At 66.8% G+C, this 56,389-nt stretch carries 50 protein-coding genes and 1 tRNA gene (1 of these 51 cut by a window edge); 16 read left to right on the top strand and 35 right to left on the bottom strand.

Annotated features, from left to right (window positions below; genetic code table 11):
* Both rplU and IPF36_RS25655 read right to left on the bottom strand, forming a co-directional pair.
* Window positions 1-73: the start of a 50S ribosomal protein L21 gene (gene rplU, locus IPF36_RS25660; protein ID WP_006576525.1), read on the bottom strand. It extends 239 nt beyond the left edge of the window; only the first 73 of its 312 coding nucleotides appear in the window; it begins with the start codon at window positions 71-73; the stop codon falls past the left edge of the window.
* Between the two features lie 195 nt (window positions 74-268).
* Window positions 269-562, bottom strand: coding sequence for a hypothetical protein (locus tag IPF36_RS25655; RefSeq protein ID WP_135705969.1), 294 nt, complete (start codon window positions 560-562; stop codon window positions 269-271).
* Between IPF36_RS25655 and ispB the strand changes: the two genes are divergently transcribed.
* The 8 genes from ispB (at window position 561) to IPF36_RS25615 (ending at window position 7,814) form a co-directional block, all read left to right on the top strand.
* Window positions 561-1,490 carry an octaprenyl diphosphate synthase gene (gene ispB / locus IPF36_RS25650; RefSeq protein ID WP_195431171.1) on the top strand — a complete coding sequence of 310 codons (930 nt, stop codon included), beginning with the start codon at window positions 561-563 and terminating at the stop codon, window positions 1,488-1,490. The genes IPF36_RS25655 and ispB overlap by 2 nt on opposite strands.
* Window positions 1,491-1,582: 92 nt before the next feature.
* Window positions 1,583-1,659 (top strand) — tRNA-Pro (locus IPF36_RS25645).
* 243 nt (window positions 1,660-1,902) lie between these two features.
* The gene (locus IPF36_RS25640) at window positions 1,903-3,672 is read left to right on the top strand and encodes an ATPase, T2SS/T4P/T4SS family (RefSeq protein WP_133098009.1); all 1,770 of its coding nucleotides are present in this window, start codon (window positions 1,903-1,905) and stop codon (window positions 3,670-3,672) included.
* A gap of 69 nt (window positions 3,673-3,741) precedes the next feature.
* Window positions 3,742-5,013, top strand: a complete 1,272-nt coding sequence (locus IPF36_RS25635) for a type II secretion system F family protein (protein ID WP_133098008.1) — start codon at window positions 3,742-3,744, stop codon at window positions 5,011-5,013.
* A gap of 3 nt (window positions 5,014-5,016) precedes the next feature.
* Window positions 5,017-5,919, top strand: coding sequence for an A24 family peptidase (locus IPF36_RS25630; RefSeq protein ID WP_195431168.1), 903 nt, complete (start codon window positions 5,017-5,019; stop codon window positions 5,917-5,919).
* Window positions 5,920-5,970: 51 nt separating this feature from the next.
* Window positions 5,971-6,609: a dephospho-CoA kinase gene (gene coaE, locus IPF36_RS25625; protein WP_133098006.1), complete on the top strand. Its 639-nt coding sequence runs from the start codon at window positions 5,971-5,973 to the stop codon at window positions 6,607-6,609.
* Window positions 6,610-6,846: 237 nt separating this feature from the next.
* Window positions 6,847-7,605 (top strand): cell division protein ZapD, encoded by a 759-nt coding sequence (gene zapD, locus IPF36_RS25620; protein WP_133098005.1) that lies wholly within the window; start codon window positions 6,847-6,849, stop codon window positions 7,603-7,605.
* A 17-nt stretch (window positions 7,606-7,622) separates the two neighbouring features.
* The gene (locus IPF36_RS25615) at window positions 7,623-7,814 is read left to right on the top strand and encodes a DNA gyrase inhibitor YacG (RefSeq protein ID WP_135705971.1); all 192 of its coding nucleotides are present in this window, start codon (window positions 7,623-7,625) and stop codon (window positions 7,812-7,814) included.
* 174 nt (window positions 7,815-7,988) lie between these two features.
* On the opposite strand, the gene IPF36_RS25610 is transcribed toward IPF36_RS25615, so the two are convergent.
* From IPF36_RS25610 to secA, 4 genes are all read right to left on the bottom strand, one after another.
* Window positions 7,989-8,426, bottom strand: a complete 438-nt coding sequence (locus tag IPF36_RS25610) for an NUDIX domain-containing protein (RefSeq protein WP_133098004.1) — start codon at window positions 8,424-8,426, stop codon at window positions 7,989-7,991.
* Entirely contained in the window at window positions 8,423-9,328 is a 906-nt protein-coding gene (locus IPF36_RS25605; protein ID WP_133098003.1) for an ATP-binding protein, read from the bottom strand. The genes IPF36_RS25610 and IPF36_RS25605 overlap by 4 nt, the downstream gene beginning before the upstream one ends.
* Window positions 9,329-9,388: 60 nt before the next feature.
* Entirely contained in the window at window positions 9,389-10,627 is a 1,239-nt protein-coding gene (gene argJ / locus IPF36_RS25600; protein WP_135705972.1) for a bifunctional glutamate N-acetyltransferase/amino-acid acetyltransferase ArgJ, read from the bottom strand.
* Window positions 10,628-10,769: 142 nt separating this feature from the next.
* On the bottom strand, window positions 10,770-13,547 hold the full coding sequence (gene secA, locus IPF36_RS25595) for a preprotein translocase subunit SecA (RefSeq protein ID WP_135705973.1): 2,778 nt from the start codon (window positions 13,545-13,547) through the stop codon (window positions 10,770-10,772).
* A 281-nt stretch (window positions 13,548-13,828) separates the two neighbouring features.
* On the opposite strand from secA, the gene IPF36_RS25590 reads away from it, so the two are divergent.
* On the top strand, window positions 13,829-14,332 hold the full coding sequence (locus IPF36_RS25590; protein WP_133098000.1) for a DciA family protein: 504 nt from the start codon (window positions 13,829-13,831) through the stop codon (window positions 14,330-14,332).
* An 83-nt stretch (window positions 14,333-14,415) separates the two neighbouring features.
* On the opposite strand, the gene lpxC is transcribed toward IPF36_RS25590, so the two are convergent.
* The 18 genes from lpxC to coq7 form a co-directional block, all read right to left on the bottom strand.
* On the bottom strand, window positions 14,416-15,333 hold the full coding sequence (gene lpxC / locus IPF36_RS25585) for a UDP-3-O-acyl-N-acetylglucosamine deacetylase (RefSeq protein WP_029048080.1): 918 nt from the start codon (window positions 15,331-15,333) through the stop codon (window positions 14,416-14,418).
* 154 nt (window positions 15,334-15,487) lie between these two features.
* Complete coding sequence (locus tag IPF36_RS25580) at window positions 15,488-15,994, bottom strand: peroxiredoxin (protein WP_133097999.1); 507 nt, start codon at window positions 15,992-15,994, stop codon at window positions 15,488-15,490.
* A gap of 509 nt (window positions 15,995-16,503) precedes the next feature.
* Window positions 16,504-17,697 (bottom strand): cell division protein FtsZ, encoded by a 1,194-nt coding sequence (gene ftsZ, locus IPF36_RS25575; protein ID WP_063241547.1) that lies wholly within the window; start codon window positions 17,695-17,697, stop codon window positions 16,504-16,506.
* 184 nt (window positions 17,698-17,881) lie between these two features.
* Complete coding sequence (gene ftsA / locus IPF36_RS25570) at window positions 17,882-19,114, bottom strand: cell division protein FtsA (protein ID WP_012353950.1); 1,233 nt, start codon at window positions 19,112-19,114, stop codon at window positions 17,882-17,884.
* The gene (locus IPF36_RS25565; protein ID WP_133097998.1) at window positions 19,111-20,025 is read right to left on the bottom strand and encodes a cell division protein FtsQ/DivIB; all 915 of its coding nucleotides are present in this window, start codon (window positions 20,023-20,025) and stop codon (window positions 19,111-19,113) included. The genes ftsA and IPF36_RS25565 overlap by 4 nt, the downstream gene beginning before the upstream one ends.
* Before the next feature lie 19 nt (window positions 20,026-20,044).
* Window positions 20,045-21,028 (bottom strand): D-alanine--D-alanine ligase, encoded by a 984-nt coding sequence (locus tag IPF36_RS25560; RefSeq protein ID WP_133097997.1) that lies wholly within the window; start codon window positions 21,026-21,028, stop codon window positions 20,045-20,047.
* Window positions 21,025-22,452 carry a UDP-N-acetylmuramate--L-alanine ligase gene (gene murC, locus IPF36_RS25555; RefSeq protein WP_133097996.1) on the bottom strand — a complete coding sequence of 476 codons (1,428 nt, stop codon included), beginning with the start codon at window positions 22,450-22,452 and terminating at the stop codon, window positions 21,025-21,027. The genes IPF36_RS25560 and murC overlap by 4 nt, the downstream gene beginning before the upstream one ends.
* A 21-nt stretch (window positions 22,453-22,473) precedes the next feature.
* On the bottom strand, window positions 22,474-23,544 hold the full coding sequence (gene murG, locus IPF36_RS25550; protein WP_195431165.1) for an undecaprenyldiphospho-muramoylpentapeptide beta-N-acetylglucosaminyltransferase: 1,071 nt from the start codon (window positions 23,542-23,544) through the stop codon (window positions 22,474-22,476).
* Window positions 23,541-24,782, bottom strand: a complete 1,242-nt coding sequence (gene ftsW, locus IPF36_RS25545) for a putative lipid II flippase FtsW (RefSeq protein ID WP_133097994.1) — start codon at window positions 24,780-24,782, stop codon at window positions 23,541-23,543. The genes murG and ftsW overlap by 4 nt, the downstream gene beginning before the upstream one ends.
* On the bottom strand, window positions 24,779-26,290 hold the full coding sequence (gene murD / locus IPF36_RS25540) for a UDP-N-acetylmuramoyl-L-alanine--D-glutamate ligase (protein ID WP_135705977.1): 1,512 nt from the start codon (window positions 26,288-26,290) through the stop codon (window positions 24,779-24,781). The genes ftsW and murD overlap by 4 nt, the downstream gene beginning before the upstream one ends.
* Window positions 26,291-26,369: 79 nt before the next feature.
* A complete protein-coding gene (mraY, locus tag IPF36_RS25535; RefSeq protein ID WP_133097992.1) occupies window positions 26,370-27,539 on the bottom strand; it encodes a phospho-N-acetylmuramoyl-pentapeptide-transferase in 1,170 nt (389 codons plus the stop codon).
* 13 nt (window positions 27,540-27,552) lie between these two features.
* A complete protein-coding gene (gene murF, locus IPF36_RS25530; protein ID WP_195431162.1) occupies window positions 27,553-28,965 on the bottom strand; it encodes a UDP-N-acetylmuramoyl-tripeptide--D-alanyl-D-alanine ligase in 1,413 nt (470 codons plus the stop codon).
* Window positions 28,962-30,530, bottom strand: coding sequence for a UDP-N-acetylmuramoyl-L-alanyl-D-glutamate--2,6-diaminopimelate ligase (locus IPF36_RS25525; RefSeq protein ID WP_135705979.1), 1,569 nt, complete (start codon window positions 30,528-30,530; stop codon window positions 28,962-28,964). The genes murF and IPF36_RS25525 overlap by 4 nt, the downstream gene beginning before the upstream one ends.
* Window positions 30,527-32,332, bottom strand: coding sequence for a penicillin-binding protein 2 (locus IPF36_RS25520; protein ID WP_133097989.1), 1,806 nt, complete (start codon window positions 32,330-32,332; stop codon window positions 30,527-30,529). The genes IPF36_RS25525 and IPF36_RS25520 overlap by 4 nt, the downstream gene beginning before the upstream one ends.
* Window positions 32,329-32,643: a cell division protein FtsL gene (gene ftsL, locus IPF36_RS25515; RefSeq protein ID WP_195431159.1), complete on the bottom strand. Its 315-nt coding sequence runs from the start codon at window positions 32,641-32,643 to the stop codon at window positions 32,329-32,331. The genes IPF36_RS25520 and ftsL overlap by 4 nt, the downstream gene beginning before the upstream one ends.
* Window positions 32,640-33,629 carry a 16S rRNA (cytosine(1402)-N(4))-methyltransferase RsmH gene (gene rsmH, locus IPF36_RS25510; protein ID WP_133097987.1) on the bottom strand — a complete coding sequence of 330 codons (990 nt, stop codon included), beginning with the start codon at window positions 33,627-33,629 and terminating at the stop codon, window positions 32,640-32,642. Before rsmH ends, ftsL begins: the two co-directional genes overlap by 4 nt.
* Before the next feature lie 7 nt (window positions 33,630-33,636).
* Complete coding sequence (mraZ, locus tag IPF36_RS25505; RefSeq protein WP_010814778.1) at window positions 33,637-34,065, bottom strand: division/cell wall cluster transcriptional repressor MraZ; 429 nt, start codon at window positions 34,063-34,065, stop codon at window positions 33,637-33,639.
* Between the two features lie 456 nt (window positions 34,066-34,521).
* Complete coding sequence (coq7, locus tag IPF36_RS25500) at window positions 34,522-35,145, bottom strand: 2-polyprenyl-3-methyl-6-methoxy-1,4-benzoquinone monooxygenase (protein ID WP_133097986.1); 624 nt, start codon at window positions 35,143-35,145, stop codon at window positions 34,522-34,524.
* 338 nt (window positions 35,146-35,483) lie between these two features.
* On the opposite strand from coq7, the gene IPF36_RS25495 reads away from it, so the two are divergent.
* The 4 genes from IPF36_RS25495 to IPF36_RS25480 all read left to right on the top strand — a co-directional run bounded on the left by IPF36_RS25495 (window position 35,484) and on the right by IPF36_RS25480 (window position 38,873).
* Window positions 35,484-36,617 (top strand): porin, encoded by a 1,134-nt coding sequence (locus IPF36_RS25495; RefSeq protein WP_133097985.1) that lies wholly within the window; start codon window positions 35,484-35,486, stop codon window positions 36,615-36,617.
* A 178-nt stretch (window positions 36,618-36,795) separates the two neighbouring features.
* A complete protein-coding gene (locus IPF36_RS25490; protein WP_133097984.1) occupies window positions 36,796-37,797 on the top strand; it encodes a tripartite tricarboxylate transporter substrate binding protein in 1,002 nt (333 codons plus the stop codon).
* Window positions 37,798-37,929: 132 nt separating this feature from the next.
* Window positions 37,930-38,433 carry a MarR family winged helix-turn-helix transcriptional regulator gene (locus IPF36_RS25485; protein WP_133097983.1) on the top strand — a complete coding sequence of 168 codons (504 nt, stop codon included), beginning with the start codon at window positions 37,930-37,932 and terminating at the stop codon, window positions 38,431-38,433.
* A complete protein-coding gene (locus IPF36_RS25480; protein ID WP_135705981.1) occupies window positions 38,430-38,873 on the top strand; it encodes a hypothetical protein in 444 nt (147 codons plus the stop codon). Before IPF36_RS25485 ends, IPF36_RS25480 begins: the two co-directional genes overlap by 4 nt.
* A 69-nt stretch (window positions 38,874-38,942) precedes the next feature.
* Here IPF36_RS25480 and IPF36_RS25475 read toward each other — a convergent pair whose 3' ends face one another.
* The 4 genes from IPF36_RS25475 to IPF36_RS25460 all read right to left on the bottom strand — a co-directional run bounded on the left by IPF36_RS25475 (window position 38,943) and on the right by IPF36_RS25460 (window position 44,779).
* On the bottom strand, window positions 38,943-40,625 hold the full coding sequence (locus IPF36_RS25475) for a long-chain fatty acid--CoA ligase (protein ID WP_133097981.1): 1,683 nt from the start codon (window positions 40,623-40,625) through the stop codon (window positions 38,943-38,945).
* A gap of 194 nt (window positions 40,626-40,819) precedes the next feature.
* The gene (locus IPF36_RS25470; RefSeq protein ID WP_195431156.1) at window positions 40,820-41,470 is read right to left on the bottom strand and encodes a TetR/AcrR family transcriptional regulator; all 651 of its coding nucleotides are present in this window, start codon (window positions 41,468-41,470) and stop codon (window positions 40,820-40,822) included.
* A 55-nt stretch (window positions 41,471-41,525) separates the two neighbouring features.
* Window positions 41,526-42,608: an aminopeptidase gene (locus IPF36_RS25465; protein WP_240745901.1), complete on the bottom strand. Its 1,083-nt coding sequence runs from the start codon at window positions 42,606-42,608 to the stop codon at window positions 41,526-41,528.
* A 62-nt stretch (window positions 42,609-42,670) separates the two neighbouring features.
* Window positions 42,671-44,779, bottom strand: coding sequence for a molybdopterin-dependent oxidoreductase (locus tag IPF36_RS25460; protein ID WP_195431153.1), 2,109 nt, complete (start codon window positions 44,777-44,779; stop codon window positions 42,671-42,673).
* Between the two features lie 277 nt (window positions 44,780-45,056).
* Between IPF36_RS25460 and IPF36_RS25455 the strand changes: the two genes are divergently transcribed.
* Complete coding sequence (locus IPF36_RS25455) at window positions 45,057-46,244, top strand: ABC transporter substrate-binding protein (RefSeq protein ID WP_195431149.1); 1,188 nt, start codon at window positions 45,057-45,059, stop codon at window positions 46,242-46,244.
* A gap of 80 nt (window positions 46,245-46,324) precedes the next feature.
* On the opposite strand, the gene IPF36_RS25450 is transcribed toward IPF36_RS25455, so the two are convergent.
* From IPF36_RS25450 to IPF36_RS25430, 5 genes are all read right to left on the bottom strand, one after another.
* Window positions 46,325-47,356, bottom strand: coding sequence for an ABC transporter ATP-binding protein (locus tag IPF36_RS25450; RefSeq protein WP_167884618.1), 1,032 nt, complete (start codon window positions 47,354-47,356; stop codon window positions 46,325-46,327).
* 32 nt (window positions 47,357-47,388) lie between these two features.
* Window positions 47,389-48,387, bottom strand: a complete 999-nt coding sequence (locus IPF36_RS25445; protein WP_029048054.1) for an ABC transporter ATP-binding protein — start codon at window positions 48,385-48,387, stop codon at window positions 47,389-47,391.
* Window positions 48,388-48,403: 16 nt separating this feature from the next.
* Window positions 48,404-49,330, bottom strand: a complete 927-nt coding sequence (locus tag IPF36_RS25440; RefSeq protein WP_133097975.1) for an ABC transporter permease — start codon at window positions 49,328-49,330, stop codon at window positions 48,404-48,406.
* Between the two features lie 3 nt (window positions 49,331-49,333).
* Window positions 49,334-50,311: an ABC transporter permease gene (locus IPF36_RS25435; RefSeq protein ID WP_133097974.1), complete on the bottom strand. Its 978-nt coding sequence runs from the start codon at window positions 50,309-50,311 to the stop codon at window positions 49,334-49,336.
* Between the two features lie 130 nt (window positions 50,312-50,441).
* Window positions 50,442-52,028 carry an ABC transporter substrate-binding protein gene (locus IPF36_RS25430; RefSeq protein WP_133097973.1) on the bottom strand — a complete coding sequence of 529 codons (1,587 nt, stop codon included), beginning with the start codon at window positions 52,026-52,028 and terminating at the stop codon, window positions 50,442-50,444.
* Window positions 52,029-52,373: 345 nt separating this feature from the next.
* Between IPF36_RS25430 and IPF36_RS25425 the strand changes: the two genes are divergently transcribed.
* Together IPF36_RS25425 and IPF36_RS25420 are read left to right on the top strand one after the other, a co-directional pair.
* Window positions 52,374-53,567, top strand: coding sequence for a M20 aminoacylase family protein (locus tag IPF36_RS25425; RefSeq protein ID WP_195431146.1), 1,194 nt, complete (start codon window positions 52,374-52,376; stop codon window positions 53,565-53,567).
* Window positions 53,568-53,642: 75 nt separating this feature from the next.
* Window positions 53,643-54,668, top strand: a complete 1,026-nt coding sequence (locus IPF36_RS25420; protein ID WP_135705986.1) for a DUF2891 domain-containing protein — start codon at window positions 53,643-53,645, stop codon at window positions 54,666-54,668.
* Between the two features lie 16 nt (window positions 54,669-54,684).
* On the opposite strand, the gene IPF36_RS25415 is transcribed toward IPF36_RS25420, so the two are convergent.
* Both IPF36_RS25415 and IPF36_RS34410 read right to left on the bottom strand, forming a co-directional pair.
* The gene (locus IPF36_RS25415) at window positions 54,685-55,662 is read right to left on the bottom strand and encodes a DUF3047 domain-containing protein (protein WP_195431144.1); all 978 of its coding nucleotides are present in this window, start codon (window positions 55,660-55,662) and stop codon (window positions 54,685-54,687) included.
* Between the two features lie 471 nt (window positions 55,663-56,133).
* Window positions 56,134-56,389, bottom strand: a 256-nt coding sequence (locus IPF36_RS34410) for a hypothetical protein (RefSeq protein ID WP_218959709.1), incomplete at its 5' end; no start/stop codon positions are given.

Genomic DNA, 56,389 nt, shown 5'->3' with positions numbered 1-56,389 from the left:
TCTGTTCTACTTTCAGTTTTTCGCCAGCAGCAACCTTGTATTGCTTGCCGCCGGTTTTTACGACCGCGTACATTGTCGAACCTCTCGGATGTGAATAAAACGCCGAAACCGCGCGATGCGGCCCGGTTATCTCCCACCGGCAAGGACCCGCAAGGCGAGCGACTACCGGAGGAAACCGGGAATTGTAAACGAGATCGGGGAAAACTGCAAAGAAAACAGGCACATAGCCTGTGAGCGGCGCGGTCGGCACAATCGGCGGCCGCCCAGCTCAGGTCAGATCGGCGAGAAGGAACCCCGCCAGTGCGGCAAACGCCACCCACCACGCGGTGCGGCGCAGCTGGCGACGGGATACGGGCTTGTCCATGTCCGCATTATAGTTGCGCCGGTCACCGACGCCGCTGCGCGCATACCCTGAGCCGCCTACCTGCCCACCCGCGGCAAGAATGCGGGGCATGCGTAGAACGCCGCGTGCTTCGCATATAATCGTCCGGTTTTGCGTAACGGTGATCATCTTGTCCCAGCCTTCCGCCACTGCCTTGCTTGCCCCGGTCGCTGCAGACATGCGCGCGGTTGATGCTGTCATCCGCCAGCGGCTGTCTTCCGAAGTCCCCCTGATCGAACAGATCGGTGAATACATCATCGGTGCCGGCGGCAAGCGCCTGCGCCCGGTGATCCTGCTGCTGACGGCGCGCGCGCTGGGTTATGACGGCAACCGGCACCACGAGCTGGCCGCCGTCGTCGAGTTCATCCACACCGCCACGCTGCTGCACGACGACGTCGTCGACGAATCCGAGCTGCGCCGCGGCCGCGACACCGCCAACGCGGTGTTCGGCAATGCCGCCAGCGTGCTGGTTGGCGACTTCCTCTACTCGCGCGCGTTCCAGATGATGGTCGATGCCGGCAGCATGCGCATCATGGAGATCCTGTCCAACGCGACCAACGTGATCGCCGAGGGCGAAGTGCTGCAGCTGCTGAACATGCACGATCCGGATGTCACCATCGAGCGCTACCTGCAGGTGATCCGCTACAAGACCGCCAAGCTGTTCGAGGCCGCCGCCCAGCTGGGCGCGGTGCTGGCCGGCGCCGATGCGCAGATGGAAGAAGCCGCCGCCGAATACGGCCGCCGCATCGGCACCGCCTTCCAGCTGATCGACGACATGCTGGACTACACCGCCAGCGCCGAGCAGATGGGCAAGAACGCCGGCGACGACCTGCGCGAAGGCAAGCCCACGCTGCCGCTGCTGCATCTGCTGGAGCACGGTACCGCGAAGCAGCGCCAGCTGGCGCGCGACGCCATCGTGCAGGGCGGCACCGAGCACTTCGACGCGGTCTTCGCGGCCATCCACGCCAGCGGCGCGCTCGAGGTCACCTTCGAGGCCGCGCGCCAGGAAGCGGAAGCCGCCGAGCGGGCCGCGCAGCAATTCCCGGATTCCGCGCTGAAGGAAACGCTGATCCAGCTCTGCGCGTTCTCGCTGCAGCGGCAGTCGTAAGGGATGCTTCACCCCTCTTCCATTTCAGGAAAAACGCTGTTATAGTTACCTTCTTTGCTGCTGACGCCCAGCGACGGCAAGCAAAAACAAATCGGGGTGTAGCTTAGCCTGGTAGAGCGCTACGTTCGGGACGTAGAGGCCGGAGGTTCGAATCCTCTCACCCCGACCAGATTTAAGAAAAAGCCGAATCAACGAAAGTTGATTCGGCTTTTTGTCTTTCTGCCCTCCCGATCCTCATGGCCACCCCTGCCCCCGCGCAAGTAGGGTTGCGCCCGTGTCGCGCAAACGCCAACACGTCCCGCCATCGCCTTTACAAAAAGTGACCCCAGCGGCAAACTGCCCCGATCCCAGGACGTGAACCGTATCGTCCGTCCGTGGCCGGCGGCCACTGTCCAACCACTGCGCACCTGTCATGACACTCGGACTTGCCCTGGCCCAGAGCCGGCGTATCGCGCCCGCCCTGCTTGCTCAGCTGGAGCAGGCCGCCCGTGAAAAGCAGTCGCAGCTGATCGACGAGATCGTCGGCAGCGGCACCATGAGCGCGCACGACCTGGCGGTGTTTGCCGCGGACAAGTACCAGCTGCCGCTGCTCGACCTGAACCAGTACAACCTGACCAAGGTGCCGCCGGGGCTGGCGGGCAACCGCGAATTCCATGCGCACCGCCTGCTGCCGCTGGGCCGCCGCGAAAACCGGCTGGTGCTCGGGCTGTCCGATCCGTCCAACCAGGCCGGCCTGGACGCGATCAAGGAAAAGTACAAGGTGCCGGTCGAAGCGGTGGTGGTCGAGCACGACAAGCTGATGAAGCACGTGCGCTCCGCCGGCGAGGCGCTGGGCACGCTGAAGAACATCTCGCCGGTGCAGGCCGAGCGCAAGATGATCGAGTACGACCCGGTGGCGGCCGCCGGCGCGCAGCGCAACCGCACTGCCGCCGATGCCATCGACGACGCGCCCGTGGTGCGCTTCCTGCAGAAGCTGCTGACCGAAGCCTTCCACCGCGGCGCGTCCGACCTGCATTTCGAGCCGTTCGAGACCTTCTACCGGATCCGCTTCCGCGTGGACGGCGTGCTGCAGGAGGTGGCAAGGCCACCGCTGGATATCCGCGACAAGATTGCCACCCGCATCAAGGTGCTGTCCCGGCTGGATATTTCTGAAAAGCGCGTGCCGCAGGACGGCCGCATGAAGCTGCTGATCGCGCTGCCCAAGGATCCGAAGGACAACAAGGACAGCAAGGACGCGAAGGATCCCAAGGACAAGGACGCCAGGGAAACGGTCGAGAAAGCCGTCGATTTCCGCGTCTCGACGCTGCCGACGCTGTTCGGCGAGAAGATCGTGATGCGGATCCTGGAATCGTCGACCGACAAGCTCGACATCGACCAGCTCGGCTACGAGGCGCAACAGAAGGCGCTGCTGCTGGACGTGATCAAGCGTCCGTACGGCATGGTGCTGGTGACCGGCCCCACCGGCAGCGGCAAGACGGTGTCGCTGTACACCTTCCTGAACCTGCTGAACCAGGGCGACATCAATATCTCGACCGCAGAGGACCCGGCCGAAATCCAGCTGCCCGGCATCAACCAGGTCAACGTCAACGACAAGGCCGGCCTGACCTTTGCCGCGGCGCTGCGTTCGTTCCTGCGGCAGGATCCGGACGTCATCATGGTCGGCGAAATCCGCGACCTGGAAACCGCCGATATCTCGATCAAGGCCGCGCAGACCGGCCACCTGGTGCTGTCGACGCTGCACACCAATGACGCCCCCACCACGCTGACGCGGCTGATGAACATGGGCGTGGCGCCGTTCAACATCGCTTCCAGCGTGCTGATGATCACGGCGCAGCGGCTGGCGCGCCGGCTGTGCACATGCAAGCGCGCCGGCGAGCTGCCGCGCGAGACGCTGCTGGACGCCGGCTTCCGCGAACACGACCTGGACGGCAGCTGGCAGCCCTACCATCCGGTCGGGTGCGAGCGCTGCAACGGCAGCGGCTACAAGGGCCGCTGCGGTATCTACCAGGTCATGCCGATCACCGAGGCCATGCAGCAGATCATCCTGTCGCACGGCACCGCCCTGCAGATCGCCGAGCAGGCGCGCAAGGATGGCGTGCTATCGTTGCGCGAAGCCGGGCTGCTGAAGGTCAGGGCGGGCGTCACGTCACTCGAAGAGGTGCTGGCGACCACGAATACGTAGCAACTGAGTCAAGTCACAACGTAAATACAAGACGTACCAGAAGCGTCATTTACACCGGGGGTCAACAACATGGCGACGCGCGCACCAGCGGCGGGCGCCCGGACGGCAGCACCGTCGCGGGCAAAATCAGGCAAGGGGCGCAAGGCCCCCACCCAGTACATCTTCGAATGGGAAGGCAAGGACCGCAAGGGCAAGACCTTCACCGGCGAGCTGCGCGCGGAGAGCCAGGCCGAGGTCACCGCCACGCTGCGCAAGCAGGGCCTGACCATCGTCAAGCTCAAGAAGCGCAAGGCCGCGCGCGGGCGCAAGATCACCGAGAAGGACATCGCCTACTTCACCCGGCAGCTGTCGACCATGCTCAAGGCGGGGATTCCGCTGCTGCAGTCGATCGACATCATCGCGCGCGGGCACGCCAATCCCAACTTTACCCAGCTGCTGTCCGAGATCCGCTTCGATATCGAATCGGGCAGCAGCATGGCGGCGGCATTCCGGCGACAGCCGAAGTACTTCGACACGCTCTACTGCAACCTGATCGATGCCGGCGAACAGGGCGGTATCCTCGATGCGTTGCTGGAGCGCCTGTCGCTCTACATGGAAAAGACCATCGCGCTGAAGGGCCAGATCAAGTCGGCGATGATCTATCCGATCGCGGTGCTGACGGTGGCCTTTGCCGTCACCGTGATCCTGATGCTGTTCGTGATCCCGGCGTTCAAGGGCGTGTTCTCCAGCTTCGGTGCCAACCTGCCCGCGCCGACGCTGCTGGTGATCGCGATCTCGGACTTTTTCGTGCAGTACTGGTACCTGGTCATCGGCGCACCGGTGGCCGGCATCACGTTCTACCTGCGGGCGCGCAAGAAGTCGGAGAAGGTGCAGCGCTGGTCCGACCGCGCGCTGCTGAAGCTGCCGATCTTCGGCAGCCTGTTCCGCAAGGCGGTGATTGCCCGCTGGACGCGTACGCTGGCGACCATGTTCGCCGCCGGCACGCCGCTGGTGGAGTCGATGGAGTCGGTGGCGGGCGCCGCCGGCAACTGGGTCTACTACGACGCCACGCGCGAGATCGAACAGTCGGTGCGCATCGGTACCAGCCTGACCAACGCCATGCAGGCCACGCACGTGTTCGACAACATGGTGCTGCAGATGACGCAGATCGGCGAAGAATCCGGCGCGCTCGACAACATGCTGCTGAAGGTGGCCGAGTTCTACGAGCGCGAGGTCGACGACGCGGTGGCCGCCATCTCCAGCCTGATCGAACCGATCATCATCGTGGTGCTGGGCGTGCTGATCGGCGGCATGGTGGTGGCGATGTACCTGCCGATCTTCAAGCTGGGACAGGTGGTGTAAGCGATGGCGCTGGCGTATTCCGTTTCGCCGTTTCCCGCCGGCAGCGGGCAATTGCTGCAGGCACTGGCGGCGCTGCCGCCTGCCTTCATGGTGGCGGTGACGGCCGTGCTGGGCCTGGTGGTGGGCAGTTTCCTCAACGTGGTGATCCACCGGCTGCCGCGCATGATGGAGCGCGAGGAAGCCAACTATATCGCCGAGCTGCGCGGCGATCCGCTGCCCTACCCCGCCCGCTACAACCTGATGGTGCCGCGCTCGGCCTGTCCGCACTGCGGCCACGCGATCGCGCCCTGGGAAAACGTGCCGGTGCTGAGTTGGCTGGCGCTGCGCGGGCGCTGCTCGGCCTGCAAGACCCGGATCAGCGCGCGCTATCCGCTGGTGGAGCTGGCCTGCGGCGTGCTGAGCGGGCTGGTGGCGTGGCGCTTCGGCCCTGGCGTGCAGGCATTGGCGGCGCTGGTGCTGGTCTGGGCGCTGCTGGCGCTGACCCTGATCGATGCCGACACCCAGCTGCTGCCGGACCAGATCACGCTGCCGCTGCTGTGGCTGGGACTGGTGCTGAACCTGGGCGGGTTGTTCGTGCCGCTTGCCGATGCCGTGGTCGGTGCCGCCGCCGGCTACCTGGTGCTGTGGGCGGCGTACTGGCTGTTCCGGCTGGTACGTGGCAAGGAAGGCATGGGTTTCGGCGACTTCAAGCTGATGGCGGCACTCGGCGCGTGGTTTGGCTGGCAGGCGCTGCCGGCGCTGGTGCTGCTGTCATCGGTGGCCGGCGTGGTGTTCGGGCTGGCCAGCATCGCGCTGCGCCGGCAGGATCGCGACACGCCCTTCCCCTTCGGCCCCTTTATCGCGCTGGCGGGCCTGGTGGTGCTGGTGTTCGGCTCCGGTGTGCTGCCGCTGACCGTACTGCCGTGAAGCTGGTATTGTGACGGCAACATCGTCAACTGGCCTTCACGGCATCCCCACATGCTGGAAATCGGACTGACCGGCGGCATCGGCAGCGGCAAGACCCGCGTGGCCGACATGTTCGCCGCGCGCGGCGCCGCGATCATCGATACCGACCTGCTCGCCCATCAGATCACCGCCCCGGGCGGGCGTGCCATCCCGGCGCTGGTCGAGGCCTTCGGGACCGAATGCCTGCGCCCTGACGGCGCCATGGATCGCGACGCGATGCGCGCGCTGGTGTTCGCCGACCCGGCCGCCAAGGCGCGCCTCGAAGGCATCACCCATCCGCTGATCCGCGCGCTGACCAACGAGCATGCGCAAGCGGTCCGCGACGCCGGCGAGCATCCTTACCTGATCTACGTGGTGCCGCTGCTGGTCGAGTCCGGCTCATGGCGCGAGCGCGTGGGCCGGGTGCTGGTGGTCGACTGCACGGAAGACACCCAGGTGGCGCGCGTGATGGCGCGCAACGGCTTCAGCCGCGAACAGGTGCAGGCGATCATGGCCAGGCAGGCAACGCGGCGCGCGCGGCTGGCATGTGCCGACGACGTCATCGACAACGACGGGCCGGTCGATGCGCTGGTGGCACAGGTGGACCGCCTCGACCGCTATTACCGCGAACTGTCGGCGTCCGGAAAGGTCCATCCCGAAGCTGGCGCATGATGCGCGGGCACGGCCCGGCGGCACGCGGCGAACGCGCGTCCGACATTGTCCTCGGCCCGGGTCTCGCATAGAATGCGCTGGAACATGCCGGGAAATCGCCGCATACTGCGGGCATTGGACACCGCGGATCACTCCGACACAGTCCACCCAGCCCCTTCCGGCGTTCCCCGGGCCACATTCCGCACCGGGCCTGCTCCTCACACGGGGCCCGCCCGGCGCCCTGCACGGACATAGCACTTGATTCTGTACGAATACCCTTTCAACGAACGCATCAGGACACTCCTGCGCCTGGAGGACCTGTTCGATCGGCTGGAATACTTCCTCGGCCAGGATCATCCCCAGCAGCACCATGTCGCGCTGACCACGCTGTTCGAGATCATCGACGTAGCCGGCCGCGCCGACCTCAAGACCGACCTGATCAAGGAACTGGAACGCCAGCGCCAGGCGCTGGCGCCGCTGCGCGCCAACCCGCAGATCGACCAGGAAGCGCTGGACAGCGTGATCGGCGAGATCGAGCAGGGCATCACCATGCTCAACCAGACCGTGGGCAAGGCCGGGCAGCTGCTGACCGACAACGAGTGGCTGACCAGCATCCGCAGCCGTGCCATCATTCCCGGCGGCACCTGCGAGTTCGACCTGCCTGCCTACTACGCGTGGCAGCATCGCCCCGCTGAGGATCGCCGCGCCGATATCCTGAAGTGGGCGCGCCCGCTGGTGTCGCTGCGCATGGGCACCACCATCGTGCTGCGCCTGCTGCGCGAAGCCGGCCAGAGCGGCAAGGTCATCGCCACCGGCGGCAGCTACCAGCAGATGCTGTCCGGGCGCAGCTACCAGTTGATGCAGGTGTGGCTGGATGACTCGCTGCTGGCCTTCATCCCGGAAATGAGCGCGAACAAGTACATGCTGTGGGTGCGTTTCACGCAGCAGGACGGCGACCTGCGGCCGCGCTCGGTCGATGCCGATATCCCGTTCCTGCTGAAACTCTGCAATTTCTGAAGCCTGAGTCTGAAGCCATGCCCGCTGTAGTCAAATGCCCCACCTGCGGCACCGAGGTGGCCTGGGTGCCCGACAACAAGTTCCGCCCGTTCTGTTCCGAGCGCTGCAAGCAGATCGACCTCGGCGCCTGGGCGTCCGAAAAGTACGTAATTGGCGGCAAGCCGGGCGAGACGCCCTCGCCTGACCTGCCTGACGACGAGGACGACTGACGTAATCGCCTTCGCCGCACAGTCCGCTCAGTGCGCCGCCGCCAGTACGCGGCGGTAGAACCCCACGCACACCAGCACGAAGACCGCCAGGCCCAGCCACACGCCGTCGATCGGCGCAATCACGGGCGCCGCGGCCGCGGGTATGTCAGGCCAAGCCGGCCCAGGGTCTGTGCCCTACGCTTCTTCGCCCAGCCATTCGACCACCGGAATGGTGGCCGGCAGCAGCGGCGCGACCGTCACGGGCACCGTCTGCCAGGAAAAGGCCTGGCCTTCGCGGCCGACCGGGTCACCGCGCCAGGCAGTGACCTTGCAGAAATGCAGCCGCACATAGGCGTGCGGGTAGTCGTGCTCGAGCACATGCCAGCGCTCGCACGCGGTAATGTCCAGCCCCAGCTCCTCATGCAGCTCGCGGGCGAGCGCAGCTTCCACGGTCTCCCCTGGCTCGAGCTTGCCGCCGGGGAATTCCCAATAGCCCTCGTACGGCTTGCCCGCGGGGCGCTGCGCCAGCAGGAAGCGGCCATCCGGCTGCACCATCACGCCGACGGCGACTTCGGTGACCTTGCGCGGCGGGTTGCCGGCGGTCTCCGCGGGCTTGTCCATGGCCGCGCTCATGCCTTGTCGTTCCCCGGCACGTCGGCGATGTACGGCTGGCCATGCTTGCCGCCCCAGTCGCGCGCGAACTGCCACGCCACGCGGCCCGAGCGCGAGCCGCGCTCCAGCGCCCACACCAGCGCGTCGCCGCGCGCGGCGGCGATGTCTTCGTCGGTGCAGCCGAAGTGCCTGAGCCAGTGGCCGACGATCGCCAGGTACTCGTCCTGCTTGGGCGGGTAGAACGACAGCCACAGCCCGAAGCGCTCGGACAGCGAGATCTTCTCTTCGACCACTTCGCCAGGATGGATCTCGCCGTCGTCGGTGTGGCGGTAGGTTTCGTTGTCCTTCATGTACTCCGGCAGCAGGTGCCGGCGGTTGGACGTGGCGTAGATCAGCACGTTGTCCGACTGCGCCGCGACCGAGCCGTCCAGCGCCGACTTCAGCGACTTGTAGCCCGACTCGCCTTCCTCGAACGACAGGTCGTCGCAGAAGATGACAAAGCGCTCGGGCCGGGTCGAGACCAGCTCGACGATATCGCCGAGGTCGCCCAGGTCATCCTTGTCGACCTCCACCAGCCGCAGCCCGTCCTTGACGAAGGCATTCAGGCAGGCCTTGATCAGCGACGACTTGCCGGTGCCGCGCGCGCCGGTCAGCAGCACGTTGTTGGCCGGCAGCCTGTTCACGAACTGGCGCGTGTTGGCGACGATGGCGTCCTTCTGGCGCTCGATGTTCTTCAGGTCGTCCAGGTGGATTGGCGGCAGCTGGCGCACCGGCTGCAGGTAGCCGATATTACCGAACAGGCTCTGGCGCTTGCGCCAGCGGAACGCTACCGCCTCCTGCCAGTCCGCGTCGTTCAGTTGCGGCGGCAGCCATTGTTCGAGGCGTGAGAGGAAGTTGTCGAGGCGGGCGGCGAGGTCGGACATGGCGGGGCGGAGAATGAATTCTTGCGCCCTGCCCGCGTGCGCGGGCAGGATGGAACGGGCTCAGGAACGGTAGTCGGCGTTGATCGACACGTAGTCGTGCGACAGGTCGCAGGTCCACACCGTGGCTTCGGCATTGCCGCGGCCCAGCGCGATGCGCACCGTGATCTCGGCCTGCTTCATCACGCGCTGGCCGTCTTCCTCGCGATAGTCGGGATTGCGGCCGCCGTCGCGGGCGACCCAGACATCGTCCAGCCACAGGTTGACGCGGCCGACATCGAGGTCGTCCACGCCGGCGTAGCCCACCGCGGCCAGGATGCGGCCCAGGTTGGGGTCCGAGGCGTAGAACGCAGTCTTGACCAGCGGCGAATGCGCGACCGCATAGGCGATCTGGCGGCACTCGGCCACGTCCTTGCCGCCTTCGACCCGGATGGTCATCAGCTTGGTCGCGCCTTCGCCGTCGCGCACGATCATCTGCGCCAGCTCTTGCGCCAGGCCGGTCACGGCATCGCGCAGCGCTTCGAAGGCCGGGCCTTCGGCACGGTCGACCACGGCACCGGACTTGCCCGAGGCGATCAGCACGAACGAATCGTTGGTCGAGGTATCGCCGTCGATGGTGATGCTGTTGAACGAGTGATCGGCGGCGTGCGTCACCAGTCCCTGCAGTACCGGCTGCGCCACGGCGGCGTCCATGGCGATAAAGCCCAGCATGGTCGCCATGTTCGGGCGGATCATGCCGGCGCCCTTGCTGATGCCCGACAGCGTCACGGTCTTGCCGTCGATCTGCACCGTGCGCGACGCGACCTTGGGCTGTGTGTCGGTGGTCATGATGGCTTCCGCCGCGGCCAGCCAGTTGTCGGCCCTGGCATTGGCGATGGCGGCGGGCAGCCCTGCCAGCAGGCGGTCCATCGGCAACTGCTCGAGGATCACGCCGGTCGAGAACGGCAGCACCTGGTCGGCGCTGATGCCCAGCTGCGCCGCCAGCGCGTCGCAGGTGGCGCGGGCATTGGCCAGGCCCTGCTCGCCGGTACCGGCGTTGGCATTGCCGGTGTTGACCACCAGGGCGCGGATGCCCTTGCCCGACTTGTCCGCGGCAGCGAGGTGCTCCCGACACACCTGCACCGGCGCGGCGCAGAAGCGGTTGCTGGTGAAGACGCCGGCCACGGTGCTGCCTTCGGCCACGCGCACCACCAGCACGTCCTTGCGGTTGGCCTTGCGGATGCCCGCCTCGGCCCAGCCGAGCTCCACGCCGGCGACGGATTTCAGGTTCTCTGCCTGGGGCAGCGGAAGATTGACGGGCATGTAGGACTCCTCGATGTTCCTGCTCGCGACTTGCTTGTCATCAGACGAACATGCCCGCGAGGGGCGGGCATGTTCGTTTCCTGTTGCGTCACGCCCCGCGCTGCGGGACCGACGTCATACCGGGCACCCGGCGCGGCTCAGTTCAGCTGAGCTTGCCGTGGCACTGCTTGAACTTCTTGCCCGAGCCGCACGGGCACGGATCGTTGCGGCCGACCTTGGGCATGCCCGCCAGCGCCAGTTCGGCGGCGGCCATGGCAGTGCCGGTGCGCTGCGACGGCGCTTCCTCGACCGGCTCGCGGCCTTCGGCGAACTCGTCGTGCTTGTACTGCACGTTCTCCAGGTGCGACAGGCCTTCCTCGATCTCCTCGGAAGCCTGTTCCAGTTCCTCCGGCGACTGGATCTGCACGTTGAAGGTCACGCGGGTGACTTCGTTCTTGATCACGTCCAGCAGGCGCGCGAACAGCTCGAACGACTCGCGCTTGTACTCCTGCTTGGGATCCTTCTGCGCATAGCCGCGCAGGTGGATGCCCTGGCGCAGGTGGTCCAGCGCGGCCAGGTGTTCGCGCCAGTGCGTGTCGATGCTCTGCAGCATGACCGAGCGCTCGAAGCCGGCGAACGACTCGCGCCCGACCATCGCGACCTTGCCGTCGTAGCGTTCGGTCGCCGCCTTCATGATCAGGTTGAGCAGCTCTTCGTCCTCGATGCTCTGCGCGCCCTCGATGGTCTGCGCCAGCGGCACTTCCAGGCCCCAGTCCTCGCGCAGGCGCGCTTCCAGGCCGGCGATGTTCCACTGCTCTTCCATGGTGTCGGCCGGCACGTGGTCGCGGAACAGCTCGACCAGCACGCTTTCGCGCAGGTTGGCGACCATCTCGCCGACGTCATTGGCTTCGAGCACGTCGTTGCGCAGCTTGTAGATTTCCTTGCGCTGGTCGTTGGCGACGTCGTCGTACTGCAGCAGCTGCTTGCGGATATCGAAGTTGCGGCCTTCCACCTTGCGCTGCGCCGATTCGATCGAGCGCGTGACGATGCCGGCCTCGATCGGCTCGCCTTCGGGCATCTTCAGGCGCTCCATGATCGCGCGCACGCGGTCGCCGGCAAAGATGCGCAGCAGCTGGTCGTCCAGCGACAGGTAGAAGCGCGACGAACCCGGGTCGCCCTGGCGGCCGGCGCGGCCGCGCAGCTGGTTGTCGATACGGCGCGATTCATGGCGCTCGGTGCCGACGATATGCAGGCCGCCGGCGGCCTTGACCTGCTCGTGCAGCGACTGCCATTCGTCCTCGAGCTGCTGGATGCGCGCGGCCTTGTCGGCGTCGGACAGGTTCGGGTCCGCTTCGATAAAGCCCGACTGCTTTTCCACGTTGCCGCCCAGCACGATGTCGGTACCGCGACCGGCCATGTTGGTGGCGATGGTGATCATCTTGGGACGGCCGGCCTGCGCCACGATCTCGGCTTCGCGGGCGTGCTGCTTGGCGTTGAGCACCTGGTGCGGCAGCTGTTCGCGCTCGAGCAGGCCCGACAGGTATTCAGAAGTCTCGATCGAGGTGGTACCCACCAGCACCGGCTGGCCGCGCTCGTAGCAGTCGCGGATATCGCGCACCACGGCGTCGTAGCGCTCCTTGCCGGTCTTGTAGATCTGGTCCTGCTGATCCTTGCGCTGGGCCGGGCGGTTGGTCGGGATCACCACCACTTCGAGGCCATAGATCTCCTGGAACTCGTACGCCTCGGTATCGGCCGTGCCGGTCATGCCGGCCAGCTTGGTGTACATGCGGAAGTAGTTCTGGAAGGTGATGGTCGCCAGCGTCTGGTTCTCTTGCTGGACGGTCACGCCTTCCTTGGCCTCGACGGCCTGGTGCAGGCCGTCGGACCAGCGCCGGCCGGTCATCAGGCGGCCGGTGAATTCGTCGACGATCACGACTTCGTCGTTCTGCACCACGTAGTGCTGGTCGCGATGGAACAGGCTGTGCGCGCGCAGGGCGGCGTACAGGTGGTGCATCAGCGTGATGTTCTGCGGCGCGTACAGCGACTCGCCCTCGCCGATCAGGCCCTGCTGCGCCAGGATTTCTTCGGCCTTCTCGTGGCCGGCCTCGGTCAGGTAGACCTGGTGGCCCTTCTCGTCGACGTAGTAGTCGCCCGGCTTCTCGACGCCGGTGCCGTCGGCCTTCTCTTCGCCGATCTGGCGCTCGAGCAGCCTGGGGATGCCGTTCATGCGCTGGTACAGGTCGGTCTGGTTCTCGGCCTGGCCCGAGATGATCAGCGGGGTGCGCGCCTCGTCGATCAGGATCGAGTCCACTTCATCGACGATGGCGTAGTTCAGCGGCCGCTGCACCCGCTGCGACGGGTCGTAGACCATGTTGTCGCGCAGGTAGTCGAAGCCGAACTCGTTGTTGGTGCCGTAGGTGATGTCGGCGTTGTACGCAGCCTGCTTCTCGTCATGCGCCATCTGCGACAGGTTCACACCCACCGACAGGCCCAGGTAGTTGTACAGGCGGCCCATCCACTCGGCATCGCGCTGCGCCAGGTAGTCGTTGACCGTCACCACGTGCACGCCCTTGCCGGTGATGGCATTCAGGTACACGGCCAGCGTCGCGGTCAGCGTCTTGCCCTCGCCGGTGCGCATTTCGGCGATCTTGTTGTCGTTCAGCACCATGCCGCCGATCAGCTGCACGTCGAAGTGGCGCATCTTCATGACGCGCTTGCTGGCCTCGCGGCACACGGCGAAAGCCTCGGGCAGCAGCGCTTCGAGCGACTCGCCGCCGGCGTGGCGCTGCCGGAAGGTCTCGGTCATGCCGCGCAGGTCGTCGTCCGAGAGTTGCTCGAACTTCGGCTCCAGCGCATTGATCTGCGCCACCGTGCGGCGGTATTGTTTGATCAGCCGCTCATTGCGGCTGCCGAAGACTTTCTTGAGAAGGCCCGTGATCATCGATTGCTTTCACCTGCGCGGGACCGGATTGACGCCCCTGGTAAGCGGGCTCCCCGGCGGCCGGGCGAGGAATGGATAGATTGGCGCGAAACGCCGAGTTTATCATGTGCCGGGGTCACGGCCGGAACGCGCGCCGGGCCTTGCCGTGCAAGGCTGCGAATGCCAGACACCGGCCAGCGCGGGCCGACCCCGCCCCCTGCCTGCAGCAGTTTGGGGCGGGTGCGGGTGCTTCAATCCTTTCCGCCCCGGGCAGCCCCGCCGCCCCTTGCTAGAATGCAGCCATGCGCCGCTTCACCCACCACGCCCTGCAGACCGCTGCCGCCAAGCCGCTCAATGACTGGCTGGCCAAGTCCGGCCCGGTTTCCGGGCTGATGCAGACCGCGCGCCAGCTGTCCGTGCTGGAGGCCGAAGTGCTGTCGCTGCTGCCCCCCGGCATGCGCGCCGGCATTGCCGTGGCCGGGGTCAAGCGCGACGCCGTCGACGCAAACGGCCAGGTGCTGCTGTTGCTGGCGGCACACGGCGCGGCCGCGGCGCGGGTGCGGCAGGTGGTGCCGACGCTGCTGGGACGGCTGCAGCAGCGCGGCTCGCAGATCACCGCGATCCGGGTGCGGGTGCAGCCCGAGGTGCAGCGCCACGCGGACTGGGACACCGGTCCGGTCGAGCGCAAGCGCACCAGCGGGCAGATGACGCCGACCGGCCTTGCCAGCCTGGACCAGCTCGCGCGCACGCTGCCCGATTCGCCGCTGCGCGACGCGCTCAAGACGCTGCTCTCGCATCACCGCTGAGCGGCCGACGGCGATTTCCGGACAAACAAGAAAGCCGACCCCCGGGTCGGCTTTCTCGTTGCGTGGCGGGCAGGTGGCCCGGCTCAGGCAAAGGCCGGCTGCGCCTGCGGCAGGAAGGCAGCGGGCGCTTCCTCGACACGGTCGAAGGTGACCAGTTCATAGGCCTCCTGGTCCGCCAGCAGCGCGCGCAGCAGCTGGTTGTTCAGGCCGTGGCCCGACTTGTGCGCGACATAGGACCCGATCAGCGGATGGCCGACCACATACAGGTCGCCGATGGCATCGAGGATCTTGTGGCGCACGAATTCATCGCCATAGCGCAGTTCCTCGTTGTTCAGCATGCGGTGCTCGTCCAGCACAATGGCGTTGTCCAGGCTGCCGCCGCGCGCCAGGCCCATCTCGCGCAGCGCTTCCACCTCATGGGCAAAGCCGAAGGTGCGGGCCCTGGCGATCTCACGCACGTAGCTGGTGTCGCCGAAGTCGATCGAGAAGGTCTGGCCGGTCTTGTCGACCGCCGGATGACGGAAGTCGATGGTGAACGCCAGCTTGAAGCCGAAGAACGGCTCCAGCCGCGCGAACTTGTCGCCTTCGCGAACTTCCACCGGCTTCTTGACGCGGATAAAGGTCTTCAGCGCGTTCTGTTCTTCAATGCCGGCCGACTGCAGCAGGAACACGAAGGACGCGGCGCTGCCGTCCATGATCGGGATTTCCTCGGCGTCGACGTCGACATAGAGGTTGTCGATGCCCAGGCCGGCGCATGCCGACATCAGGTGCTCGACGGTCGAAACGCGCGCGCCATCCTTCTGCAGCACCGACGCCAGGCGCGTGTCGCCGATGGCCGAAGCGGCCACGGGAATCTCGACGGCCTCGGGCAGGTCGACGCGGGTAAAGACGATGCCGGTGTCGGCGGCTGCGGGACGCAGGGTCAGCGTGACCTTGCGGCCGGAGTGCAGGCCGATGCCAACCGTCTTCACCAGGGATTTGATCGTGCGCTGTTTGAGCATGACAGCCTCAACTATTATAAAAATCTATCGTGATGCTTTTTTTGATTAAGCGATTTTACCACCACCTGGAAGGTGGTGCAGCCGGGTTTTGTTTCCGGCTGTTAACACCGCATTAAGATGTTGCGAATAATCCACGTTTACCCGGATGACTGTGTCAGCCGCGCAACGCAGCCAGCACGGCGTCGGCGCTGCTGACGCGGAATTCGCCGGGCGCCTCCACGTCGAGCCGGGTCACCACACCATCGTCGATCACCATGGCATAGCGCTTGGAGCGCACGCCCATGCCGCGCGCGCCCAGGTCCTGGTCCAGGCCCAGCGCACGCGTCCATTCGGCGCTGCCGTCGGCCATCATGCGTACCGCGCCGGCGACCTGCTGTTCGCGGCCCCACGCGCCCATGACGAAGGCGTCGTTGACCGACACGCACCACACTTCATCGACGCCGGCGGCGCGCAGGTCTGCGGCATGCGTCACGAAGCCCGGCACATGCTTGGCCGAGCAGGTCGGCGTGAACGCGCCGGGCAGCCCGAACACCACGATCTTGCGCCCGCGCACCAGGTCGGCGACGCGGAAGGCGTTGGGTCCGAGCGAGCAGCCCTCGCTCTCGGTTTCGATGAATTCCTGCAGGGTGGCGTCCGGGACGCGGGAACCGACGGTAATCATGGGGCGAAGTCTCTGGGTTGTCTGAAGGATAGGACGGATGGCGGCCGGCTGCGCCGCAGCGGCGCGGCAGCGTGCCGGTTCAACAATCCGGACAGCGATCCGGACAGCGTTCCGGGTAGTGTTCCGTACTGCGGGCAACCCCAAGATCATAGGCGCCGCGCCGGCGATGCAAAAGCCGGATCACATCCGGTCGCATTCGATACACCTTGCTACAAAGACGTCCGCGCGACGCACCTGTGGGTGCGCCGCGCGGACGGCGAGACATCCCGACCGGGAAGGCGGGAAACCAGTCCGGGGAGGCGGCCAGCGGCACGCCCTGCCCGGCGACGGGATGCAGGTTGTGGCGGACGATGCGCCGTTGCGGCAGGCGGCGCGGCGCCGCCGGCTGCCTGCCGGGTCACGTCAGTCCATGCAAGGCACGCGCGGATAGGGAGCGCGCGTGCATCGCGACAAGGCGACGCGATCCGTCAGGCGGCCGGTGGAGGCACCGATGCCGAGCCGTCCGGCGCTCAGTCTGCCTGCTTGCGCAGGAAGGCCGGAATATCGTACGTGTCCACACCCTTTTCCTGCAGCGCCGCCACGTGGGCCGACGCCGATTCGCGCGAGCTGCGCCATACCGCCGGCGTGTCCAGGTTGCTGTAGTCCGGCGAGCTGTGCTGCGCGGCGGTGGCGGCCATGTTGGCCATCATCTGCACCGGCATGTTGTCCGTGCCGGTCTTCAGCAGCGTCATCGGCTGCTGCTTCTTCGCCGAGCGGCCCAGGCCGGTCGCGACCACGGTCACGCGCAGCGCATCGCTCATCGAATCGTCGTACACCGTACCGAAGATCACGGTCGCGTCTTCCGCGGCGTAGCTGCGGATGGTGTTCATGACTTCCTTGGTTTCCGACAGCTTCAGCGAACGGCTGGCGGTGATGTTGACCAGCACGCCGCGCGCGCCGGACAGGTCCACGCCTTCCAGCAGCGGGCTGGCAACGGCCTGCTCGGCCGCCAGGCGGGCGCGGTCCACGCCCGACACGGTGGCCGTCCCCATCATGGCCTTGCCCTGCTCGCCCATCACCGTCTTCACGTCTTCGAAGTCGACGTTCACCAGGCCGTCAACGTTGATGATCTCGGCAATGCCGGCCACCGCGTTGTGCAGCACGTCGTCGGCGCACTGGAAGCATGCGTCCATCTCGGCGTCGTCGCCCATCACTTCGAACAGCTTTTCGTTCAGCACCACGATCAGCGAGTCGACGCTCGATTCCAGCTCGCTGGAGCCATGCTCGGCCACCTTGGCGCGGCGCGCGCCTTCGAAGTCGAACGGCTTGCTGACCACGCCCACGGTCAGGATGCCCATTTCCTTGGCAACCTGCGCCACGATCGGCGCGGCACCGGTACCGGTACCGCCGCCCATGCCGGCAGTGATGAAGACCATGTGCGCGCCGCGCAGCGCGTCGGCGATCTGCTCGCGGGCCTGATCGGCGCAACCGCGGCCGACTTCCGGCTTGGCGCCGGCACCCAGTCCCGTACTGCCCAATTGCAGCACGCGCGAAGCGCTGGAACGCTTGAGCGCCTGGGCGTCGGTATTCATGCAGATGAATTCGACGCCCTGCACGCCGCGGCTGATCATGTGCTGCACGGCATTGCCGCCCGCGCCGCCCACGCCGACCACCTTGATGATGGTGCCGTCCATCACTTCCGTTTCGATCATGTCAAAGTCCATCACTGCCTCCGAGAAGAATCAGTCCCCAGACGATGCAGCCTCCCCGCCGCAACCCCTGGTTTCTGAACAAAAAAACCATTAAAAGAAAGAACCACGAAACCTTTGCTCAACGCGCCATCGGCTGTCCGGTAGACAAGACCTTGCGCGCGCCGTCGCATCTTCAGCCCGGCAATTTCCGCATCGATCAGAAATTGCCGACGAACCATTCCTTCATGCGGGTCCAGACCTGCTTGACCGACCCGCTCTGCACCGCCACTTTGCGCCCGCGCATCCGTTGCACGCGGCCTTCCAGCAGCAGGCCCATCACCGTCGCATAGCGCGGGCTCTTCACCACCTCGTGCAGGTTGCCGCGGTACTCCGGCACGCCCACGCGCACGGGCTTGAGGAAGATGTCCTCGCCCAGCTCGACCATGCCCGGCATCATCGCGGTACCACCGGTGATGACCACGCCGGACGACAACAGTTCTTCATAGCCCGACTCGCGCACCACCTGGTGCACCAGCGAGTACAGCTCTTCGATGCGCGGCTCGATCACCGCGGCCAGCGCCTGGCGGCTGAGCGTGCGCGTGCCGCGGTCGCCCACGCCCGGCACCTCGATCATGTCTTCCGGATCGGCGATCGCCTGCTTGGCGATGCCGTACTGGATCTTGATGTCCTCGGCGTCCGGCGTGGGCGTGCGCAGCGCCATGGCGATGTCGTTGGTGATCTGGTCGCCGGCGATGGGGATCACGGCCGTATGGCGGATCGCGCCTTCGCTGAAGATGGCGATGTCGGTGGTGCCGCCGCCGATGTCGACCAGCACCACGCCCAGTTCCTTCTCGTCCTCGGTCAGCACCGCCAGGCTCGAGGCCAGCGGCTGCAGGATCAGGTCATGCACTTCCAGGCCGCAGCGGCGCACGCACTTGACGATGTTCTGCGCGGCGCTGACGGCGCCGGTGACGATATGCACCTTCACTTCCAGGCGGATGCCGCTCATGCCGATGGGCTCGCGCACGTCTTCCTGCCCGTCGATGATGAATTCCTGCGTCAGGATGTGCAGGATCTGCTGGTCGGTCGGGATATTGACCGCCTTGGCGGTCTCGATCACGCGCGCCACGTCGGTCTGCGTGACCTCCTTGTCCTTGATTGCCACCATGCCGCTGGAGTTGAAGCTGCGGATATGGCTGCCGGCAATGCCGGTAAAGACCTCCGAGATCTTGCAGTCGGCCATCAGCTCAGCCTCTTCCAGTGCTTTCTGGATCGACTGCACGGTGGCCTCGATATTGACCACGACCCCTTTCTTCAGACCCTTGGACTCCGACTGGCCCATCCCGATCACCTCGTAGCTGCCGTCGGGACGCAGTTCTGCGACCACCGCCGCCACCTTCGAGGTGCCGATATCGAGACCGACCAACAGGTCCTTGTATTCCTTGCTCATCGGGTTTTCTCCGCGTTCTTGCTCTTCAGTCGCGTCGGATTGTTGTTGGAAGTACCGGAAACCGCTGCCGCTGCCTGCGTAGCCCGGGCCGCCTTCGCCGCCCGCTCCGCCTTCTCGGCCCGCACCGCCGCAGCGATCTGCGCCTCGGTCAGGAAGCGGGCATTGGCGGCGCGGATGGCAAAACCATTGGGATAACGCAGGTCGGCGTAGTCGATCTGCTTGCCCCACTGCTCGGTGACCTGCGGCCATGCAGCGACGAAACGCCTGACCCGCTGGTCCATCGCAGTGCGGTCTTCATCGTTCTGCTCGCGGCCAAGCTCGACCACCATGCCGTTGGACAGCCTGGCGCGCCAGGCATAGCGGCCCGACAGCGTCACCGCCAGCGGCTCGGTATGCAACGGCTTGAACCACTGGCGCATGACCTCGAGCTTCTCAATCACGTCGCCCTCGCTGTCCGGAGGACCGTCCAGCGCCAGCAACTGTGCGTCTTCTTCCGCCTCGGCGGTGTTGGCCACGAAGATCTCGCCGTAGGTATTGAGCAGGCGCCCGCTCTCCGGCGAGCCCCAGGTACCCAGCGCCTCGTGTTCCTCGACCTCCACAGCCAGGCCGTTTGGCCACTCGCGCCGCACGCTGGCGCGCCGCACCCAGGGCACCGACTCGAACGCCTGCCGTGCCGCGTTCAGGTCAAGCGTGAAGAAGTTGCCCGACAGCTTGCCCAGCGCGCTGGCACGCACGCTGGGGGCGTTCACGTGGCGCAGCGCGCCGCCGTCCATCGGCGCGATCTCCACGTGGGTGATGGCAAACACCGGCCGCTGCGCCAGCCACAGCAGGCCGGCCGCGAGCGCCATCAGCGCCACCACGGCATAGAGCGTGGTGGCGATCAGGTTGAGCAGGCGTGCGTTATGCCACATGGTCCAGGCGGGTTCTCTGTTATTCGGGCTTCCAGTGCTCGTTCGGGTGCAGGTCCAGCGTCGCGGCGGCCACCACCTGCAGCACGAAGTCCTCGTAGCTGATGCCGGCCGCGCGCGCCGCCATCGGCACCAGCGAGTGGCCGGTCATGCCGGGCGAGGTATTCATCTCGAGCAGGAAAGGCTTGCCGTCGGCGCGCAGCATCACGTCGGCGCGCGCCCAGCCGCGGCAGCCCAGCACGCGATAGGACTGCACCGCCAGCGCCTGGACTTCCTTCTCGACTTCGGGGTCCAGTCCTGACGGACACAAGTATTGGGTATCGTCAGTAAAGTACTTATTTTGATAGTCGTAGTTCGCTTCGGGCGCGACGATGCGGATCACCGGCAGCGCTTCGGCGGTATCGCCCTCGCCCACGATCGGGCAGGTCAGCTCGGCGCCGTCGATGAAAGTCTCGGCGATGACGTCGTTGTCCAGCGCCTCGGCCTTCTCGAACGCCTCGCGCATCTGCCCGGCCGCCGTCACCTTGGTCAGGCCGATCGACGAGCCTTCGCGCGCCGGCTTGACGATCAGCGGCAGGCCCAGGTCGGCGACCACCGCGTCGAAATCCGTATCGGCATGCAGCATCGCGAAACGCGGCGTGGGCAGGTCATGCGTGGTCCACAGGCGCTTGGTGGCCTGCTTGTCCATCGCCAGCGCCGAGGCCAGCACGCCGCTGCCGGTGTAGGGCACGCCCAGTTGTTCCAGCAGGCCCTGGATGGTGCCGTCTTCGCCATAGCGGCCGTGCAGCGCGATAAAGACGCGGTCGAACTTGGCCGCGGCCAGCTCGGCCACGCCTTGCAGGCCGGGATCGAAGCCATGCGCGTCGACGCCGCGCGACTGCAGCGCGGCCAGCACGCCGCTGCCCGACATCAGCGAGATCTCGCGCTCGGCCGAGCGGCCGCCGAACAGCACGCCGACCTTGCCCAGCGACTTGGGATCGATATTGGGATGGGCGACGAAGCTCATTGCTGGCCTCCCGACTGTTGCGTCTGCTGGTGCGACACCAGTTGCCCCGGCACGCCGCCGATCGAGCCGGCGCCCATCGTCACGACCACATCGCCGGGCCGGACAGCATTCAGGATGGCCTGCGGCATCTCTTCCATCTGCTCCACGAAAACAGGTTCTACCTTGCCGGCCACGCGCAACGCGCGGGTCAGCGCACGGCCGTCGGCGGCCACGATCGGGGTCTCGCCGGCGGCATAGACCTCGGACAGCAGCAGGGCATCGACAGTGCCCAGCACTTTGACGAAGTCTTCAAAGCAATCCCGCGTACGGGTGAATCGGTGCGGCTGGAACGCCAGCACCAGGCGGCGGCCCGGGAACGCGCCGCGCGCCGCGGCAAGCGTGGCGGCCATTTCCACCGGGTGGTGGCCGTAGTCGTCCACCAGCGTGAAGGTGCCGGCACCGTCGGTGGTGGCCACTTCGCCGTAGCGCTGGAAGCGGCGGCCCACGCCGTGGAACTCGCGCAGCGCCTTGACGATGGCGGCGTCGGGCACTTCCAGCTCGGTCGCGATGGCGATCGCCGCCAGCGCGTTCTGCACGTTGTGCATGCCGGGCAGGTTCAGCACGATTTCCAGCGGCGGCTCGGTATGGCCGTTGAGCTGGCGCAGCACGGTGAAGTGCATCTGGCCGTCGACCGCGCGCGCGTCCACGGCGCGGATCTGCGCGTCTTCGGCAAACCCGTAGCGCACCACCGGCTTGGACACGAACGGCAGGATCTCGCGCACGTTGGGGTCGTCGACGCACAGCACGGCAATGCCGTAGAACGGCAGGCGCTGCGTGAATTCGATGAACGCCTGCTTGAGCCGGGCAAAGTCGTGCCCGTAGGTGTCCATGTGGTCGGCATCGATATTGGTGATGACCTCGATGACCGGGAACAGGTTCAGGAACGATGCGTCGGATTCATCCGCCTCGGCCACGATGAAGTCGCCGGTGCCCAGGCGCGCGTTGGCGCCGGCGGAGTTGAGCCGGCCGCCGATGACGAAGGTGGGATCCAGCCCGCCTTCGGCCAGCACCGATGCCACCAGGCTGGTGGTGGTGGTCTTGCCGTGCGTGCCGGCGATGGCCACGCCCTGCTTCAGGCGCATCAGCTCGGCCAGCATCACCGCGCGCGGCACCACCGGGATGCGCTTGCTGCGGGCGGCCAGCACCTCGGGGTTGTCGCCGCTGACCGCGGTCGACACCACCACGGCGTTGGCCCCGGTCACGTTGGCCGCGTCATGCCCGTGCATGACCGTGGCGCCGAGCGAGGCCAGGCGCCGCGTGGCGGCATTGCTGCCCACGTCGGAACCCGAGACCTTGTAGCCCAGGTTCAGCAGGACCTCGGCGATGCCGCTCATGCCGGCCCCGCCGATCCCCACGAAGTGGATGTTTTTGACGATATGCTTCATTGGATTGCTGCTTCGCTCACTTCAGTCCCTGGCCAGCTGGCTGCACACCTCGGCGACGCGCCGGGTTGCCTCAGGCTTGGCCAGTCCGCGCGCCAGGCGCGCCATGTCTTTCAGCTGCGACCGGGTCAGGCTGGCGATGGTCTGCGCCAGGCCCTCGGCCGTCAGGTCTTGTTGCTGCACCAACAGGGCCGCGCCCTGGCTGGATAAAAACTTTGCGTTGGTGGTCTGGTGATCGTCCACTGCGTGCGGGAACGGCACGAACAGCGCCGCCACGCCCGCCGCGGCCACTTCCGACACGGTCATCGCGCCGGCGCGGCAGATCACGAGATCCGCATCGGCATAGGCGCGCGCCATGTCGTCGATGAACGGCAGGGTCTGCGCCGGCACCTGTGCCGCCGCATAGTTGGCGCGCAGCGTGTCGATCTGCTTCGCGCCCGCCTGGTGCGTCACCACCGGGCGCTCGCTTTCCGGCAGCAGCGCGATCGCCTTCGGCACCACCTCGTTCAGCGCCGCGGCGCCCAGGCTGCCGCCCACCACCAGGATGCGCAGCGGACCGGTGCGCTGGTCGTAGCGCGCCTGGGGCGCATCCAGGTGCGCCAGTTCCTCGCGCACCGGGTTGCCGGTCCATTCGCCGCCGGGCAGCGTGTCCGGGAACGCGCACAGCACGCGGTCGGCCACCTTGGCCAGCACCTTGTTGGCCAGGCCGGCGATCGAGTTCTGCTCGTGCAGCACCAGCGGGCGGCCCAGCAGCGAGGCCATCATGCCGGCCGGGAAGGTGATATACCCGCCCATGCCCAGCACCACGTTCGGCTTTACCCGGCGCAGCGCGCCGATGCTCTGCCAGAACGCGCGCAGCAGGTTCAGCGGCAGCAGGAACTTGGTCACCAGCCCCTTGCCACGCAGGCCGCCGAACTGGATGTATTCCATCGGGATGCCGTGCTTGGGCACCAGCGTGGCTTCCATGCCGGTGCGGTTGCCCAGCCAGACGATGTTCCAGCCCTGCTCGCGCAACGCATGCGCGACCGCCAGCCCCGGGAACACATGCCCCCCGGTGCCGCCGGCCATCACGAGCAGGGTGCGCGGTGCGGTCATACCTTGCCTCCGCGCATCAACACACGGTTTTCATAGTCAATGCGCAGCAGGATCGCCAACGCCACGCAGTTCATCAGAATCCCCGACCCGCCATAGCTCACCAGCGGCAGCGTCAGCCCCTTGGTCGGCAGCAGCCCCAGGTTCACGCCCATGTTGATAAAGGTCTGCCAGCCGATCCACACGCCGATGCCCTTGGCCACCAGTCCGGCAAAGGTGCGGTCGAGCTGCAGCGCGGTGCGGCCGATATTGAAGGCGCGGCGCACCAGCCAGTAGAACAGCACGATCACCACCAGCACGCCGACAAAGCCAAACTCCTCGCCGATTACCGCAAGGATGAAGTCGGTATGCGCCTCGGGCAGGTAGTGCAGCTTCTCGATGCTGCCGCCCAGTCCGACCCCGGTCCACTCGCCGCGGCCGAAGGCAATCAGCGAATGCGTGAGCTGGTAGGCCTTGCCCAGCGCGTTGCTCTCTTCCCACGGGCTCAGGTAGGCAAAGATCCGCTCGCGCCGCCATGGGGACGCCGTGATCAGCAGCGCGAACGCGCCCACCGCCACGCCGACCAGCCCGGCGAACAGCTTGCCGTTGATGCCGCCCAGGAACAGGATGCCCATCGCCACCGCCGCGATCACCAGGAACGCGCCCATGTCGGGCTCGAGCAGCAGCAGCATGCCGACCACCACTACCGCCACGCCCATCGGCAGGAAGCCCTTGGACACGGTCTGCATCCACTCCTGCTTGCGCACGGTGTAGTTGGCGGCGTACAGCACCACTGCCAGCTTCATCAGTTCCGACGGCTGGAAATTCATCACGCCCAGCGGGATCCACCGGCGCGCGCCGTTCACGCCCTTGCCGACGAACGGCACCAGCACGATCACCAGCAGGATCAGCGCGACGATAAAGAGCTTGGGCGCATACCGGTCCCACACCTTCACCGGCACCTGGAACGCCACCAGCCCGACCGACAGTCCGATAAACAGCGCGAACGCATGCCGCACCAGGAAATGGCTTTCGCGGTAGTTGGCGTAGCGCGGCGAATCCGGCAGCGCGATCGAGGCCGAAAAGACCATCACCAGGCCGAGCGCGAGCAGCACGATCGCGACCCACAGCAGGGGCTGGTCGTACTCCATCATGCGCGAACGCGTGGGCTTGACGCCCGAAACCGCGTCACGCAGGCCACCCCAGGCGTTGCCGATGGTGGCGCCGATGAAACCGCTGCGCTTGACCTGTGCCTCACTCATGGCAGGATCCCCCGGGACAGGGCCAGTTCTTCCACCGCGGCGCGGAATACCTCGGCGCGGTGCACGTAGTTGCGGAACATGTCGAGGCTGGCGCAGGCCGGCGAAAGCAGCACGACGTCGCCGCGCTCGGCCAGTTCGGTTGCCTTGGTCACGGCTTCTTCCAGCGTGGCGGCATCGGCCAGGGTCGAGCCGCTGCCCTGCAGGGCATCGCGCAACTCTCCCGCGGCCCGGCCGATCAGCACCACGGCGCGTGCGTATTGCGCCACCGGCGCGGCCAGCGGCGAGAAATCCTGGCCCTTGCCTTCGCCGCCCGCGATCAGCACCACGCGCTTGTCCAGCCCGGACAGCGCGGCCACGGTGGCGCCGACATTGGTGCCCTTGCTGTCGTCGAAATACTCGACGTCATCGATGGTGGCGACCCACTCCACGCGGTGCGGCTCGCCGCGATACTCGCGCAGGCCATGCAGCAACGCGTTCATCGGCAGGTCGATGGCACGGCACAGCGCCAGCGCCGCCATGGCGTTGGTGGCGTTGTGCATGCCACGGATATGCAGCGCATCGGCCGGCATCAGGCGCTTGTGGCGCACCGGCACGGCTTCCTCGGTAGCTTCGGCGGCCTTGCGGCGGCGCGGCTTGCCCTCCCCTTGCGCTTCCGAATCGGGTTCGGCCAGCACCAGCCAGGGCATGCCGCCCTCGCGCAGGATGCCGAAGCTGCCCGGCACTTCCGGCAGATCGATGCCGAAAGTCACCGGCTTGCGGCCCGCCCGCGCCATGTCCAGCGTGAGCCGGTCATTGCGGTTCAGCACCTGCACGCACTCGCTGCCGGCGGGCCCGAAGATGCGCGCCTTGGAGGCGGCGTAGGCTTCCATCGAGCCGTGCCAGTCAAGATGGTCCTGGCTCACGTTGAGCACGGTGGCCGCATCCGGCGCCAGCGTATGCGTGGTTTCCAGCTGGAAGCTGGAGAGTTCCAGCACCCACACCTCCGGCAGCGTGGCCGAGGCGATGCACGCCGACAGCTTGTCCAGCGCCGACGGGCTGATATTGCCCGCCACTGCCACGGTCTTGCCGGCGCGCTCGACCAGCCGGCCGGTCAGTGCCGTGGTGGTGGTCTTGCCATTGGTGCCGGTGATCGCGAGCAGCTTCGGCGCGTAGCCGGATTCGGCCTCCAGGTGCCTGAGCGCGCGCACGAACAGCTCGATCTCGCCCCACACCGGGATGCCGCGCGCCTGCGCGGCGGCCAGAAGCGCTCCGGTGCCGGCATCCAGCGGCGACAGGCCGGGGCTGATCGCCACCAGGCCGATACCGTCGAGCAGGCTTTCCGAGAACGGCCCGCCCACGAACCCGGCCGAAGTCAGCTCGGCCTGCAGGAAGACTAGGTTGGCGGGCGCCTCGCGCGTGTCGGCCACGCGCACCGCGCAGCCGTTCAGGCCACACCAGCGCGCCATGGCCAGCCCCGATTCGCCGAGGCCAAGTACCAGCACATGAGGTTTCTGCAGCTCGCCAAACACTTCGATTTCCTGCCTTTGGTTTCCTGTTTCTATATAGAGAGCGCCGCGGTTCTGACCATCGGCGCAACCACCAACACCCCTAGCGCAGCTTCAGCGTCGACAATCCGATCAGCACCAGCAGCATGGTGATGATCCAGAAGCGCACCGTGACCTGCGTTTCCTTCCAGCCGCCCAGCTCGAAATGGTGGTGCAGCGGCGCCATCCGGAACAGCCGCCTGCCCTCGCCAAAACGGCGCTTGGTGATCTTGAACCACGTGACCTGCGCCATCACCGACAGCGTTTCGACCACGAAGATGCCGCCCATCACGAACAGCACGATCTCCTGGCGCACGATCACCGCCACCGTGCCCAGCGCGCCGCCCAGCGCCAGCGCGCCCACGTCGCCCATGAACACCTGCGCCGGATGCGCGTTGAACCAGAGGAAAGCCAGCCCTGCCCCGCCCAGCGCGGAACAGAAGATCAGCAGCTCCCCCGCGCCCGGGATATGCGGGAACAGCAGGTACTTGCTGTAGACCGCGTTGCCCATCACGTAGGCAAACACGCCCAGCCCGCCGCCCACCAGCACCACCGGCATGATCACCAGGCCGTCCAGGCCGTCGGTCAGGTTCACGGCGTTGCTCGAGCCCACGATCACCAGGTAGGTCAGCACGATGAAGCCGGCCACGCCCAGCGGGTAGCTGATCTCCTTGAAGAAGGGCACGATCAGGTTGGACTTGTACGGCATGTCGAGCGACAGCCCGCCCTCGACCCAGTTCAGGAACAGCTCCCAGACCCGCACGTTGCTGCTTTCGGACACCGAGAACGCCAGGTAGACCGCGGCCACCAGGCCGATCAGCGTCTGCCAGAAAAACTTTTCGCGGCTCGACATGCCGCGCGGATCGCGATAGACCACCTTGCGGTAGTCGTCGACCCAGCCGATGGCGCCGTAGCCGAAGGTGACCAGCATCACCACCCAGATAAAGCGGTTGCCCCAGTCGCACCAAAGCAGCGTCGAGACGGCAATCGACACCAGCACCAGCACGCCGCCCATGGTCGGCGTGCCGGACTTGACCAGGTGCGTCTGCGGGCCGATGGTGCGCACCGCCTGGCCGACCTTCAGCTCGGTCAGCTTGCGGATCACCCACGGCCCGAACGTCAGGCCGATCAGCAGCGCGGTGAGGTTGGCCATCACCGCGCGGAAAGTCAGGTAGTTGACGACCCGGAGGAAGCTGTAGTCGTTTTGCAGCCACTGGGCCAGAGCCAATAACATCGTGTTGTCTTCGTTAATGTGCGGAAGTGTCTGCGACCAGCGCAGCGACCATCCGTTCCATGCGCATGAAGCGCGATCCCTTCACCAGCACGGCGCCGGCTTGCGCCACCATGCCCCCGCTGTCTTCCTCCAGGGCCTTTGCCAGGTCCTCCGCGCTGCCGAAATGGCGGCCATTGGCGCCGAACGCACGCACCGCGTGCACGGCCAGCTCGCCGGTGCCCCACAGCGTGTCGATGCCGCGCGCCTGCGCGTAGGCGCCGATTTCTTCGTGGAACGCCGGCCCCTGGTCGCCCACCTCGCCCATGTCGCCCAGCACCAGCACGCGCGGCGCGGCGAAGCCGGCCAGCACGTCGATGGCGGCGCGCATGGAATCGGGGTTGGCGTTGTAGGTGTCGTCGATGACCACCGTGCCGCCCGGTGTGTACTTCACCTGCAGACGGCCCTTGACCGCCTGGAAGCCGGCCAGCCCCGCCTGGATCGCCGGCACGTGCACGCCCGCGGCCAGCGCGCAGGCGATAGCCGCCAGCGCGTTGCGCACGTTGTGCTCGCCCAGCAGCGCGAGCCTGACTTCAAACGCATGGCCCGGCGCACGCACCTGCATCACCTGCGCGCCGTCGACCAGTGCCATGGTGGCGTGCACATCCGCGCGCTGCGAGGTGCCGAACGACAGCGCGCGGCGCGCACCGGCGGCCTCGCGCCAGACCGGCGCAAAGGCACCGCCGCTTTCCTCGTCGAGCGGGAACACTGCCACGCCGTCCGCCGGCAGCGCCGCCAGCGCGGCCGCGTGTTCGTGCGCCACGGCTTCCACGCTGACCATGAATTCCTGGTGCTCGCGCTGCGCGTTGGTGATGACCGCCACGGTGGGCTGGGCGATGCCGGCCAGGTAGACGGTCTCGCCCGGATGGTTCATGCCGAGCTCCAGCACCGCCAGCTTGTGCGTGGCGCGCAGGCGCAGCACCGTCAACGGCAGGCCGATGTCGTTGTTCAGGTTGCCGCCGGTGGCCAGGCGCTGGTCCTCGCCCACCGCCGCGGCGAAGATCGCCGCGATCATTTCCTTGACCGTGGTCTTGCCGTTGCTGCCGGTCACCGCCACCGCGGGCAGCGTGAACCGGCGGCGCCAGCCGGCGCCCAGCTCGCCCAGCGCGATGCGGGTGTCGGGGGCGACGATGGCCGGCACGCCGGCATAGTTGCTGGTAGCCGCGTCGCGGCTCACCAGCACCGCAGCGGCGCCCTTGGCCACCACGTCGGCGATGAAATCATGCGCATCGAAGCGCTCGCCCTTCAGCGCGACGAACAGGTCGCCGGGCTCGACGGTACGGCTGTCGGTCTGCACGCGCGAGAACGCAACGGCGCCGTCGCCACAAACGCGCGCGCCGGCGATCCAGCCGGCGGCGTCCTGCAAGGTAGTCATGGTGGTCTGGCTCATGCCGATACTCCACGGGTGGCAAGCGCCAGGCGGACATGCTCGCGGTCGGAGAACGGGCGCTTGCGCCCCTGGATCTCCTGGGTGGCCTCGTGGCCCTTGCCTGCCACCAGCACCACGTCGGCCGGGGCCGCATGCTTGATGGCGTAGAGAATGGCCGCGGCGCGGTCCTCGATCTGGCGGCCGCGCGCGCGGTCCGCCATGCCGTCGGAGATCGCGTCAAGGATGTCCTGCGGGTCCTCGCTGCGCGGGTTGTCGCTGGTCAGGATGACGTCGTCGGCCAGTCGTTCGGCCACTGCGCCCATCAGCGGGCGCTTGATCGGGTCGCGGTCGCCGCCGCAGCCGAACACGCACCACAGGCGGCCATGGCGCGCCTGCGCCACCGGGCGCAGCGCGGCCAGCGTCTGTTCCAGCGCGTCGGGGGTGTGGGCATAGTCGACCACGGCGAGCGGGCCCAGCGCGGCATCGCCACCGTTGGCGCCGAACAGTTCCATGCGGCCCTCGACCGGCGTCAGCGCGCGCAGCGCGGCCAGGGCCGCATCCCACGCCACGCCGTTGGCCAGCGCCGCGCCCAGCACCGCCAGCAGGTTGCTGACGTTGAAGGCGCCGATCATGGGCGTGGACATCTCGGCGCTGCCGAAGTTGCCGTCGATATGGAAAGCGGTGCCGTTGGGCGTGGCGCGCACGTTGGTGGCGCGCAGCCATTCGCCGCGCGGGCGGCGCACCGTGGCGGCGCCGGGCCCGTCGATGCCGTATTCGATCACGTGCGGCGCGGCGATCGCGGCCGCGTCCGCGGCCAGCAGCCGCTGGCCCATGGCGTCGTCGCGGTTGACCACCGCGGTGCGCAGGCCGTCCCAGCGGAACAGGCGCTCCTTGGCGGCCTCGTACTCGGCCATCGAGCCGTGGTAGTCGAGGTGGTCCTGCGTCAGGTTGGTCAGCACCGCCACCGAGAAATGCGTGCCGGCGACGCGCTCCTGCTCGAGGCCGTGCGAGGACACTTCCATCGCCACGGCACGCGCGCCGGCATCGTGCAGCGCCGCCAGGCTGGCCTGCAGCTGCACCGCGTCGGGCGTGGTGAAGCCGGTCGCCTGCAGGGCGCCGGGGAAACCGGTGCCGAGCGTGCCGACGGTCGCGCATGGCGTGCCCGCGGCCTGCAGCACGCGCGCCAGCCACTGGCTGCACGAGGTCTTGCCGTTGGTGCCGGTGATGCCGGTCACGGCCAGGCCGCGCACCGGATTGCCGTGCCAGCCGGCGGCGATCGGGCCGGCAAGCTGATGCAGGTTGCTGAGCGCCAGGTGGGGCACGACATCGCCAAACGGCCAGTCGAAGCCGTCGGCCTCATAGACGATGGCGCCGGCGCCGGCCGCGATGGCCTGCTGGATATACGGCCGCCCATCGGTGGTCAGGCGCTCGTTGCCGAGCACGTAGGCGAAGAACACGTCGCCGTGCGCCAGCCGGCGGCTATCGCCGGTCAGCTGCGCCGAAGCGGCCACGTTGGTACGCAGCCAGGCCAGCGCGTTGCTGGCCTGGGTGGTCACCTCGAGCGGGAGCAGGGGCTTGGCCGTCATTGGGTCGCAGTCCACGGTTCGCTTTCCGGCACCTTGTCGCTGACCACCAGCTGGCGGATCGGCGAATCGGGCTGGACATTCAGTGCGCGCAGCGTGCCGCCGGTGATGGCGGCGAACGCCGGGCCGGCCACCAGGCCGCCATAGTGGCTGCCGGCGGTGGGCTCGTCGACGCTGACGGCGACGATGATGCGCGGGTTGGACATCGGCGCCAGGCCGATGAACGAGGCGCGGTACTTGCTGCGGTTGTAGCCGCGGCCTTCGTGCTTGTAGGCGGTGCCGGTCTTGCCGCCGACGCGGTAGCCCATCACCTGCGCCTCGGGCGCGGTGCCGCCGGGCGCGGTCACGGTTTCCATCATGGCGCGCACGTCGCGCGCCACCTGCGGCGACAGGATGCGCTCGCCGGTGGCCGGGCCGTTGGTGCGGAACATGGTGACCGGGATCAGCTCCCCGTCGTGCGCAAAGATGGTGTAGGCATGCGCCATCTGGAACAGCGACACCGACAGGCCGTAGCCGTACGACATGGTGGCCTGCTCGATCGGACGCCAGCTCTTGAACGGGCGCACGCGCCCCGCCACCGCGCCGGGGAAGCCGATCTTGGGCGCCTGGCCCAGGCCGATGCTGGTGTACATGTCCCACATCTCCTGCGGCTTCATCAGCATCGCGATCTTGGTCGTGCCGATATTGGACGACTTCTGTATCACGCCGGTGACGGTGAGCGCGCCGTAGTTGTGGGTATCGGTGATGGTGGCGCCTTCGAACTGGTACTTGCCGGTGGTAGTGATCACCGTCGATGGCGTCACGCGCTTGAGCTGCAGCGCCAGCCCCACGGTGATCGGCTTCATCATTGAGCCGGGCTCGAAGGTGTCGGTCAGCACGCGGTTGCGCAGCTGCTCGCCGGACAGCCGGGTGCGGTCGTTGGGGTTGTAGGTGGGCCAGTTGGCCAGCGCCAGCACCTCGCCGGTCTGGGCGTCGAGCACCACCGCGCTGGCGGCCTTGGCCTTGTGCTTCTCGACCACGGCCTTCAGTTCGTTGTAGGCCAGGTACTGGATCTTGGCGTCGATCGACAGCTGGATGTCCTCGCCGTCGCGCGGAGTCTTCAGGATGCCGATATCCTCGACCACGCGGCCGAGGCGGTCCTTGATCACCTGGCGCGCGCCGGCGCGGCCGGCCAGCCCGGTCTCGCGCGCCAGCTCCACGCCTTCCTGGCCGCGGTCCTCGACGTTGGTGAAGCCCACGATATGCGCCATCGCCTCGCCTTCCGGGTAGAAGCGCTTGTACTCGCGGGTCTGGTGGATGCCGTCGATCTTGAGCGCGGCGATCTTGTCGGCGACGTCGGGCAGCACCTGGCGCTTCAGGTAGACAAAGCCCTTGTCTTCCGACAGCTTCTTGCCGAGGTCTTTCTCGGACATGCCGAGCAGCTTGGCCAGCTGGCGGATCTTGGCCAGCTCGACCTGGTTGGGCACGTCCTCGGGCACCGCCCAGATCGCCTTGACCGGCAGGCTGGTGGCCAGCACCAGGCCGTTGCGGTCGAGGATCTTGCCGCGCGTGGCCGGCAGCTCCAGCGTGCGCTGGAAGCGCTTCTTGCCCTCGGCCTCATAGAACTGGTTGCCCGGACCCTGGATCCATGCGGCGCGCAGCGCCAGCGCGACAAAGGCCGCGAACATCAGGAACACCACCAGCTTGGAGCGCCACATCGGCAGGCGCAGCCCCAGCACCGGGCTGGCCGAGAACTGGCCGCTGCGCGGGCGCGACGGGGTGCCGCTGCCGTTGCGGCCGGGCGGGTTGGGTCGGGCCATGCTCATGGGCGCGCCTCCGCCTCGCTGGCCGGCGCTGGCTGCGCCGGCGGCAGCACGATGCCCGACAGGTATTGGGTCTTGCCGGGGTTGGCCGGCGCCATCTTCAGCTGCGCGCGCGCCGCGTCGGCGATGCGCGCGCTCTTGCCAAGCGAGCTCTGCTGGTACTGCAGGCGCGCCCAGTCGATGTCGAGCTGGCGTTCTTCCCCCTGCGCCCGCTCCAGCGCCACGAACAGCGTGCGCGCCTGGTGCTGCGCGCTCACCAGCGAAAGCGCACACAGGATCAGCGCGGCCAGCAGGAAGAAGGTCAGGCGGTTCATGCGCGCGCACCTCCGCCGGCCGGAGCCAGTTTCTCGGCCACACGCATCACGGCCGAGCGCGCGCGCGGGTTGGCTGCGATTTCCTCGGCGCCGGGCTTGGAGCGGCCCAGCAGGCGCAGCGTGGGTTGCGGCAGGTCGGCCGCGCGCAGCGGCGCGCGGCGCAGGGCCGGGTCGGCATCCTGCTGGGGACGGGCGTGCGCCGCCATGAACCGCTTGACGATGCGGTCCTCCAGCGAATGGAAGCTGATCACCACCAGGCGTCCCCCTACCTGCAGCAGGTCATAAGCCGCCTTCAGCCCTCTTTCGAGGTCCTCAAGCTCTTGATTGACGTGAATCCGTAGAGCCTGAAAGGTGCGGGTCGCAGGGTCCTGGCCCTTCTCGCGTGTTTTGACGGCTTTCGCCACGAGCGCGGCAAGGTCGGCAGTAGTGGCGATGGGTCCGCCATCGCCGGGTTCGCGCCGGCGAGCAACAATCGCCTTTGCAATCTGTACAGCAAACCGTTCTTCCCCATAGTCTCGTATCACCCTGGCAATGTCCTGCTCATCCGCCTGCGCCAGCCACTGCGCGGCGGTGATGCCGCGCGTGGTGTCCATGCGCATGTCCAGCGGGCCCTCGAAACGAAAGGAAAACCCCCTCGCCGCCTCATCGATCTGGGGCGAGCTGATCCCCAGGTCGAGCAGCACGCCGGCCACGTGGCCGCGCCCGGCCAGGCGCTCTGCCATGTCCGCAAAGCTGGCGTGCTCAATGGAGAAGCGGGCATCCCCGATGGTGCCCGCTTCTGCGATTGCTGCTGGGTCCTTGTCGAACGCGACCAGGGCCCCGTCTGGGCCCAGCCGGGCCAGTACCGCCCGGCTGTGCCCTCCCCTGCCGAAGGTGCCGTCCACGTAGACGCCGCCCGGGCGCCAGACCAGGGCGTCGACGGCCTCGTCCAGCAGCACGGTGCGATGGCGCAGGGCGGGGGTTGCCGGCGTTCCGGTAGGACTCATGACCTCTTCAGAAAGAGAAATTTTTCAATGCTTCGGGCATGCCTTGCGCCATCGCCTGCTGTTCCTTGGCGGCGTAAGTCGCGGCATCCCACACTTCGAAATGGCTGCCCATGCCGAGCAGCATGACTTCCTTGTCGAGCATGGCTGCACTGCGCAGCTCCGGCGCGATCAGCACCCGGCCTGCGCCGTCCATTTCCACGTCGGCGGCGTTGCCCAGGAAGATGCGCTTCCACCAGTGCGCATCCATCGGCAGCGCTGCAATGCGCGTGCGGAAGGTTTCCCACTCGGGCCGGGGAAACAGCAGCAGGCAGCCATCCGGGTGCTTGGTAAGCGTCACCCGGCCCTCGGCCTGCTGTTGCAGCGCCTCGCGGTGCCTGGACGGAATGGACATCCGCCCCTTGGCATCCAGCGACAGCGCCGATGCTCCCTGAAACAAGCTCGCCCCCGGTTACTGCCCGCTGCCGGTGACCCCTGGCGGCTGGCAATCGCGTGAATTCGGCTGTTTCCGACTGTGACGAAATGATCCCACGGTCGGTTCGCAATTTCACACAAAAATACACTTCCTCACACTATTTCCCACTTTAGAGGAAGCAATTTGGGCGGTCAAGGCTGCTTGCAGGGCAGCAAACGAGATTTTTCGAATCAGAACAATGACTTAGCGCGCACACCTCACGCACCGTGAAAGTGAATCCTTAATGAAATGAACATCTTAGGGAGGAAAGCAGAGAAACCACCTGAGAACTGCGGGAGGAGGACTGCCGGCGGCGGCGGGAACGACTGTCCCGCAACCCGAGGGAAGGATACAACAATCGCCCGCCAGCGCCTGAAAATCAAGGGCGGGCGGGCAACCGCGAGCGCGCGGCCATAAGGCCGGGCGCTCGGACCCAGCGCGTCAGATGCGGTAGGCCGCGGTGGTCATCACGCGCGAGGCACCACGCATCAGCGCACGCACCGGCGCGGGCAACGGGATGCCACCGGCATCGCGCGCGGCATCGCCATGGCGGATCTCGTCGTCGCGCATCTGCTCGAGGATGGCGCGCGAGCGGCCGTCAGCTCCAGGCAGGCGGTCCAGGTGGCCGCCGAGATGGTGCTCGACCTGGCGCTCGGTCTCGGCCACGAAGCCGAGACTGACCTTGTCGCCGGCGCGGCCGGCGACAAAGCCGATCGCAAACGCGCCGGCATACCACAGCGGGTTGAGCAGGCTCGGCCGCGAACCCAGTTCGCGCAGCCGCTCGGCGCACCAGGCCAGGTGGTCCTCTTCTTCGCGCGCGGCGGCATCCATCTGCGCGCGCACCGTCGCGTTGCGCGCGGTCAGCTTCTGCGCCTGGTACAGGGCCTGGGCGCAAACCTCGCCGACATGGTTGATGCGCATCAGCCCGGCCACGTGGCGCCGCTCTTCGGCGCTCATCTGTTCGGTGTCCGGTGCCAGCCGGTCGGCCGGGTTGGCGCGCGCGGAGCGGGTTGCCCCGGCAACGGCGCGCAGTGCCACGTCGAATTCTTTGATCAGGGTGTCCATGTCGCGGATGCGGATTGATCTTCTGGCTCCCAAGGCCCCGCCATGGTGGGGTACGCGCTGCCGGCGCGGCCCGCTACGACCGCCATCGGGATTACCCGCATTGTAGCTTGCCTCTAATTCGCGCCATCCCGCGCCACGCCTTGCATTGATGCGGCCCGCTACTCAGAAACCCTGAGTTGTTAAAACCAGACAAGGGGGTTGCGCCCGAATGGTGAACGAAAAGTTGTTTGTTACAGTACTTCGCAACTTCTAAGGAAGTTTGACGCATGGGGGATGGAGACCAACAGGAGGTTCCCCCGGGCCGTCACCAATAATTCTTACAGTGGAGATCAACGAGCATGAAGAAATCGCTTCTGGCGCTGGCAGCGCTTGGCGCATTTACCGGGGCGGCGCAGGCCCAATCGAGCGTCACGCTCTACGGTGTGGTGGATGCCAACATCGAGTACGTGAGCAATATGTCGAGCGTCACGCCGTCAGCGGCCAACGGATTCGCAACGGGCCCGTCGGAGAACCTCTTCCGCATGTCGTCCGGCGGCCTGTCCGGTTCGCGTTGGGGCCTGCGCGGCGTGGAAGACCTGGGCAGCGGCCTGAAAGCCTTGTTCGTGCTCGAAAGCGGTTTCGGCCTCGATGATGGCCGCTCGCAGCAAGGCGGCCGCCTCTTCGGCCGTCAGGCTTATGTCGGCCTGGAAAGCGCCCAGGCGGGCCGCGTGACCTTCGGTCGCCAGTACACCTCGCTGTTCGACATGATGGCCAACTTCTCGCCGACCGGCTATGCCACCCAGTATGAGCCGGTGGTGGCGCAGCTGGGCCTGAACTTCCGCTCGGACAACACCGCCAAGTACACGGGCAAGTTCGGTCCGGTGACCGCGGTCGCCCACTGGTCGTTCGGCAACGGCGTCGCCGGCGGCGGCGAAGTCCCGGGCCAGTTCCGCCGCGACACCGGCTACGGTGCAGGCGTGTCGTGGGCAGCCGGCCCGTTCGGCATCAGCGGCGCGTATGACCAGTACAACCCGACCCTGAACGCCGCCGGCGGCACCGGGGAATTCAAGAAGGCCGCGGTCGCTGCCAGCTATGCCTTTGGCCCGGCCAAGCTGATGGCCGGCTATCGCTGGGGCATGAGCAAGGCGCCGAACGACAATACGATCCTGAAGGACAACTACTACTGGGTCGGCGGCAACTACCAGGTCACCCCGGCACTGGGCCTGACGCTCGCGTACTACTACGACGACGTCAAGAACTTCAACCCGGCCGCCACCGGCGCCACCAACAACATCAAGAACCCCTGGCAGATCTCGTTCATCGCCGACTACAACCTGTCCAAGCGCACCGACGTGTACCTGACCACGGCCTTCTCGAAGAACGCCGGCCTGAACTTCGACACCTCGGCGATCAGCTTCGCCAATGGTTACTTCCTGGGTACCGGCGAAGACAAGATGATTGGCGCCGCCATCGGCATCCGCCACAAGTTCTGATCGCCAGCCTCACCGGCCGATCGATCAAAGGCACCTGCGGGTGCCTTTTTTTCATTGGGGGCGAGTGGCGCCTGCCGCATAGGGCATCACCCCATCGGCGCGCCGATTCCCGCCAACTAGAATGCACTGACCATGCCACCGCCCGGCAACACAAGGCGGCTACAACAGGAGACCACGCATGCAACCCCTTCGCCGGCGCGCCGTCGCGCTGTTGCTGTCCGCCAGCCTTGCCGCGCTCGCCAGTCCCGCGGCACTGGCCGCCGATCCGTATCCGACCAAGCCGATCCGCCTGGTCGTGCCATTCGCCGCCGGCGGCACCACCGATATCCTGGCCCGAGCTGTCGCCGCGGAGCTGGCCAAGCTGCCCGGCTGGAACGTGGTCGTGGACAACAAACCCGGCGCGGGCGGCAATATCGGCGCCGATATCGTCGCCAAGGCGGCGCCGGACGGCTATACGCTGCTGATGGGCACGGTCGGCACCCACGGCATCAACCAGTCGCTGTACGGCAAGCTGCCGTTCGACCCCATCAAGGACTTTGCCCCCATCGCCGAAGTCGCGGCGGTGCCGAACGTCCTGGTGGTCAACCCGGCGTTTGCGCAGCAGAACAAGATCGACAGCGTCAAGGACCTGATCGCCTACGCGCGCGCCAACCCGGGCAAGCTGAACATGGCGTCCAGCGGCAACGGCACCTCGATCCACCTGGCAGGCGAGCTGTTCAAGACGCAGACCAAGACCTTCATGGTCCATTTCCCGTACAAGGGCAGCGGGCCGGCGCTGACCGACCTGACCGGCGGCACCATGCAGGTGATGTTCGACAACCTGCCCTCGTCGATGGCGCTGATCAAGGCCGGCAAGCTCAAGGCGCTGGCCGTGACCAGCGCCAAGCCCTCGCCGGCGCTGCCGGGCGTGCCGACCATCGCGCAGGCGGCCGGCCTGCCGCAGTACGAGGCCAGTTCCTGGTTCGGCATGCTGGCACCCGCCGGGACACCGCCGGACATCATCCACCGCATCCAGCAGGAAGTGGCCAAGGCGCTCGGCGCGCCCGCGGTGCGCGAACGCCTGCAGGCACAGGGCGCCGAACCGGTCGGCAACACGCCGGAGCAGTTCGCCGCGCTGATCCGCGCCGAAACCGCCAAATGGGCCAAGGTGGTCAAGGATTCGGGCGCCAAGGTGGATTGACGGCGGTTTGACCGCCGGCAGGGCGACCGTCCGCATCGCGCATATACTTGAGGCATCAAATGTTGGCTGCCGGTCCCGCTCCGGCAGCCGCTGGCGGCGTTCGCCGCACACCCGCGCACCGTTGCACTGAAGATGCCAAACCTGTCCCCTGCCGCCGGCGCCGAGAACGCGCCGGTCGACCTTGAAACCCGTGCCGACCAGACCGAGCACGAAGACCTGCGGCTGTGGCTGCGGCTGCTGACCTGCACCAACCTGATCGAAGGCGACATCCGCTCGCGGCTGCGGCAGGAATTTGCCTGCACGCTGCCGCGCTTCGACCTGATGGCCCAGCTCGACCGCCACCCCGAAGGGCTGAAAATGGGCGAGCTGTCGCGCCGCATGATGGTCACCGGCGGCAACGTCACCGGCATCACTGACCAGTTGCAGCAGGAAGGCCTTGTCTCGCGCGAGGCGCTGCCCACCGACCGCCGCGCCTACCTGATCCGCCTGACGCCGGCCGGACGCGCGGCATTCTCGCGCATGGCGCGCGCGCATGAGGACTGGATCGGGCAACTGTTTTCGGGTCTGGCCGAAACCGACCGGCGCGCGCTGTTCCGACTACTCGGCAGGCTCAAGAATGGCCTGATCTCTCCATGAAGACGCTACCCTACCTCACGCTGTGCGGCCTGCTGCCGCTCATGGCGGCGTGCAGCAGCACGCCGCAACCGCCGCAGGTGACCCCGGTGAACGCCACCATCAAGCTCGGCCGCGTGACCGAGAAGACATTCCTGACGCGGATGGACGTCGCGCAGGTGCCCTACTACGGCAGCGGCACCAGCGTCGGCGTGGGCGCGGCGGGTGGTGGCGGCGGCGGCGGGGTGGGCGTTGGCTTTGCCTTCGACCTGAGCCGACTGTTCAGCCGTCCGGGGCCGGTGCAGCAGATCGACCTGTTCCAGTACAAGGTGCGGACCACGGAAGGAGCGCTCGTATCGGCCAATGCGCCGGCGATAGCGGGGCTGGAGCCTGGCGCGTGCGTGCGGGTGATCTACCTCGACGGAAGCCCGGACCCAAGGCTGGCGCCGTCGAACGAATGCTGAGCCGCTGAAGGCTGCAAGACAAACGGCCCCCGTTGCGGAGGCCGTTTTCGTTTGCGCAGGAACTGGCGCTCAGGCCGCCTTGCGGCTGTCGCGCAGTTCGCGGCGCAGGATCTTGCCGACGTTGGTCTTGGGCAACTCGGTGCGGAACTCCACGTACTTCGGCCGCTTGTAGCCGGTCAGCCGCTCCTTGCAGAACTCGATCACGTCCGCCTCGGTCAGCGCCGGGTCTTGCTTGACCACGAACAGCTTGACCACCTCGCCCGAGTGCGTGTCGGGCACGCCCACGGCGGCCACTTCCAGCACGCCCGGGCACTCGGCCACCACGCCTTCGACTTCGTTCGGGTACACGTTGAAGCCCGACACCAGGATCATGTCCTTTTTGCGGTCAACGATCTTGGTGTAGCCGCGCTCGTCCATCACGCCGATATCGCCGGTCTTGAAGAAGCCGTCAGGGGTCATGACCTTGGCGGTCTCGTCCGGGCGGTTCCAGTAGCCCGCCATCACCTGCGGGCCGCGGATGCAGATCTCGCCCGGCTGGCCCAGCGGCACGTCCTTGCCGTCGTCGTCGCGGATCACCACTTCGGTCGAAGGCAGCGGCATGCCGATGGTGCCGGAGAACGCATTGCTGTCGGTCGGGTTGCAGGTGGCCGACGGCGAGGTCTCGGACAGGCCGTAGCCTTCGATGATCGGGCAGCCGGTCTTGTCCAGCCACTTCTTGGCTACCGCTTCCTGCACCGCCATGCCACCGCCGTTGGCCACGCGCAGGCCGGAGAAATCGACCTTGGCGATCTCCGGGTTGTTGATCAGCGCGTTGTACAGCGTGTTGACCGCCGGGAACATGTGGAACTTGTACTTCTGCAGTTCCTTGATAAAGCCCGGGATATCGCGCGGGTTCGGGATCAACACGCTCATGCCGCCGCTGCGCATCCCCAGCAGGCAGCAGACCGTCAGCGCAAAGATGTGGTATAGCGGCAGCGCGGTAATGGTGACGATCTGGTCGATATGGCCGCCCTTGGCCAGCGCCGGCTGCATCCAGGCCTCGGACTGCAGCACGTTGGCGACCACGTTACGGTGCAGCAGCACGGCGCCCTTGCTCACGCCGGTAGTGCCGCCGGTGTATTGCAGGAAGGCGATGTCGTCAGGTCCGGTGGTCGCCGGCTGCAGCGTGAGCTTGCTGCCTTCGGCCAGCACGCTGTTGAAGCGCACGCAGTTGGGCAGCTCCCACTCCGGCACCATCTTCTTGACATTGCGCACCACGAAATTGACGATCGCGCCCTTCAGTCCGCCGAGCATGTCGCCCATGGTGGCGACCACCACATGCTTGACCGGGGTGCGGGCCAGCACCTGCTGCAGCGTGGCGGCAAAGTTCTCCAGGATGACAATGGCCTCGGCGCCGCTGTCCTTGAGCTGGTGCTCCAGCTCGCGCGGGGTGTAAAGCGGATTGACGTTGACCACGACGAAGCCGGCGCGCAGCACCGCGGCCAGCACCACCGGATACTGCAGCACGTTCGGCATCATGATCGCCACGCGCGCGCCGGGACGCAGCCCGCGCGACTGCAGCCACGCGGCGAAGCGCGCGGACATCTGGTCGAGTTCGCCGTAGGTGATGGCCTTGTCCATGCAGACGAAGGCCTTGCGGTCGGCATAGGTGCGAAAAGACGCTTCGAGCAGCTGGGCAAGCGTACGAAACTGGCTGGCATCAATCTCGGCGGGTACGCCGGCCGGGTAGTGTTTCAGCCAAATCTTGTCCATAGCACCGTCTCCTGAATTTCTGAATGGTCGTTCGATTTTTCCGAGATGCTAAACGGGCGCCCCGGTTAGAACAACAACTTAGCAACAACTTAGACGAAGTCCTCGGGGACATTGCACGATGCAACGCGCCCCTGACGGGCATTATGCGCCACCGGTGCCGCGGTGGCAGCGGGATAACCCCTAGGACGGTGCGCTCAACCGCCGCTGGGCAGCACCAGCTTCATCATGTTGGTGGCGAGTTCGTGCGCAAGCGCCTCGTCATCCATGCGGCCCGGCTGGTGCCACGTGTACATGAAGCCGACCACGCTGCCGATCGCATGCGCCGTCACGCGCGCATCGCCAAAGGCAAACACGCCCTCGCGCTTGCCCTCTTCCAGCAACGCATACAGGTCGCGGTAGAAGTCGCGCGCCATGATGTCGAGCCACGCCACGGTCTCGGGGCGCAGGTACTGGTTGTCGCGGAAGCTGAGCGTCGCGGGCACGTGGCAGGCGACGCAGCGGCGCGCCATTTCGAGCAGGCAGGCATGCAGGCGCTCGCGCACCGGCAGCGCCGGGTCGGCGGTTTCGCGGATCACGGGCAGGCAGGTCTGCGCCGACTCGCGGCACAGGATGTCGAAGATCTCGTACTTGTCGGTGAAGTAGTAGTAGACCGCCGGCTTGGTCACGCCCAGCGCGCGGCACAGGTCGTTCATGGTCATGCCGGGATAGCCCTTGGTGTAGAAGAGCTGCGCGGCGGTATCCAGGATCTGGCGGCGGCGCGCTTCCTGGCGCTCGGCGATCTGCGCGCGCGCCGGCACGGGCTCGGGCGCGACGTCTTGTGGGTTGGGGCTCGGTACGGTCGACATGATCGCAATTCTCGCATGGCGCCATGGGCGGGAACGGACCAGAATGCGCCGATCGTCAGTTGGTCGCGGCCGCCTTGCCGCTCGCGGTCAGCGTATCGACGCGGGTAGCGGGCGGCGCCAGCCGGCGCAGCGCCGCCTCGCGCTCGGCGGACGGCAGCGCGCCGATGCGGCCGGCTTCGGCATAGAAGCGGCGCCAATCGCCATCGCACTGCGCCAGCAGCGCGGTAAAGGCCGGCACCCACTGCTGGTAGGTCGCCACCGCCGCCAGGTGGGCATTGGTCAGGGGCTGGTCGAACCAGCGGTCATAGCCGCTGTAGTTGCCCCACTCCACCTTGAGCCGCGCGTATTGTTCGCGCATGTCGGCGAAGATCCTGGCCTTGCCCTCGCGCTTGGCTTCGTCGTCCAGCGGCGTCTCGTACAGCGCCGCCAGCCGGTCGCGCGTGCCGAGCAGCAGCGCGCGGAACTGCTGGCGGCGCGCGTCGTACTGGCGATAGCTGGCGCGCGCGTCCTCCGACGCATCCTCGGCCAGCCAGCGCTCCACGCCGGCGGCTTCCACGGCGGTGGCAAAGGACTCGTTGAAGGCGGTGTCGTTGCGCACGTAGACCACCTGGTGCGCCAGTTCGTGGAAGATCAGCCGCGCCAGCTCGCCTTCCGGCAGGTAGACGAAGGTGTTGAGCAGCGGGTCGTCGAAATAGCCAAGCGTCGAATAGGCGGGAATGCCTGCCACGTACGCTTCCAGGCCGTCGCGGCGCAGGCCCTGCGCGTACTGCTCGGCATCGGCCTGCGCGTAGTAGCCGCGGTAGCTGATGCAGCCGACGATCGGGAAGCACCACTTGCGCAGCTCCATCGACAGCTCGGGCGTGGCGAACACGCTCCACACCACGTAGGGCCGGTGCAGGTTGGCGTAGCGGCGGTAGCTGCCGTTGTCGGGCAACTTCAGCTCGCGCGACGCGTAGTCGCGGATGCGGCCGGCCAGCGCCAGCCGTTGCGCCAGGCGCGCGTCGTTGGCGTCGCGCGCGCCGGCAATGGCGTCGTCGAGCGGCTGCGCCTGCGCCATCACGCCGAGGTGGCCGCCGATCGACTGCGCGTAGTAGCTGACGGTTTCGCACCCGGCCGTGAGCAGGGCCAGGGCCGTCATGACCGCCGCCGCCAGGATTGCCGCCCCGCGCCGGCGGCCGGGCCGCGGACCGTGCCGCGCGTTCATGCCGGCTGGACCGCCCCTTCCGTGCAGGCCTCGACCTGCACCAGGCAGTCATAGAATACCGGCGCCCGCCCCAGGTCGGTCAGGCGCTGGCTGGTCAGCTCGTTGGCGTTCTTGCCGTCCGAAGCCAGCTTCTTCCACCAGATCGACAGGCCTACCACCAGCCCGCGCCGGGCGCGGTCGGTCACGCGGGCGCGCGCCAGCATGCTGCCGCGGTCGTTGAAGGCGCGCACCATGGCGCCGTGCACGATGCCGCGCTCGGCGGCGTCGGCCGGATGGATGTCCAGGTGCGGCTCGCCCTCGGTGGCGCGCAGGCTGTCGACATTGACGAAGGAGCTGTTCAGGAAGTTGCGCGCCGGCGGCGAGATCATCGCCAGCGGGTAGCGCGCCGCAAGTTCCGGCGCGGTCGCCGGGGACTCGTACTGCGGCACGTAGTCAGGCAGCGGGTCGAAGCCGTCGCGCGCCATCGGCTCGGAATAGAACTGGCACTTGCCCGAGTCGGTCGGAAAGCCGCCTTCGGCAAACGGTGCCGGCGCCAGCGCCAGCTTCTGCCAGCCCTGCTCCTTGAGCGATGCCCAGCTGATGCCGGCGGCACGCGCGTCGCCCGGAAGGATCGCCTGCGCGGCGATGTCGTCATCGCTGTCGGCAAAGCACGCCTCGGCAAAGCCCATGCGCAGCGCCAGGCGGCGGAAGATCTCGGTGTTCGGCAGCGCCTCGCCCATCGGCGCGATCGCCGCGTTGTTGGCCAGGAAATAGGTGTGGCCGTAGGCCTTGTGCACGTCGGTGTGCTCCAGCTGCGTGGTGGCCGGCAGCAGGATGTCGGCGTAGTCGGCGGTATCGGTGCGGAAGTGCTCCAGCACCACGGTGAACAGGTCTTCACGCGCAAAGCCTGCGGCCACCTTGCTGGATTCCGGCGCCACCGCGACCGGATTGCTGTTGTAGACCACCACCGCCTCGATCCGCGGTGCACCGGGGGCGGGGTCTGCCAGCAGTGCATCGCCGATGGTGCTCATGTTGACCAGCCGCGGCAGCTTCCCGGGCCAGCCCGGCAGCAGGTCGGGCCGCTGCAGCGCGGCCTCGTTGATCGGGAAGAAGCCCGAGGTCGACAGCTGCAGCCCGCCCGCGGCATGGCGCCACGCGCCCACCAGCGACGGCAGGCACGCCACCGCCCGCACCGCCTGGCCGCCGCCGTGCACGCGCTGCATGCCGTAGTTCAGGCGGATCGCCACCGGCTGGCGCTCGCGTACCGCCAGCTGGCCGTAGAGGCCTGCCAGCCACTCGATGTCTTCAACGGGGATGCCGCAGATCTCGGCCACGCGCGCCGGCGGATAGGACTGGGCGCGCTCGCGCAGTGCCTCGAAGCCCACCGTGTGGCGTTCGATGTAGTCGTGGTCGAGCAGCCCGTCGCGGACCAGCACATGGATCATGCCCAGCGCCAGCGCGCCGTCGGTGCCGGGCATCGGCGCGATATGGCGGTGGCATTTCTCGGCACTCAGCGAGCGGTAGGGATCGATCGCCACCAGCGTGGCGCCGCGGCGCTTGGCTTCCTGCGCACGCGTCCAGAAATGCAGGTTGGAAGCGATCGGGTTGCCGCCCCAGATGATCACCAGCCTGGCATCGGCCACGTGCTCCATGTCCATGCCGACGCTGGCGCCATAGGTGTAGCGCAACGCGGTGGCGCCGGCGCTGGCGCAGATGGTGCGATCCAGCCGCGATGCGCCCAGCTTGTGGAAGAAGCGTGCGGCCATGCTCTCGCCCTGCACCAGCCCCATGGTGCCCGCATAGCTGTATGGCACGATGGCCTGCGGATCGCGCGCGGCGATGGCCTGCAGGCGCGTGGCGATGGTGTCGAGCGCTTCGTCCCAGGAAATCGGCGCGAACTTGCCCTCGCCCTTCCTGCCAATGCGCTTCATCGGCGTCAGCAGGCGGTCGGGATGGTAGGTGCGTTCGGTGTAGCGCGATACCTTGGTGCACAGCACGCCCTGCGTGCCGGGATGGTCCGGATCGCCGGCCACCTTGACGGCGCGGCCGTCCTCGACGGTGACGAGCAAGGCACAGGTGTCGGGGCAGTCATGCGGGCAGGCGGCGCGGACGATGCGGGAAGCCATGGGATCTCCGGGGGCTGGCGGTCTGTCGTTATCTTTCGTTCGGTCGGAACGTGAGGTTTGTGGCGCGGTTTCCGCGGGTCGCGGGCCGGCGCCGCGGCGCGTCCCCGTCCGTGCGGGCGTGAGGAGCCAGGGCGGGGAGTATCTCGATCGGATTGTATTCGATATGATGTGCCGGCGCGCGGCCGGCCCCATGCTGGCAGCGCGCTTGCCGACCAATGCCGGCGCAGACCGGCCCATGGCGGCGAACGGGTAACCGAACCACATTTTGCGGGGGTTTATGTTTTTCCGATCCGGGGTCAAGGGCCGGCTTGCCGGCCTGCTGGTGGCGTGCGCCATCGGCACGTGCGGCGCATCCGGCGCTGCCATCGCCAGCACTGCCATATCCGAAAGCGGCGTCACCGCCGACACCATCCTGCTGGGGCAATCCGCGGCACTGACGGGCCCGGCCAGGTCGCTCGGCAAGCAGATGAACGCGGGCGCGCGACTGTATTTCGACCACATCAACCAGCAGGGCGGCATTTTCGGCCGCAAGATCCGGCTCGAAGTGCTGGACGACTACTACGAGCCCGAGCCTGCCGCCAAGAACACCCGGAAGCTGATCGAGGAAGAGCGCGTCTTCGCGCTGTTCGGCTACGTCGGCACGCCCACCAGCCAGGCAGCGCTGCCGCTGGCGACAGAGGCCAGGGTGCCGTTCTTCGGCCCGTACACCGGCGCGCGCTCGGTGCGCGAGCCGCGCAGCCGCTACGTCTTCCATGTCCGCGCCGGCTACAGCGACGAGGCCACGGCGATCCTGCGCCAGATCCAGACCACCGGCCTGAAGCGCGTGGCGGTGGTCTACAACGACGATGCCTATGGCAAGGCCGAACTGGAGGAGCTGGAACGCGCAGTGAAGAGCGCCGCCGACAGCGGCGTGCGGCTGGTTGCGCGCGAAGCCGTGGTCCGCAATACGATGGAAATCGGTGACGCCATGCAGGGCGTGCTCAAGGCCAGCCCGGACACCGTGGTGATGATCAGCGCCTATCGCACCGCTGGCGCCTTCGTCAAGGAAGCGCTGCGCCGCGGCTACAACGGGCAGTTCTATAACGTCTCGTTCGTCGGCACGCAGGCGCTGGCCAACGAGGTCGGCGCGAAAGGCAGCGGCGTGATCATCTCGCAGGTGATGCCGCATCCGGGCAATGCCACGCTGCCGGTGGTGCGCGAATACCTGCGCCTGCTGCAGGCCGAGGGCAAGCCGAACGAGTTCGACTACGCCAGCATCGAAGGCTACATTGCGGCGAAGGCGTTTGCCGAAGGACTGCGCCGCGCGGGCAAGGACCTGACGCGCGAGAAGCTGGTGACCGCGCTGGAATCGATGCGAAGCGTTGACCTGGGCGGCTTCATCGTCAACTTCACGCCGGAGAACCATGTGGGGTCGCGGTTCGTGGAGATGACGGTGATCAATTCGAAGGGGCAGGTGATCCGGTGAGTTTTCCTGCCCGCGCCTGTTTTCTCCCCTCTCCCTCTTGGAGAGGGGAGCAAGGCAGCGGGATTGCGTAAGCCGCCGCGCTACTTCATGTCATTCAAATGACAAGCCGAAAACCGCATCGGCGCAATCTCCTTCAGCGCCGGCTGCTCTTCCTTGCAACGTGGCATCGCATACGGACAGCGCGGATGGAAATGGCACCCCGACGGCGGATTCAACGGTGAGGGAATCTCGCCCTTGATCGCCACATAGGTCTTCTTGCCGACCTCCAGCTTCGGCGCTTCGGCCAGCAGCGCCTGCGTGTAGGGATGGTTCGGCGCGGCGAACACGTCCTCGGTCGGCGCCGACTCCACCACCCGCCCCAGGTACATGATCACGACGCGGTCGCTGATGTGCTTGACCACGCCAAGGTCATGGCTGATGAACAGGTAAGTCAGGTTCAGCTCTTCGCGCAGCCGCATGAACAGGTTCAGCACCTGCGCCTGGATCGATACGTCGAGCGCCGCCACCGACTCGTCGCAGACCAGGAACTCCGGCTTTACCGCCAACGCCCGCGCAATGCCGATGCGCGCGCGCTGCCCGCCCGAGAACTGGTGCGGGAAGCGCCGCAGCACGGTCGGGTCCATGCCGACGCGCACCAGCATGTCCTCGACATAGCCCTTCTGCCCGCCACGGTCGACCATGCCGTGCACCACCGGCGCCTCGCCGATGATATCCAGCACCCGCAGCCGCGGATTGAGCGAGGCGTACGGATCCTGGAAGATCATCTGGATCGCCAGTTGCTTCTCGCGACGCTTGTCCGGCGGCAGGTGGTCGAGGTTGGTGCCGCGCCACAGCCGATCGCCTTCCGTCAGCGTGTGCAGGCCCACGGCCATGCGGCCCAGCGTGGACTTGCCGCAGCCGGATTCGCCCACCAGCCCCACCACCTCGCCGGTGCGGATGCTCAGGTCGACGCGGTCGACCGCATGCACCACCTCTTCGCGCGCATGGGCGCCGAACAGGTTGGCGATGCGCGCGGCGGTGTCGAGCGACTTGACGAAGCGCTTGGACACGCCGCGCAGCTCCAGCAGCGGCGCCGCCGGTGCCTCGCCCGGTGCAGACGCAGTGTTTGCCATCGGTCGGGATTGCAGTTCAGTCGTGGTCATGGTCATGCCGCCTCCTGGTTGGCCAGCACCGGATGGAAGCAGCGCAGGCGGCGGCCGTCGGGAGCGGTCTCCAGCGGCGGCTCGGTCTTGCACGCGGCGGTCGCATACGGGCAGCGCTCGCGGAACGAGCAGCCGCCCGGCAGGTTCAGCAGCGATGGCGTCATGCCGGGGATCTGCCGCAGCGGCGCGCCGCGCGGGTTGCGCGACGGTGCCGATCCGATCAGGCCGTGCGTGTACGGGTGCTCGGGATGTTCCAGCACCTGGCGCACATCGCCGGCTTCGACAATTTTGCCGGCATACATCACGCACACGGTGTCGGCCAGTCCCGCCACCACCGACAGGTCATGTGTGATCCAGATCAGTGCCGTGCCGGATTCGCGGCACAGGGTCTGCATCTCGTAAAGGATCTGGCCCTGGATGGTGACGTCGAGCGCCGTGGTCGGCTCGTCGGCGATGATCAGGTCGGGCTTGTTCAGCAGCGCGATCGCGATCGCCACGCGCTGGCGCATGCCGCCCGAGAACTGGTGCGGATAAGCCAGCAGGCGCTCGTCCGGGGACGGGATGCCGACCCGCGCCAGCGCATTGCGCGCGCGCTCGCGGGCCACCGCCTTACCGACGTTCTCGTGCGCCAGCACCGCCTCGATCATCTGCGTGTCGATGCGCAGGACCGGGTTGAGCGTCATCATCGGGTCCTGGAAGATCATCGCGATGCGGTTGCCGCGCACGTCGCGCTGCTGTGCCGGCGTCAGCGCGCGCAGGTCGCGCGTAATGCCGTCGCGGCTGGTGAGCGCGATGCGCCCGTCGACCACCTTCCCGGGCGGGTCGATCAGGCCCATGATCGAGTAGCCGGTCATCGACTTGCCGGAACCGGACTCGCCCACCAGCCCCATGATCTCGCCGCGGCCCACGGTAAAGGACACGTCGTCGACAGCCTTGGCAATGCCGCCGCGCGTATAGAAATGCGTCTTCAGGTTCTCTACGACCAGCGTAGGTTGTGCCATGTCGGTCTCCCGCGGGTTATTGCGTCTGCAGGCGCGGGTTGAGCACGTCGCGCAACTGGTCGGCCACCAGGTTCATCGCCACGATGGTGACCACCAGTGCGATGCCCGGGAAGAAGCTGATCCAGTACTTGCCCGACAGCATGTATTGCTGGCCGTTGGAGATCAGCGAGCCCAGCGACGGCTCCGTGATCGGCACGCCCAGCCCGAGGAACGACAGCGTCGCCTCCAGCGTGATCGCCGACGCCACCTGCAGCGCCGCGATCACGATCAGCGGCGGCAGGCAGTTGGGCAGCAGGTGGCGGAACATGATGCGGCGCGGCGGCAGGCCCAGGCAGGTGGCCGCCTCGATATATTCCTTGCGGCGCTCCACCAGCGCGGCGCTGCGCGTGGTGCGCGCGTAGTAGGCCCACTGCACCGCCACCAGCGCGATCACGATATTGCCCAGCCCAGGGCGCAGGAACGCCAGCAGGATCAGCGCCAGCAGGATCGGCGGGAACGACAGCTGCAGGTCGGCCACGCGCATGATGAAGGCCTCGGTGCGCCCGCCCAGGAAGCCGGCCAGCAGGCCCAGCGTGGCACCCAGCAGCAGCGCAATCACGGTGCTGACCACGCCCACGCCGATGCTGATGCGCAGCCCGTACATCACCGCCGACAGGATGTCGCGCCCCTGCTCGTCCGAGCCGAGCAGGAAGGTCATGCCGGTGCCGGCCTTCTCGCCCGGCGCCAGGCGCGCGTCGAGCACGTCGAGCGTAGCCAGGTCATACGGGTTCTGCGGCGCCAGCCACGGCGCGAGGATCGCAATCAGGATGATGGTGACCAGCGTGGCCAGCCCGGCCACCGCGATCTTGCTGGAAAAGAACTCCGTGGCAAAGCGGCGCCACGGCGATTGTTCGCGCGCGGCCGGCGAAGTCTTGTCTTGCGGTTCAACGGTTGCGGCAGTCATGGCTCAGCCCTTGTTGTCGGCAATGCGCACGCGCGGATCGAGCATGCTGTAGACGATGTCCACCACCAGGTTGATCAGGATAAACAGCGTCACGATCACCATCAGGTAGGCGACGATCACCGGCCGGTCCAGCAGCTGGATCGAGTCGATGATCAGCTTGCCCATGCCGGGCCAGGCAAAGATCGATTCGGTCACGATCGCGAATGCGATGATCGAGCCGAACTGCAGCGCGATCACGGTGACGATCGGGATCAAAATGTTCTTCAGCACATGCACGCCGACGATGCGCGTATTGGACAGGCCCTTGGCGCGCGCGAACTTGACGTAGTCCTGCAGCATCGCCTCCTGCGTGCCGGCGCGCGTGAGCCGGATCACCATGGCGATGTTCAGCAGCGACAGCGTCACCGCCGGCAGCACCAGGTGGCGGATGCCGTCGACGGTCAGGAAGCTGAGCGGGATGCCGAGCACGCGCACGGTCTCGCCGCGGCCGTTGGACGGCAGCCAGCCGAGCTGCACCGCGAACACCATGATCAGCATCAGGCCGACCCAGAACGTGGGCAGCGAGAAGCCCAGGATCGACACCGTCATGATTGACTTGCCCGCCACGCCGTTGGGCCGCAACCCGGCCCACAGCCCCAGCGGGATGCCGAGCACGATCGCCAGCAGGATCGCGCACACGGCCAGCTCCATGGTGGCCGGCATGCGCTCGAAGATCAGCTTGAGCGCCGGCGTGCCGTGCGCGAACGAGGTACCGAGGTTGCCCTGCAGCGCATTCTGCAGGAACACCCAGTATTGCTCCCATAGCGGCTTGTCCAGGCCAAGCGCCGCGATGGTGCGCTTGATGTCCTCCTGGTCGGCCTGCGGGTTGATCAGGATGTCGACGGGATTGCCGATGGCAAAGACGCCGAGGAAAACCAGCAGCGACATGACGAAGAGCACCACTACGCTCTGCATCAGGCGCCGGATGATGAAAACCAGCATATAAAGACCACTATCCTTTCGCGCACGAATGCGCACGCCGCCCGGGAGCGCCATGCGCTTCCAGGCGGCGCGGCAGCCATGCGCGGCACCGCAAACTCAGCAGCAGGCAGCCTGCTTACCGGGGCTTGACTTACTGGGGCTTGAAGTTATGCGCGTAGGTGCGCTCGTCGGTACGCGGCACGTAGACGATGCCCTTCTGCGTGGCCCAGGTGGTCACCTGCTGGTGGATCGGGATGATACCGCCATCGTTGATCGCGATCGCGGTGGCTTCCTGCAGCATCTTGGAGCGTTCGGCGTCATTCACGGTAGACAGCGCCTGTTCCAGCACCACATCCATCTTGGGGTTGCAGTATTCACCCCAGTTGGTGGTGCCAAAGCCCTTCTTGCTGTCCTCGCACGCCAGCAGCGCGCGCAGCGGCGAGCTGACCTCGCCGGTCTGCGCGCCCCACCCGAGCAGGCCGAACGACCACTCGTGCTTGATGCCCTTGGACGAGTACGTCGCCATCGGCATGCCTTCGACCTTGGTGGCGATGCCGATGCGGGTCAGGTTCTGCGCGATCGTCTGCGCGATCTTCTCGTCGTTGACGTAGCGGTTGTTGGGCGTGTGAAGCGTCACGCCGAAGCCGTTCGGGTAGCCTGCCTGGGCCAGCAGCTTCTTGGCGCCTTCGGGGTCGTACTTGACCGTCTTCAGGTTGGGGTTGTAGCCGAACAGCGTGGGCGGCACCAGGTTGTTGGTCGGCTCCGACAGGCCTTCCATCAGCCGGTCCTTGATGCCCTGCCGGTTGATCGCCATGCTGATGGCATTGCGCACGCGCGCATCCTTCAGCGGGTTCTTGTCCAGCGGCGCGCCTTCCTTCGTGGTGACGTAGGGCGACTTGTCGCGCTTGGCATCGAAATACAGGTAGATCACGCGGTGCGAGATCTTGGAAAAGAACGACAGCTTGGGATCCTGCCGCACCTTGGGCAGGTCGGGCGTCGGCACGTTCTCGATCGCCTGCACGTCGCCCGACAGCAGCGCCGCCAGACGCGTGGCCGGATTCGGGATGAAGCGCAGCGTGGCCTTTTCCCACGCCGGCTTGGCGCCCCAGTAGTTGTCGTTGCGCACCAGTTCGACCCGGTCGTCGCGGGCGTAGCTGACGAACTTGAACGGCCCGGTGCCGATCATGCCCTTGCCCTGGGCGAAGTCGTCCGAGCTCAGGCCCTGCGTCGCCTTTTTCTGCACGATGAAGATCGACGTCAGGTCGTTCAGCATCAGCGGGTACGGCTTGTTGGTGGTCAGCTGGATGGTGTACTTGTCGATCACCTTCTTGTTGACGATCGCCTTGGTGTAGACATCGAACTTGCCCGGGCTGTTCTGGATGGTAGCCGGGCGGTCCAGCGACCAGACGATGTCTTCGGTGGTCAGCTCGGAACCGTCATGGAACTTCACGCCCTGGCGGATCTTGAATTCCCAGGTCAGGTTGTTGACCAGCTTCCAGGACTCGGCCAGGCCGGGAATGATGCGGCTGTCCGGGTCCATCTTCACCAGCGAGTCGAAGATGTGCTCCGACACGTTGATATTGGAGAACAGGTTGTAGAAATGCGGATCCATCGAGGTCGGCGGCGAACTCATGGCCAGTTTGAGGTCCGCGGCCTGGGCGCTGCCGGACCATGCCAGGCCAAGGGCCCCGGCCACGGCGACAACACCGATTGCCTTCTTGAAAGTGCGAAGGGACATCGCGCAATTCTCCCTGTAGGAAGTGAAGCAGACGTTTTAGGATCGGCAATGCACGCGCCGCGGGTCACGCGGCAGGTCGCGCACGGGCGCTGCTTTTTGGTGCGCTATCTGGCGCAGCGATGCAGCGCAAAACGGCAATTTGCCGGCCGGACACTTCAAGCATGAACTGTTCCAGCAGTCGACATATCCCGGCAATGCGGGGAAACCCACACCGTTTGGCATATTGCACCGCGCCATTCGCTGCATGAGGCACGAACCGGCGCATTTTGGCGCTTTTCCGAGAGGCATCGTATGATCGGGGGTATCCGACGCCTACCCGGCGCGCCACGCCCAGACTCCGGCATCATGAAGCTCATCCCCGAAATCCTGCAGGCGCAAGCTGAAATCCGCGCGATCCGCCGCGATGTCCACGCGCATCCGGAACTCTGCTTCGAAGAACAGCGCACCGCCGACGTGGTCGCCCGCAACCTCGAGTCGTGGGGCATCGAAGTGCATCGCGGCCTCGGCACCACCGGGCTGGTCGGGGTGATCCGCAATGGCAGCAGCGCGCGCACCATCGGCCTGCGCGCCGACATGGACGCCCTGCCGCTGCAAGAGGCCAACACCTTCGGCCACTGTTCGCAGCATGCGGGCAAGATGCATGCGTGCGGCCACGATGGCCATACCGCGATGCTGCTCGGCGCGGCGCGCTACCTGGCGCAGCACAAGCCCTTCGACGGCACCGTGCACCTGATCTTCCAGCCGGCCGAGGAAGGCGGTGGCGGCGCGCGCGAGATGATCAAGGACGGGCTGTTCTCGCGTTTTCCCTGCGATGCGGTGTTCGGCGTGCACAACTGGCCCGGCATGCCGGTCGGCGCTTTCGGCACGCGCGTGGGTCCGCTGATGGCTTCGAGCAATGAATTCCGCATCGTCGTGCGCGGCAAGGGTGCGCATGCGGCCATGCCGCACAATGGCAACGATCCGGTCTTCACTGCCGCGCAGATCGTCTCGGCGCTGCAAGGGATCATCACCCGAAACAAGCGCCCGATCGATACCGCAGTGATCTCGGTCACGCAGTTCCATGCCGGCGACGCCACCAATATCGTGCCGAACGAAGCCTGGATCGGGGGCACGGTGCGCACGTTCACGGTGCCGGTGCTCGACCTGATCGAGCGCCGCATGGAGGAAGTGTCCCGCGCCGTCGCGAGCGCGTTCGACTGCACCGTCGACTACGAATTCCACCGCAACTATCCGCCCACGATCAATACCGAGGCCGAGACCGGCTTTGCCGCCACGGTGGCCGCCGAACTGGTGGGCGAAGCCAATGTCGACAGCGATATCGAGCCGACCATGGGCGCCGAGGATTTCTCCTTCATGCTGCAGGAAAAGCCGGGCTGCTACCTGTTCCTCGGCAACGGCGACGGCGCGCATCGCGACAGCGGGCATGGCATGGGGCCCTGCATGCTGCATAACCCCAGCTACGATTTCAACGACGAACTGCTGCCGGTGGGCTCGACCTTCTTCGTGCGGCTGGTGGAGAAATGGCTGGCGCCTGCGTGACAACTAGAACTCAAGGCGCAGCCTGCAGGCAAAATCGATAACAGCGCATTCGCGCAAGACAGGGGGAGCATCTGCATGGGCCGCTCGGCGCTTGATCGCGGGACGGCGCGCAGCTTTGCGCGCGTGGCGCTGGACAATATCCTGCGCCGCTATCCGTACAAGGTGGATCACATGATGTGCGCCACCGGCGACGTGGCCGAGCCGGCGACCTGGCACCCGGCCTTCTGCGGCAGCTACGACTGGCATTCGAGCGTGCACATGCACTGGCTGCTGGTGCGGCTGCTGGCGCTGTACCCGGACCTCGATGAAGCTGCCGAACTCCGCGATGCCCTCGACGCGCAGCTGCGGCCGCAGCATATCGCGGTCGAACTGGACTATTTCCATCGACCCGGTTCGCGGACGTTCGAACGTCCGTATGGCTGGGGCTGGGTGCTAAAGCTGCAGGCGGAATTGCTGGCACTGGCGCAGCAGGATCCGCGCGCCGCGGCATGGGCCGACGCGTGCGCGCCGCTCGCCTCGCACCTGTCGCGGCAATTGGCCGAGTTTCTGGACGCGGCGGATTTCCCGGTGCGCACCGGCACGCACTTCAACAGCGCCTTTGCCTGCGTAATGGCGCTGGCCTACGCGCGCGCGACGCAGGACACGGCCTTGCGGCGCGCCATTGTGCGGCGCGCGCACCGCTGGTTCGGGCACGACCGCAGCTATCCGGCGCGCTATGAGCCAGGCGGCGATGAGTTCCTGTCGGGCGGCATGACCGAAGCCGTATTGATGCATGCCGTCATGGACGGCAGCGCATTCGGGCAATGGTGGGAAATGTTCGTGCCGGGCGCGGCGGAACTGGCCAACTGGCTGACGCCAGTGGAGGTCGCTAATCGCAGCGATCCCAAGACGTCACATCTCGACGGGCTGAACCTGTCGCGCGCCTGGTGCTGGCGCCTGCTGGAGCCGGCGTTGCCGGAATCGCTGCGCCCGCTGGCCGTGCGCGCCTGGTCCGACCATATCGAGGCATCGCTGCCCTATGCCGTTGCCGGCGAGTATGTTTCGACACACTGGCTGGCCTCGTTCGCGGTGCTGGCGATGGCCGAGCCGGTCGGCGGCTGAAGCCGCCGCTTTGCCATCAGTCCAGCGCGATGTCCCCGTACCAGGATTCCGCGTTGCTCCGGGTGTTGTCGGTATCGGTCATGATGCCGACCGCAATCACTCGCCCAGGATCGGTGCCGAACGCCTTGCGGTAATCGGCGCGCAGGTCGCGTTCGTGGCATCGCCACTCATTGGCATGCTTCGTGCCGCTATCGACCACGATCATGCGCACACGGTCGGTATGCGGATTGGCCACCACCGAGCCTTCGGCGCGCTTGCCGCCCCAGATATACATCAGTGTGGCGTAGGGCATTTCCCGCCCGGTGGTGAGCCGTGCCATCTCGTACATCAGCTGGTCTTTCAGCGGCAGGCTGCCCTTGTCGCCATCGAAGGCGACGAACAGGCGCAGCGGAGAATCCTCGCGCGGACCGTGGCTGTTGTCGGCATTGCGGATGATGCCGCTGGTCTTCCAGCTCCAGCGCACCATGCCGGCATCGCGGTCGTGCAGGGGAACGTAGAGGCCTGACGCCGAGCTTTCGGCCTGCGCGTGGACGACGACCCGCCGGTCGACTTCGACCATCGAATAGCGCGTCGGGGTCTTGTTGCGGTTGATGGTCCAGGGCTGCCAGCCGATCGGCAGGCGGCCGTCACGCGGGGCAACCGAGAACAGCGGCAGCGTGGCACGGGTCTGGGGCTCGTCGGCGGCGTCTTCACCGTCGTCCCCGGCGTCTGCCTCCGCAGCCCGGGCACTGGCGGCGGCAAGCGGATCGCTCGGGGCGGCCGGCGCAACCTCGCCGCCGGCCGCGCGCTGCTCGGCGGCGACCTGGGCCGCGGCGTAAGCGCCCATGCGCTTGGCAAACGCCTGACAATCGACCGCCGAGGCCGTTGCCAGGGATGGTGTGTCAGCAGTGGAAGCGGAAGAACCCGTGGAACCAGGAGAAATGGATGCGCATCCTGCCAGCATCAGCGCGCTGGCCGCGCCAGTAAAAACCAGCCGAAACACCTTGGCCGTCATGTAACCCCTCGAATCCCGAAACTGGCCCTGCTTCCTTGGCAAGGACCTGTCTATTGCTCACTGCTTGCTGCCTGCAAACGGCTTCGTGCCGCTTGGGGACACTTAAAGGTCGAACATAGCAGAAGGTTTGCGGGGCCGGAATGCTGACGTACCCGGGATGCGGCGGGAATACAACGGGGTTTTTGATGTTGTCGCCGTTTGTGAGGTGTTGTCGGTTGTTGGAGCGGCTTTGTCGCGGTTGGTGACAGGCCCGCCGTTGAGGCTTCGCCGTCGCTGCTGATGACGTGCTGTCGGCCGTTGAACCGACAGATACTGCCGGCGCGCAGCGCAGCCGTAGGCGTTCCTGCGTTGACGCCGGCAGCAGGCGGCCTACGCCCGGCATGGGGATCGTTCAATAGTCGGTCGACGCAGCCACCATCCCAGACTCACCTGGCGTAGCAGGTCCGAACCACCAGCCACATCGAACGGAAATCACCACCGCCCGAACCACCGACGCCGGTGAATTGATAGCCAGCCGCTCAGGCGACGCGTTTTTTGGTTACTTTTTGGCGCTCGGACAAAAAGTGACCCGCCCAGCAGGGCGGAACCAGGCGCTTCAACGGCCGACAGCATGTCACCAGCAACGCCAGCATGGCGCCAACCACCTTGTAGCAAAAAATCAAAACTCAAAAAGCAAAAACCCCTCGCAGCACACGCTGTCGAGGGGTTTTGCACAATAAGAGCCTGG

Source organism: Cupriavidus sp. IK-TO18 (assembly GCF_015549295.1).
GTDB lineage: Bacteria > Pseudomonadota > Gammaproteobacteria > Burkholderiales > Burkholderiaceae > Cupriavidus > Cupriavidus oxalaticus_A.
This window is presented reverse-complemented; position numbering and strand designations above follow the sequence as displayed.

Excerpts from the sequence above, each read along its gene's own strand:
- ispB (WP_195431171.1), top strand. The coding sequence starts at position 561 with ATGCGCGCGGTTGATGCTGTCATCCGCCAGCGGCTGTCTTCCGAAGTC.
- IPF36_RS25655 (WP_135705969.1), bottom strand. The coding sequence starts at position 562 with ATGTCTGCAGCGACCGGGGCAAGCAAGGCAGTGGCGGAAGGCTGGGAC.
- IPF36_RS25640 (WP_133098009.1), top strand. The coding sequence starts at position 1,903 with ATGACACTCGGACTTGCCCTGGCCCAGAGCCGGCGTATCGCGCCCGCC.
- IPF36_RS25635 (WP_133098008.1), top strand. The coding sequence starts at position 3,742 with ATGGCGACGCGCGCACCAGCGGCGGGCGCCCGGACGGCAGCACCGTCG.
- IPF36_RS25630 (WP_195431168.1), top strand. The coding sequence starts at position 5,017 with ATGGCGCTGGCGTATTCCGTTTCGCCGTTTCCCGCCGGCAGCGGGCAA.
- coaE (WP_133098006.1), top strand. The coding sequence starts at position 5,971 with ATGCTGGAAATCGGACTGACCGGCGGCATCGGCAGCGGCAAGACCCGC.
- IPF36_RS25615 (WP_135705971.1), top strand. The coding sequence starts at position 7,623 with ATGCCCGCTGTAGTCAAATGCCCCACCTGCGGCACCGAGGTGGCCTGG.
- IPF36_RS25610 (WP_133098004.1), bottom strand. The coding sequence starts at position 8,426 with ATGAGCGCGGCCATGGACAAGCCCGCGGAGACCGCCGGCAACCCGCCG.
- IPF36_RS25605 (WP_133098003.1), bottom strand. The coding sequence starts at position 9,328 with ATGTCCGACCTCGCCGCCCGCCTCGACAACTTCCTCTCACGCCTCGAA.
- argJ (WP_135705972.1), bottom strand. The coding sequence starts at position 10,627 with ATGCCCGTCAATCTTCCGCTGCCCCAGGCAGAGAACCTGAAATCCGTC.
- secA (WP_135705973.1), bottom strand. The coding sequence starts at position 13,547 with ATGATCACGGGCCTTCTCAAGAAAGTCTTCGGCAGCCGCAATGAGCGG.
- IPF36_RS25590 (WP_133098000.1), top strand. The coding sequence starts at position 13,829 with ATGCGCCGCTTCACCCACCACGCCCTGCAGACCGCTGCCGCCAAGCCG.
- lpxC (WP_029048080.1), bottom strand. The coding sequence starts at position 15,333 with ATGCTCAAACAGCGCACGATCAAATCCCTGGTGAAGACGGTTGGCATC.
- IPF36_RS25580 (WP_133097999.1), bottom strand. The coding sequence starts at position 15,994 with ATGATTACCGTCGGTTCCCGCGTCCCGGACGCCACCCTGCAGGAATTC.
- ftsZ (WP_063241547.1), bottom strand. The coding sequence starts at position 17,697 with ATGGACTTTGACATGATCGAAACGGAAGTGATGGACGGCACCATCATC.
- ftsA (WP_012353950.1), bottom strand. The coding sequence starts at position 19,114 with ATGAGCAAGGAATACAAGGACCTGTTGGTCGGTCTCGATATCGGCACC.
- IPF36_RS25565 (WP_133097998.1), bottom strand. The coding sequence starts at position 20,025 with ATGTGGCATAACGCACGCCTGCTCAACCTGATCGCCACCACGCTCTAT.
- IPF36_RS25560 (WP_133097997.1), bottom strand. The coding sequence starts at position 21,028 with ATGAGCTTCGTCGCCCATCCCAATATCGATCCCAAGTCGCTGGGCAAG.
- murC (WP_133097996.1), bottom strand. The coding sequence starts at position 22,452 with ATGAAGCATATCGTCAAAAACATCCACTTCGTGGGGATCGGCGGGGCC.
- murG (WP_195431165.1), bottom strand. The coding sequence starts at position 23,544 with ATGACCGCACCGCGCACCCTGCTCGTGATGGCCGGCGGCACCGGGGGG.
- ftsW (WP_133097994.1), bottom strand. The coding sequence starts at position 24,782 with ATGAGTGAGGCACAGGTCAAGCGCAGCGGTTTCATCGGCGCCACCATC.
- mraY (WP_133097992.1), bottom strand. The coding sequence starts at position 27,539 with ATGTTATTGGCTCTGGCCCAGTGGCTGCAAAACGACTACAGCTTCCTC.
- murF (WP_195431162.1), bottom strand. The coding sequence starts at position 28,965 with ATGAGCCAGACCACCATGACTACCTTGCAGGACGCCGCCGGCTGGATC.
- IPF36_RS25525 (WP_135705979.1), bottom strand. The coding sequence starts at position 30,530 with ATGACGGCCAAGCCCCTGCTCCCGCTCGAGGTGACCACCCAGGCCAGC.
- IPF36_RS25520 (WP_133097989.1), bottom strand. The coding sequence starts at position 32,332 with ATGAGCATGGCCCGACCCAACCCGCCCGGCCGCAACGGCAGCGGCACC.
- ftsL (WP_195431159.1), bottom strand. The coding sequence starts at position 32,643 with ATGAACCGCCTGACCTTCTTCCTGCTGGCCGCGCTGATCCTGTGTGCG.
- rsmH (WP_133097987.1), bottom strand. The coding sequence starts at position 33,629 with ATGAGTCCTACCGGAACGCCGGCAACCCCCGCCCTGCGCCATCGCACC.
- coq7 (WP_133097986.1), bottom strand. The coding sequence starts at position 35,145 with ATGGACACCCTGATCAAAGAATTCGACGTGGCACTGCGCGCCGTTGCC.
- IPF36_RS25495 (WP_133097985.1), top strand. The coding sequence starts at position 35,484 with ATGAAGAAATCGCTTCTGGCGCTGGCAGCGCTTGGCGCATTTACCGGG.
- IPF36_RS25490 (WP_133097984.1), top strand. The coding sequence starts at position 36,796 with ATGCAACCCCTTCGCCGGCGCGCCGTCGCGCTGTTGCTGTCCGCCAGC.
- IPF36_RS25485 (WP_133097983.1), top strand. The coding sequence starts at position 37,930 with ATGCCAAACCTGTCCCCTGCCGCCGGCGCCGAGAACGCGCCGGTCGAC.
- IPF36_RS25480 (WP_135705981.1), top strand. The coding sequence starts at position 38,430 with ATGAAGACGCTACCCTACCTCACGCTGTGCGGCCTGCTGCCGCTCATG.
- IPF36_RS25475 (WP_133097981.1), bottom strand. The coding sequence starts at position 40,625 with ATGGACAAGATTTGGCTGAAACACTACCCGGCCGGCGTACCCGCCGAG.
- IPF36_RS25470 (WP_195431156.1), bottom strand. The coding sequence starts at position 41,470 with ATGTCGACCGTACCGAGCCCCAACCCACAAGACGTCGCGCCCGAGCCC.
- IPF36_RS25465 (WP_240745901.1), bottom strand. The coding sequence starts at position 42,608 with ATGACGGCCCTGGCCCTGCTCACGGCCGGGTGCGAAACCGTCAGCTAC.
- IPF36_RS25460 (WP_195431153.1), bottom strand. The coding sequence starts at position 44,779 with ATGGCTTCCCGCATCGTCCGCGCCGCCTGCCCGCATGACTGCCCCGAC.
- IPF36_RS25455 (WP_195431149.1), top strand. The coding sequence starts at position 45,057 with ATGTTTTTCCGATCCGGGGTCAAGGGCCGGCTTGCCGGCCTGCTGGTG.
- IPF36_RS25450 (WP_167884618.1), bottom strand. The coding sequence starts at position 47,356 with ATGGCAAACACTGCGTCTGCACCGGGCGAGGCACCGGCGGCGCCGCTG.
- IPF36_RS25445 (WP_029048054.1), bottom strand. The coding sequence starts at position 48,387 with ATGGCACAACCTACGCTGGTCGTAGAGAACCTGAAGACGCATTTCTAT.
- IPF36_RS25440 (WP_133097975.1), bottom strand. The coding sequence starts at position 49,330 with ATGACTGCCGCAACCGTTGAACCGCAAGACAAGACTTCGCCGGCCGCG.
- IPF36_RS25435 (WP_133097974.1), bottom strand. The coding sequence starts at position 50,311 with ATGCTGGTTTTCATCATCCGGCGCCTGATGCAGAGCGTAGTGGTGCTC.
- IPF36_RS25430 (WP_133097973.1), bottom strand. The coding sequence starts at position 52,028 with ATGTCCCTTCGCACTTTCAAGAAGGCAATCGGTGTTGTCGCCGTGGCC.
- IPF36_RS25425 (WP_195431146.1), top strand. The coding sequence starts at position 52,374 with ATGAAGCTCATCCCCGAAATCCTGCAGGCGCAAGCTGAAATCCGCGCG.
- IPF36_RS25420 (WP_135705986.1), top strand. The coding sequence starts at position 53,643 with ATGGGCCGCTCGGCGCTTGATCGCGGGACGGCGCGCAGCTTTGCGCGC.
- IPF36_RS25415 (WP_195431144.1), bottom strand. The coding sequence starts at position 55,662 with ATGACGGCCAAGGTGTTTCGGCTGGTTTTTACTGGCGCGGCCAGCGCG.